This window comes from Haloferax sp. Atlit-48N, from assembly GCF_003383015.2.
GTDB classification, from domain to species: domain Archaea; phylum Halobacteriota; class Halobacteria; order Halobacteriales; family Haloferacaceae; genus Haloferax; species Haloferax volcanii.
Window position 1 is genome coordinate 761,186 of record NZ_CP137689.1, and the last position, 55,180, is coordinate 816,365.

At 67.2% G+C, this 55,180-nt stretch carries 57 protein-coding genes and 1 tRNA gene (2 of these 58 cut by a window edge); 33 read left to right on the forward strand and 25 right to left on the reverse strand.

What is annotated here, in order from left to right; translation table 11 throughout:
- Positions 1-291, forward strand: the final stretch of a protein-coding gene (locus DEQ67_RS04185) for a J domain-containing protein (protein ID WP_004064334.1). 309 nt of this gene lie to the left of the window's left edge; the window shows 291 of its 600 coding nt (coding positions 310-600); its start codon lies beyond the left edge, outside the window; the stop codon is at positions 289-291.
- A gap of 37 nt (positions 292-328) precedes the next feature.
- On the opposite strand, the gene DEQ67_RS04190 is transcribed toward DEQ67_RS04185, so the two are convergent.
- Positions 329-1,108, reverse strand: a complete 780-nt coding sequence (locus DEQ67_RS04190) for a MarR family transcriptional regulator (protein ID WP_115802294.1) — start codon at positions 1,106-1,108, stop codon at positions 329-331.
- Between the two features lie 130 nt (positions 1,109-1,238).
- Here DEQ67_RS04190 and DEQ67_RS04195 point away from each other — a divergent pair, with 130 nt between their 5' ends.
- Complete coding sequence (locus tag DEQ67_RS04195) at positions 1,239-1,931, forward strand: metallophosphoesterase (RefSeq protein WP_115891336.1); 693 nt, start codon at positions 1,239-1,241, stop codon at positions 1,929-1,931.
- 45 nt (positions 1,932-1,976) lie between these two features.
- Here the strand turns inward: DEQ67_RS04195 and DEQ67_RS04200 are convergent, their stop codons facing one another.
- Complete coding sequence (locus DEQ67_RS04200; protein ID WP_115891335.1) at positions 1,977-3,254, reverse strand: NAD(P)/FAD-dependent oxidoreductase; 1,278 nt, start codon at positions 3,252-3,254, stop codon at positions 1,977-1,979.
- Positions 3,255-3,348: 94 nt separating this feature from the next.
- Between DEQ67_RS04200 and DEQ67_RS04205 the strand changes: the two genes are divergently transcribed.
- From DEQ67_RS04205 to DEQ67_RS04220, 4 genes are all read left to right on the forward strand, one after another.
- A complete protein-coding gene (locus tag DEQ67_RS04205) occupies positions 3,349-4,518 on the forward strand; it encodes a threonine synthase (protein ID WP_115802297.1) in 1,170 nt (389 codons plus the stop codon).
- 86 nt (positions 4,519-4,604) lie between these two features.
- Positions 4,605-5,300, forward strand: coding sequence for a metal-dependent transcriptional regulator (locus DEQ67_RS04210; RefSeq protein ID WP_004064329.1), 696 nt, complete (start codon positions 4,605-4,607; stop codon positions 5,298-5,300).
- The gene (locus DEQ67_RS04215; protein ID WP_004064328.1) at positions 5,297-5,998 is read left to right on the forward strand and encodes a TMEM165/GDT1 family protein; all 702 of its coding nucleotides are present in this window, start codon (positions 5,297-5,299) and stop codon (positions 5,996-5,998) included. The genes DEQ67_RS04210 and DEQ67_RS04215 overlap by 4 nt, the downstream gene beginning before the upstream one ends.
- A gap of 122 nt (positions 5,999-6,120) precedes the next feature.
- Positions 6,121-6,768, forward strand: a complete 648-nt coding sequence (locus DEQ67_RS04220) for a LysE family translocator (protein WP_115802719.1) — start codon at positions 6,121-6,123, stop codon at positions 6,766-6,768.
- Positions 6,769-6,795: 27 nt separating this feature from the next.
- Here DEQ67_RS04220 and DEQ67_RS04225 read toward each other — a convergent pair whose 3' ends face one another.
- Positions 6,796-7,668, reverse strand: a complete 873-nt coding sequence (locus DEQ67_RS04225) for an alpha/beta hydrolase (RefSeq protein ID WP_008605968.1) — start codon at positions 7,666-7,668, stop codon at positions 6,796-6,798.
- 201 nt (positions 7,669-7,869) lie between these two features.
- Between DEQ67_RS04225 and DEQ67_RS04230 the strand changes: the two genes are divergently transcribed.
- The 4 genes from DEQ67_RS04230 to DEQ67_RS04245 all read left to right on the forward strand — a co-directional run bounded on the left by DEQ67_RS04230 (position 7,870) and on the right by DEQ67_RS04245 (position 11,382).
- Positions 7,870-8,916, forward strand: a complete 1,047-nt coding sequence (locus DEQ67_RS04230; protein ID WP_004044114.1) for an NAD(P)-dependent glycerol-1-phosphate dehydrogenase — start codon at positions 7,870-7,872, stop codon at positions 8,914-8,916.
- A 117-nt stretch (positions 8,917-9,033) separates the two neighbouring features.
- Entirely contained in the window at positions 9,034-9,498 is a 465-nt protein-coding gene (locus DEQ67_RS04235; protein WP_115891334.1) for a GNAT family N-acetyltransferase, read from the forward strand.
- 78 nt (positions 9,499-9,576) lie between these two features.
- On the forward strand, positions 9,577-10,218 hold the full coding sequence (locus tag DEQ67_RS04240) for a DUF420 domain-containing protein (protein ID WP_004044113.1): 642 nt from the start codon (positions 9,577-9,579) through the stop codon (positions 10,216-10,218).
- 105 nt (positions 10,219-10,323) lie between these two features.
- On the forward strand, positions 10,324-11,382 hold the full coding sequence (locus tag DEQ67_RS04245; RefSeq protein ID WP_115891333.1) for a glycosyltransferase family 4 protein: 1,059 nt from the start codon (positions 10,324-10,326) through the stop codon (positions 11,380-11,382).
- A 108-nt stretch (positions 11,383-11,490) separates the two neighbouring features.
- Here DEQ67_RS04245 and DEQ67_RS04250 read toward each other — a convergent pair whose 3' ends face one another.
- Both DEQ67_RS04250 and DEQ67_RS04255 read right to left on the reverse strand, forming a co-directional pair.
- A complete protein-coding gene (locus tag DEQ67_RS04250; RefSeq protein ID WP_004044111.1) occupies positions 11,491-12,114 on the reverse strand; it encodes a halocyanin domain-containing protein in 624 nt (207 codons plus the stop codon).
- A 144-nt stretch (positions 12,115-12,258) separates the two neighbouring features.
- Positions 12,259-13,305: a M42 family metallopeptidase gene (locus tag DEQ67_RS04255; protein WP_004044110.1), complete on the reverse strand. Its 1,047-nt coding sequence runs from the start codon at positions 13,303-13,305 to the stop codon at positions 12,259-12,261.
- Positions 13,306-13,456: 151 nt separating this feature from the next.
- Here DEQ67_RS04255 and DEQ67_RS04260 point away from each other — a divergent pair, with 151 nt between their 5' ends.
- The 7 genes from DEQ67_RS04260 to DEQ67_RS04290 all read left to right on the forward strand — a co-directional run bounded on the left by DEQ67_RS04260 (position 13,457) and on the right by DEQ67_RS04290 (position 19,107).
- A complete protein-coding gene (locus DEQ67_RS04260) occupies positions 13,457-13,714 on the forward strand; it encodes an MTH865 family protein (protein ID WP_004044109.1) in 258 nt (85 codons plus the stop codon).
- A gap of 13 nt (positions 13,715-13,727) precedes the next feature.
- Entirely contained in the window at positions 13,728-14,450 is a 723-nt protein-coding gene (locus tag DEQ67_RS04265; protein WP_115802299.1) for a hypothetical protein, read from the forward strand.
- 39 nt (positions 14,451-14,489) lie between these two features.
- Positions 14,490-16,316: a S9 family peptidase gene (locus DEQ67_RS04270; RefSeq protein ID WP_004064322.1), complete on the forward strand. Its 1,827-nt coding sequence runs from the start codon at positions 14,490-14,492 to the stop codon at positions 16,314-16,316.
- Positions 16,317-16,373: 57 nt separating this feature from the next.
- Positions 16,374-16,793, forward strand: a complete 420-nt coding sequence (locus DEQ67_RS04275; protein WP_004044106.1) for a cobalamin B12-binding domain-containing protein — start codon at positions 16,374-16,376, stop codon at positions 16,791-16,793.
- Between the two features lie 2 nt (positions 16,794-16,795).
- Positions 16,796-17,908: a methylmalonyl Co-A mutase-associated GTPase MeaB gene (meaB, locus tag DEQ67_RS04280; protein WP_006600555.1), complete on the forward strand. Its 1,113-nt coding sequence runs from the start codon at positions 16,796-16,798 to the stop codon at positions 17,906-17,908.
- Positions 17,909-17,995: 87 nt separating this feature from the next.
- Positions 17,996-18,922, forward strand: a complete 927-nt coding sequence (locus DEQ67_RS04285; RefSeq protein WP_004044104.1) for an alpha/beta fold hydrolase — start codon at positions 17,996-17,998, stop codon at positions 18,920-18,922.
- Between the two features lie 41 nt (positions 18,923-18,963).
- Positions 18,964-19,107, forward strand: coding sequence for a hypothetical protein (locus tag DEQ67_RS04290; protein ID WP_188148174.1), 144 nt, complete (start codon positions 18,964-18,966; stop codon positions 19,105-19,107).
- A gap of 12 nt (positions 19,108-19,119) precedes the next feature.
- Here the strand turns inward: DEQ67_RS04290 and DEQ67_RS04295 are convergent, their stop codons facing one another.
- The gene (locus DEQ67_RS04295) at positions 19,120-19,500 is read right to left on the reverse strand and encodes a Zn-ribbon domain-containing OB-fold protein (protein ID WP_115802300.1); all 381 of its coding nucleotides are present in this window, start codon (positions 19,498-19,500) and stop codon (positions 19,120-19,122) included.
- Entirely contained in the window at positions 19,497-20,663 is a 1,167-nt protein-coding gene (locus tag DEQ67_RS04300) for a thiolase domain-containing protein (RefSeq protein ID WP_115860243.1), read from the reverse strand. Before DEQ67_RS04300 ends, DEQ67_RS04295 begins: the two co-directional genes overlap by 4 nt.
- A gap of 202 nt (positions 20,664-20,865) precedes the next feature.
- Between DEQ67_RS04300 and DEQ67_RS04305 the strand changes: the two genes are divergently transcribed.
- Both DEQ67_RS04305 and DEQ67_RS04310 read left to right on the forward strand, forming a co-directional pair.
- A complete protein-coding gene (locus DEQ67_RS04305) occupies positions 20,866-22,173 on the forward strand; it encodes a M28 family peptidase (protein ID WP_115891332.1) in 1,308 nt (435 codons plus the stop codon).
- 177 nt (positions 22,174-22,350) lie between these two features.
- Positions 22,351-23,082 (forward strand): NAD(+)/NADH kinase, encoded by a 732-nt coding sequence (locus DEQ67_RS04310; RefSeq protein WP_004064316.1) that lies wholly within the window; start codon positions 22,351-22,353, stop codon positions 23,080-23,082.
- Between the two features lie 111 nt (positions 23,083-23,193).
- Here the strand turns inward: DEQ67_RS04310 and DEQ67_RS04315 are convergent, their stop codons facing one another.
- The 8 genes from DEQ67_RS04315 to DEQ67_RS04350 all read right to left on the reverse strand — a co-directional run bounded on the left by DEQ67_RS04315 (position 23,194) and on the right by DEQ67_RS04350 (position 27,994).
- Positions 23,194-23,637 carry a DUF7313 family protein gene (locus DEQ67_RS04315; protein ID WP_004044098.1) on the reverse strand — a complete coding sequence of 148 codons (444 nt, stop codon included), beginning with the start codon at positions 23,635-23,637 and terminating at the stop codon, positions 23,194-23,196.
- Positions 23,638-23,774: 137 nt separating this feature from the next.
- Complete coding sequence (locus DEQ67_RS04320; RefSeq protein WP_004044097.1) at positions 23,775-24,056, reverse strand: DUF7314 family protein; 282 nt, start codon at positions 24,054-24,056, stop codon at positions 23,775-23,777.
- Positions 24,049-24,438 (reverse strand): DUF7315 family membrane protein, encoded by a 390-nt coding sequence (locus tag DEQ67_RS04325; RefSeq protein ID WP_004044096.1) that lies wholly within the window; start codon positions 24,436-24,438, stop codon positions 24,049-24,051. The genes DEQ67_RS04320 and DEQ67_RS04325 overlap by 8 nt, the downstream gene beginning before the upstream one ends.
- Before the next feature lie 39 nt (positions 24,439-24,477).
- A complete protein-coding gene (locus DEQ67_RS04330) occupies positions 24,478-25,242 on the reverse strand; it encodes a cytochrome bc complex cytochrome b subunit (RefSeq protein ID WP_004044095.1) in 765 nt (254 codons plus the stop codon).
- 10 nt (positions 25,243-25,252) lie between these two features.
- The gene (locus tag DEQ67_RS04335) at positions 25,253-26,047 is read right to left on the reverse strand and encodes a cytochrome b (RefSeq protein WP_004044094.1); all 795 of its coding nucleotides are present in this window, start codon (positions 26,045-26,047) and stop codon (positions 25,253-25,255) included.
- A 3-nt stretch (positions 26,048-26,050) separates the two neighbouring features.
- A complete protein-coding gene (locus tag DEQ67_RS04340; RefSeq protein WP_004064315.1) occupies positions 26,051-26,440 on the reverse strand; it encodes a DUF7318 family protein in 390 nt (129 codons plus the stop codon).
- Positions 26,440-27,078, reverse strand: a complete 639-nt coding sequence (locus tag DEQ67_RS04345) for a halocyanin domain-containing protein (protein WP_006600548.1) — start codon at positions 27,076-27,078, stop codon at positions 26,440-26,442. The genes DEQ67_RS04340 and DEQ67_RS04345 overlap by 1 nt, the downstream gene beginning before the upstream one ends.
- 85 nt (positions 27,079-27,163) lie before the next feature.
- Positions 27,164-27,994 (reverse strand): DUF7319 domain-containing protein, encoded by an 831-nt coding sequence (locus tag DEQ67_RS04350; protein ID WP_004064313.1) that lies wholly within the window; start codon positions 27,992-27,994, stop codon positions 27,164-27,166.
- Positions 27,995-28,235: 241 nt separating this feature from the next.
- Here DEQ67_RS04350 and DEQ67_RS04355 point away from each other — a divergent pair, with 241 nt between their 5' ends.
- Positions 28,236-28,718: a DUF7321 family protein gene (locus tag DEQ67_RS04355; protein WP_004064312.1), complete on the forward strand. Its 483-nt coding sequence runs from the start codon at positions 28,236-28,238 to the stop codon at positions 28,716-28,718.
- Here DEQ67_RS04355 and nth read toward each other — a convergent pair whose 3' ends face one another.
- Complete coding sequence (nth, locus tag DEQ67_RS04360) at positions 28,719-29,402, reverse strand: endonuclease III (RefSeq protein WP_004044089.1); 684 nt, start codon at positions 29,400-29,402, stop codon at positions 28,719-28,721.
- Between the two features lie 112 nt (positions 29,403-29,514).
- On the opposite strand from nth, the gene DEQ67_RS04365 reads away from it, so the two are divergent.
- On the forward strand, positions 29,515-29,649 hold the full coding sequence (locus DEQ67_RS04365; protein ID WP_013035235.1) for a hypothetical protein: 135 nt from the start codon (positions 29,515-29,517) through the stop codon (positions 29,647-29,649).
- A gap of 79 nt (positions 29,650-29,728) precedes the next feature.
- Here the strand turns inward: DEQ67_RS04365 and pan1 are convergent, their stop codons facing one another.
- Positions 29,729-30,946 (reverse strand): proteasome-activating nucleotidase Pan1, encoded by a 1,218-nt coding sequence (gene pan1, locus DEQ67_RS04370; RefSeq protein ID WP_004064311.1) that lies wholly within the window; start codon positions 30,944-30,946, stop codon positions 29,729-29,731.
- Positions 30,947-31,117: 171 nt separating this feature from the next.
- Here pan1 and DEQ67_RS04375 point away from each other — a divergent pair, with 171 nt between their 5' ends.
- On the forward strand, positions 31,118-31,387 hold the full coding sequence (locus DEQ67_RS04375; RefSeq protein WP_004044086.1) for a helix-turn-helix domain-containing protein: 270 nt from the start codon (positions 31,118-31,120) through the stop codon (positions 31,385-31,387).
- Here the strand turns inward: DEQ67_RS04375 and DEQ67_RS04380 are convergent.
- A complete protein-coding gene (locus DEQ67_RS04380; protein WP_233505985.1) occupies positions 31,384-31,830 on the reverse strand; it encodes a hypothetical protein in 447 nt (148 codons plus the stop codon). The genes DEQ67_RS04375 and DEQ67_RS04380 overlap by 4 nt on opposite strands.
- Between DEQ67_RS04380 and mre11 the strand changes: the two genes are divergently transcribed.
- Complete coding sequence (gene mre11, locus DEQ67_RS04385) at positions 31,824-33,149, forward strand: DNA double-strand break repair protein Mre11 (protein ID WP_115891331.1); 1,326 nt, start codon at positions 31,824-31,826, stop codon at positions 33,147-33,149. The two genes, DEQ67_RS04380 and mre11, sit on opposite strands and share 7 nt — an antisense overlap.
- Positions 33,146-35,827, forward strand: coding sequence for a DNA double-strand break repair ATPase Rad50 (gene rad50, locus DEQ67_RS04390; protein ID WP_115891330.1), 2,682 nt, complete (start codon positions 33,146-33,148; stop codon positions 35,825-35,827). Before mre11 ends, rad50 begins: the two co-directional genes overlap by 4 nt.
- 51 nt (positions 35,828-35,878) lie before the next feature.
- Here the strand turns inward: rad50 and DEQ67_RS04395 are convergent, their stop codons facing one another.
- The 3 genes from DEQ67_RS04395 to DEQ67_RS04405 are packed head-to-tail and all read right to left on the reverse strand — an operon-like array spanning position 35,879 to position 37,165.
- A complete protein-coding gene (locus DEQ67_RS04395; protein ID WP_115802308.1) occupies positions 35,879-36,316 on the reverse strand; it encodes a DUF7346 family protein in 438 nt (145 codons plus the stop codon).
- A 27-nt stretch (positions 36,317-36,343) separates the two neighbouring features.
- Positions 36,344-36,931, reverse strand: a complete 588-nt coding sequence (locus tag DEQ67_RS04400; RefSeq protein ID WP_115802309.1) for a DUF7322 domain-containing protein — start codon at positions 36,929-36,931, stop codon at positions 36,344-36,346.
- Between the two features lie 48 nt (positions 36,932-36,979).
- A complete protein-coding gene (locus tag DEQ67_RS04405; RefSeq protein ID WP_004044080.1) occupies positions 36,980-37,165 on the reverse strand; it encodes a DUF7331 family protein in 186 nt (61 codons plus the stop codon).
- Positions 37,166-37,270: 105 nt separating this feature from the next.
- Here DEQ67_RS04405 and DEQ67_RS04410 point away from each other — a divergent pair, with 105 nt between their 5' ends.
- From DEQ67_RS04410 to DEQ67_RS04445, 8 genes are all read left to right on the forward strand, one after another.
- On the forward strand, positions 37,271-41,278 hold the full coding sequence (locus tag DEQ67_RS04410; RefSeq protein WP_115860233.1) for a DNA polymerase domain-containing protein: 4,008 nt from the start codon (positions 37,271-37,273) through the stop codon (positions 41,276-41,278).
- A gap of 218 nt (positions 41,279-41,496) precedes the next feature.
- The gene (locus DEQ67_RS04415; protein ID WP_115891329.1) at positions 41,497-42,405 is read left to right on the forward strand and encodes an ABC transporter ATP-binding protein; all 909 of its coding nucleotides are present in this window, start codon (positions 41,497-41,499) and stop codon (positions 42,403-42,405) included.
- A 12-nt stretch (positions 42,406-42,417) separates the two neighbouring features.
- Positions 42,418-43,848: a Fe-S cluster assembly protein SufB gene (gene sufB, locus DEQ67_RS04420; protein WP_004064302.1), complete on the forward strand. Its 1,431-nt coding sequence runs from the start codon at positions 42,418-42,420 to the stop codon at positions 43,846-43,848.
- A 3-nt stretch (positions 43,849-43,851) separates the two neighbouring features.
- Positions 43,852-45,060, forward strand: a complete 1,209-nt coding sequence (gene sufD / locus DEQ67_RS04425) for a Fe-S cluster assembly protein SufD (protein WP_004044076.1) — start codon at positions 43,852-43,854, stop codon at positions 45,058-45,060.
- Between the two features lie 145 nt (positions 45,061-45,205).
- On the forward strand, positions 45,206-45,697 hold the full coding sequence (locus DEQ67_RS04430; protein ID WP_004064301.1) for a hypothetical protein: 492 nt from the start codon (positions 45,206-45,208) through the stop codon (positions 45,695-45,697).
- Positions 45,698-45,701: 4 nt separating this feature from the next.
- Positions 45,702-46,154 (forward strand): metal-dependent transcriptional regulator, encoded by a 453-nt coding sequence (locus DEQ67_RS04435; RefSeq protein WP_004044074.1) that lies wholly within the window; start codon positions 45,702-45,704, stop codon positions 46,152-46,154.
- A gap of 65 nt (positions 46,155-46,219) precedes the next feature.
- Positions 46,220-46,323: transfer RNA gene (locus DEQ67_RS04440), tRNA-Gln, on the forward strand.
- 104 nt (positions 46,324-46,427) lie between these two features.
- Positions 46,428-47,186, forward strand: coding sequence for an FkbM family methyltransferase (locus tag DEQ67_RS04445; protein ID WP_004044072.1), 759 nt, complete (start codon positions 46,428-46,430; stop codon positions 47,184-47,186).
- A 34-nt stretch (positions 47,187-47,220) separates the two neighbouring features.
- Here DEQ67_RS04445 and DEQ67_RS04450 read toward each other — a convergent pair whose 3' ends face one another.
- Positions 47,221-47,991 carry an alanyl-tRNA editing protein gene (locus DEQ67_RS04450; protein ID WP_199522540.1) on the reverse strand — a complete coding sequence of 257 codons (771 nt, stop codon included), beginning with the start codon at positions 47,989-47,991 and terminating at the stop codon, positions 47,221-47,223.
- A 159-nt stretch (positions 47,992-48,150) separates the two neighbouring features.
- Here DEQ67_RS04450 and DEQ67_RS04455 point away from each other — a divergent pair, with 159 nt between their 5' ends.
- Complete coding sequence (locus DEQ67_RS04455; RefSeq protein ID WP_004044070.1) at positions 48,151-48,843, forward strand: HD domain-containing protein; 693 nt, start codon at positions 48,151-48,153, stop codon at positions 48,841-48,843.
- A 54-nt stretch (positions 48,844-48,897) separates the two neighbouring features.
- Here the strand turns inward: DEQ67_RS04455 and DEQ67_RS04460 are convergent, their stop codons facing one another.
- The 3 genes from DEQ67_RS04460 to proS all read right to left on the reverse strand — a co-directional run.
- Positions 48,898-49,887, reverse strand: a complete 990-nt coding sequence (locus tag DEQ67_RS04460; protein ID WP_115802316.1) for an NAD-dependent epimerase/dehydratase family protein — start codon at positions 49,885-49,887, stop codon at positions 48,898-48,900.
- A 108-nt stretch (positions 49,888-49,995) separates the two neighbouring features.
- Complete coding sequence (gltB, locus tag DEQ67_RS04465; RefSeq protein ID WP_115860231.1) at positions 49,996-54,531, reverse strand: glutamate synthase large subunit; 4,536 nt, start codon at positions 54,529-54,531, stop codon at positions 49,996-49,998.
- 157 nt (positions 54,532-54,688) lie between these two features.
- On the reverse strand, positions 54,689-55,180 hold the final stretch of the coding sequence (gene proS, locus DEQ67_RS04470) for a proline--tRNA ligase (protein WP_115891327.1). It continues 975 nt past the right edge of the window; 492 of the gene's 1,467 nt are visible here — the last part of the coding sequence; its start codon lies beyond the right edge, outside the window; it ends in the stop codon at positions 54,689-54,691.

Below are 55,180 nucleotides of genomic sequence, written 5' to 3' on the forward strand. Positions count from 1 at the left end.
CGCGCCGGCGTCTACGCCGTCCTCTGCGAACACGAGATGCCCGGCGGTCAGCTCGGTCGCCGCCTCCCCTTCGACGTGCCGGACGTCGAGCCCGAACTGGCCGACCTCGACGACCCGGTGTCGGCCGCGTTCGACCGCCTCGACCTCCCCGCGACCGCCTCCTCCGAGGCCGTTCAGGACGCCTACCGCGCACGGGTAAAAGACGTGCATCCCGACCACGGCGGCGACCGAGAGCGGTTCCGCGAGCTACGGGAGGCGTACACGATGGCGCGAGAACACGCCGAGGGCTGAGAATTCGACTGCGAGAAAAACCGAACCCGGCGCGGAGCTACGGCTCCGTCACTTCGAACAGCACGCCCGCGTCGCGGAGCGCGTCGGTCACGCGCCCGGCGGTGTCGGTGCTGGCGACGACCGCGGCGTCGAGGCCGCGGGCCGCGGCGTCGGCGGCGACCTCGCCCGGCGCGAACCACGTCCGCACGTCGACCGACGCGTGGCGGCAGGCGACGACGGCCTCGACGCCCGCGGCGACGACGATGTCGGCGTCGTCGCACGCCGCCGCGAGCGCGTCCGAATCGACCGCGTCGGACTCGGCAAGTCGCGCCGGCGGCACTTGCAGCACGCGGACCGAACCGGGTTCCATCTCGATGACGCCCTCGAAGCCGGTGACGCTGGCCGCGCCGCCCGCCTCGGCGTCGGTGGTGGCGACCCCGATGGCCGGCCCGTCGTCGCCGGGCGTGGCGTGAAGTAGCCCCTCGCGGAGCGACAGCGTCACCGTGTCGCCGGCCGCCACGTCCTCGGTGACGATTGCGGCGTCCTCGTTGACGCTCTCCAGCACGTCGTCGGTGACGTGTTCGGCGAACCGCTGGAGGGCGCGGGCCTCCTGAAACAGCCAGTCGACCCCCTCTTTCGTCACGCGGTAGCGCGACCGGCCCTGCTTTTCGACGAGCCCGTCTTCGACGAGGTCGCGGATGTACTCGGAGACCGCCTGACTCGTCACCCCGACCGCCTCGGCGATTTCGCCTTGGCTCACCGCCGGCTGTCGGTCGGCTATCTCGGCGAGGATGCGAAACCGGGTCGCGGTGCGCTTGTCCTCCAGTGCGCCGCTCATGTGCCGAACGTGGGACGCACTGACTAAAAAGGCCCCTGCTCCACCACGCGGTTCGACCGCCCGCTCGCAGGCCCTCGGCGCGGCGCGCGCCTCCGGTGGTGATTTGTCTCCGCCGACCCTCCACTCGGCCGTGACCAGCGTCTCCGTCCGCGAGCGCGCCATCTTTCTCCCCGACGCCGACGCGCTCGTCCTCGCGGACCTCCACGTCGGCCGAGCCGACGCCTCGGCGGTCGAGTTCCCGCTCGGCGAGGGGACCGACCTCGCGGCGCGCCTGCGAGCCTACTGCGCCGAGTTCGACCCCCGCGAAGTCGTCTTCGCCGGCGACGTGCTCCACCGGTTCGACCGCGTCTCGGAGCGCCACGTCGCGGCCCTCGAAACCCTTGCTGAGACGTGCACTGACGCCGGTGCCGACCCGGTGTTCGTCGCCGGCAACCACGACACGATGCTCGCGGCGGTCCGGTCGGGCGAGGTTCACGACGAGTACCGCCTCGCTGACGGGACGCTCGTCTGCCACGGCCACCGCGACCCCGACGGCGACGCCGAGCGCTACGTCGTCGGCCACGACCACCCGACGCTCGCCGTCGAGGGCCGCCGGCGGCCCTGCGTCCTCTACGGACCCGACGCCTACCGCGGCGGCGACGTGCTGATGTTACCGGCGTTCACCCGTCTCGCCGCGGGCGTCGTAGTAAACGGGATGCGAGGGGCCGACTTCGACTCGCCGCTGGTGCGCGAGGCGGGTCGCTTCCGGCCGCTCGTCCGCGACGCGGAGGCGGGCGAGACGCTCACGTTCCCGCCGCTGGGGAAGCTTCGACGGTTGCTCTGACTGTCGAAGTAGGCGGTGAATAGAAAAACGACGTGAGGCGCGCGATTACGACAGGTCGTCGCGGACGGCGTCGGCCGCTTCCTTGCCGCTCCGCATCGCGCCCTGAATCGACGACCACGCGGTGTAGTCGCCGGCGAGGTACGCGCGACCGGGTGCGTCGCGGGCGTCGGGCAGGGACTCGTGGACACCCGGCTGCTGGGCGAACTGCGCGAAGGAGATGTAGTCGGTGTGGAGCAGTTCGAGGTCGTCGAAGTAGCGCTCGGGGTACCACGCTTCGAGCGTCCGGCGGGTCTTTTCGAACAGCGCTTCCTCGGAGTCGTCCTGCGCGGCCGCGCCGAGGAACGTCGCGTTCAGGAGTTCTCTGCCCGGCGGGGCGTACTCCGGCGCGACCGTCGACAGCGGGACGACCGTGTTGGGGTCGGGACTCGGCGCGTTGAGCATGATGCGCTTGCCCGCGTCGAGTCCGCTCCCGCTCGGGAGCGTGTAGTACTGGGTGACACAGCCGTGGGCCTCGGTCGGAATCGACCCGACGCTGGTCAGCCGGCGCGCCTCCTTGGGGTCGGTGGCGACGACGACCGCGTCGGCTTCGAGCGACTCGCGGCCCGTGGTGACGACCGCGCCGTCGCCGCGGGATTCGACCGATTCCACGCGCTCGCCGAGGCGGAACGTCGCGCCCTCGTCGCGGGCGGCGTCGGCAAGCTGTTCGGGAACCGCCCCCATCCCCGCCGCGGGGACCGCGGTGCTCCCCGTCGAGAGCATCTTGAACGTGTACTCGAACACCCGCTTCGACGACGAGAGCGAGCGGTCGAGCGTGATGCCGCCGTAGAACGGCGCGACGAAGTGCTCGATGTAGTCCTCGGAGAAGCCCCAGTCGCGGAGGTACGACCGGATGCTCCGGTCGGCGGCGGCGAAGATTTCGTCCTCGTCGCGGGTGCTCACGTCCTGTCTGAGCGCCAGCGTCCGGAGCTTGTCGCTCGTCGTCACCTCGGGGTTGCGGACGGACTCGAACAGGCTCCCGATGTCGCGAAGGGGGTCGGAGAGCACCGCGCGCCTGCTCGGTCGGCAGATGGTCGCGCCGGGCGTGAACCGCCGGAGGTCCAGCGCGTCGAGGTCGAGTTCCCGCCGGACCGCGGGGTAGTCGGTGAAGAGGACCTGAAACCCGCGGTCGAGCGTGAAGCCGTCTTTCGTCCGGGTGCGGACCCGCCCGCCGACGTCGTCGCGCCGCTCCACGACGGTCACGTCGGCCCCGTCGGCGGCGAGGTGTCGCGCGGCGACGAGGCCCGCGAGGCCCGCGCCGACGACCGCGATGTGGCTATCGTCCATACCACGTCTCTCGGACGGGCGACACAAAGCCGCTACGGGTGGCGGCCATCGACCGACGGGAAGGGCTTAGTCCCTCCCCCCGTAAGCCCCGGCCATGCAGACGTCCGACAGCTTCTCCGGGCTGGTGTGCACGGAGACCGGCGACGAGTACGACGCGGCCGCGACCGGCCCGAGCGACGCCGACGCGCCGCTCGACCCCGCCTACGACCTCGATGCGGTCGAGTGGGACGCCGAGACGCTCGCCGAGCGCCCCTTCGACACGATGTGGCGCTACCGCGAACTGCTCCCCTTCGCGGAGCCGGTGACGGCAAACGAGGGCGCGACGCCCCTCGTCGCGGCCGACGCGCTCGCCGAGGAGGCCGAGGTCGGTTCGCTCCTCATCAAGGACGAGGGCCGCAACCCGACCGGAACGTTCCTCGACCGCGGCTTCTCGCTCGCCGTCACCGCCGCGCGCGAGGCCGACGCCGAGGTCGTCGCGCACGCCTCGCCCGGCAACGGCGCGCAGTCGGCGGCCTCCTACGCGGGCCTCGTGGACGCTCGCTCCTACGGCTTCGTCCCCTCGCGGACGCCGTTCCCGAACAAGGCCATGGTGAACGTCCACGGCGGCCAGATGAAGGTCGTCGGCGGGCGCTACCCCGACGCGCTTTCGGCGCTCCACGAACAGCTCAAAAGCGACTGGTACACCCTACAGGAGTTCGACAACCCCTACCGCCACGACGGCGCGAAGACCATCGCCTACGAGGTCGCAGAGCGCCTCGACTGGTCGGTCCCCGACTGGGTCGTCGTCCCCGTCTCGACCGGCGAACTCGCCTACGGCGTCTACAAGGGCTTTTCCGACCTCGTCGAACTCGGATTGGTCGAGTCGATGCCCAAGCTCGTCGCGGCGCAGTCGGTCGGTTGCTCGCCCGTCGCCACCGCGTGGGAGGCCGACAGCGACACTCACGAGGCGTGGAACCAGCCGGACACCATCGTCGGTGAACTGGAGATTCCCGACCCCACGGGCGGGTCGCTCGCGCTCCGCGCCGTCCGCGAGTCCGGCGGCGCGGCCGTCGCCGTCAGCGACGACGACGCGCTCGAATCCGCCGTCACCGCGGCCCAGACCGCGGGCGTCGAAGTCGGTCCCGCGGGCGGCGTCGCGCTCGCCGGCGCGTGGGAACTCGCGGACGAGTTCGACGAAGACGACACGGTCGTCGTCGTCAACACCGAATCCGGGACGAAGAACGCCGACATCCTCCGCAGCCACCTGATGGGACAGGGCGTCTGAGCGCCCGATTCGGTCGACTGGTCTCCCGCTCGAACCCTCTCGTTACCTCCATCAGACTTTTACTTTAGACGCATCTAATCCGTGGTATGTTGAGCGACGTGATGGAGGACTATCTGAAGGCTATCTACACGCTCCAGATGGAGCAGGGACCGCCGGTTTCGACCTCCGACATCGCGGAGTATCTCGGGAAAACGCCGCCGACCGTGACGAGCATGGTCGGCAAGCTCGAAGAGCGCGGGCTGGTCGACCGCGAGAAGTACAAGGGCGTCGAACTGACCGCGGAGGGCGAGACGGTCGCGCTCGAAGTGCTCCGACACCACCGCCTCTTGGAGGCGTACCTCACCGAACACCTCGACTACTCGTGGAGCGAGGTCCACGACGAGGCCGACGCGCTCGAACACCACATCAGCGAGGAGTTCGAAAAGCGGGTCGCGGCCGCCCTCGGTGAACCCGAGGTCGACCCCCACGGCGACCCCATCCCGAGCGCCGACCTCACGCCCCCGGACTCCTCGGGGCTGTCGGCGCTCTCCGACTGCGAGGTGGGCGACCGCCTCGTCGTCGCCCGCGTCAGCGACCGCGACCCCGCGGAGCTGGAGTATCTCTCCGAGGCGGGCGTCACGCCCGGCACGACCATCGAAGTGACCGATATCGCCCCCTTCGGGATGGTGACGGTCCTCGTCGGCGACGGCGGCCGCGAGCAGAGCCTCCCGGAGTCGGTGGCCCGAACGATTCGCGTCCGACCGCCCGACGAGCCGAGTAACGAGGAGGTGTCGCCCGCGTGACCGGCTGGTGGGAGATTCTCGTCGTCGCGCTCGTCACCCAGCTTGCGGTGCTGCCGGGCGAGAAGGTCCAGTTCATCATCGCGGGGCTGTCGACCCGCTTCGACCCGAAGGTCGTCGTCGCGGCCGCGGGCTCGGCGTTCGCCATCTGGACGGCGCTCGAAATCCTGCTCGGACAGGCGCTCAAGAACGCGCTCCCGCCGGCCGCGCTCGACGCCATCACCGCCGTCCTGTTCGCCACGTTCGCGGTGTTGCTCTACCGCTCCGCGCCCGACGCGTCCGCGGAGAGCGAGGCCGCGACCACCGACGGCGGGGTCTCCGGCCTCGACGACGCGCCGACCGTGTTCGGCCGCGAGCTGTCGACGCAGGGATTCGGCGGTTTCCTCCCCATCTTCGCCATGATGGCCGCCGGCGAGTTCGGTGACAAGACCCAGCTCGTCACCATCGGGCTGGCCGTGCAGTACGGCGCGACCTCGGCCATCTGGGCGGGCGAGATGCTCGCTATCATCCCGGTGAGCATCGCCAACGCGTACTTCTTCCACCGGTTTTCCCACCGGTTCGACACGCGCAAGGCGTACCTCGGCGCGGCCGGCCTGTTCGCCTTCTTCGCCGCCGACACTCTCCTCTCCCTTGCCACCGGATTCTCCGTCTGGGAGACGCTCGTCGGCACCGCCAGCGACGCCGTCCTCGCGCTGTTCTGACCGGCCGCGCGCGCCCCTCGCCGGCCACGACCTCCGCACCGTCGCTTCCGCGCCATTTTTCACGGTATCGCGCCCAAAGGAGAGCCATGTCTACCCTTCTCCCGTCTCTGGGTGCCGGGCTGGTGTTCGGGCTGGCGCTCGCCGCGCCGCCCGGCCCGATGAACGCCGTCATCGCCGAGGAGAGCGTCGTCCGCGGGTGGACCGCGGGCGCTCGCGCCGGCCTCGGCGCGATGAGCGCCGACGCGCTGTTTTTCGTTCTCGCGGCGCTCGGCCTCGTCGCGTTCGTCGAGCAGTTCCCGACGGCGCAGGCCGTCATGGTCGGTGTCGGCGGCGTCCTCATGCTCTACTTCGCCTACGGCGCGGTACAGGAGATGGACACCACGTTCCGCGAGGCCGCCGACCCCGACGAGGACAGCGCGGGCTTCACGAAGGCGTTCGTGCTCGCGCTGACGAACCCCTACCAGATTCTGTTCTGGCTCACCATCGGCGTCGGTCTCTTGGAGACCGGCACCGTCGACGTGCTCGCCCACACGCCGTATCTCGGGGCGTCGCTGGCGAACCTCCTCATCGTGGAGACGGGAAGCCCGGCGCTCATCCTCGGCTTCTTCGGCGGCATCGCGGTCTGGGTGACCGGCTTCCCCGCGGCGCTCGTCGCGGCCGAACAGCGCGTCGACTCCTTCGCGCCGGCCGTCGCCGCCGTCAGCGCCGTCGTCCTCGGCGGCTTCGGCGTCGTCTTCATCTGGGACGCGGTGCGGTCGCTCGTGCTCTGACGCGCGGAAAAATGGGGCCTCGGGTCGCTACATATCGTCGACGATGTCGTCGGCAATCGTGTTCAGGTAGTTGCTGTGGTCGTCGCCGACCTGTTCCTCCACGTCGTGGTCGGTGTAGTTCGCGGGCGGCGTGTCGCCGTCTTCGAGACCCGTCTCGCCGAGGGCCTGGTCGAACTCGATGGCGTTGTACACCCACTGGAGCACGTCGTCGGCCTGGTTGTAGTAGTTGTGAACGTGACCGGTCCGGTCGCGGATGGCCTCGTAGGTAGCCCGTCCCTCTTCCTCGCCGGGGACCTCGTTGTCGGTCGCGGCCCCGAACGGGTGGACGGTCGCCACTTCGTGGCTCGGGTCGGTCCAGTCGCTTCGGCCGTCGAGGGTGCGGAGGGCGCTGAAGACCACCTGTGCGCCGAGCGAATGGCTGGCGAACCGGAGGGTCGCGTCCGGACAGGTCGTCTTGAGGTCGACGGCGAACTGTGCGAGCTTGCGGCCGTTCGCTTGGGCGATGTCCTGCGATTCGCCCCAGCCGTAATCCAGGCCACCGCCCTTGTCGTTGTCCCACGTGTAGCCGACGACCGTGCCGCCGTAGCCGGCGGCGTCGAGTTCGGCGTCGGCCGTCGCTATCTTGTCGAGGGCGGCCGCTTCGGGGTCGTCGCCGTCTTTGTCCCAGCCGTGGACGAACACGGTCAGGTCTGCGGCGCACCCGGCGTCGACGCCGGGCACGTCGCCGGAGGTGTCGTAGCCGCGGGCGGTGTGACCGGACGCGAGCGAGCCGTCGTCGTCGAAGTGGTCGCGCGTCGAGACGTAGGGGACCGACGCGGCGGCCGCGGGGCCGCTTCCGAGGGCCGTGAGTCCGGAGAGCGCTGCTGCTGTCGTCGCGAGAAACTGCCGTCTACGTGCCATGAGTTATCTACCCACTCGTCTGTGGGCACCTTTTCTGCGAGTCGAAATATATTAAATCAAACTACGGTATGCTACGTTGAGATATTGTCCCAACGGTCACCCGAAACCGGACGACTGTCCCGCGGTCGAGATGACGGAACCGACGGCGTTCCGGCCGGCGAGACGAGAAACACTATGAACCGTGGTGGTCGATTCCCGCGTATGTTCGATAAATCGACGTGGATTAAGCTGCCCCGGAACGTGCTTCAGGGCCACGGCGTGCTCGACGACCTCTCGGCCGCGGTCGACGAGCTGTACCTCTCCGGCGACCCGTTTCTCGTCACGAGCCCGTCGCCCGACCGCATCGCCGGCGACCGGGTTCGCGACCAGTTCGACGGCATCACGTCTATCTCGCTCGACCGCGCGAGCTTCGAGTCGGTCGAGCGCGTCGTCGACGCGGCCCGCGAGGCCGACGCGGGCTACCTCATCGCCCTCGGCGGCGGCAAGCCAATCGACGTGGCGAAGATGGCCTCCGACCGCCTCGACTGCGGTTTCATCTCGGTCCCGACGGCGGCGAGCCACGACGGCATCGTCTCGGGTCGGTCGTCGATTCCAGAGGGCGACACCCGCCACTCGGTCGCCGCCGACCCGCCGCTCGCGGTCGTCGCCGACACGGAACTGCTCGCGGAGGCCCCGTGGGAGCTCACGACCGCCGGCTGCGCCGACATCATCTCGAACTACACCGCGGTCAAAGACTGGGAACTCGCCCACCGCCTGAAGAACGTCGAGTACTCCGAGTACGCGGGCGCGCTCTCGCAGATGACCGCCGAGATGCTCGTCGGCAGCGCCGACTCCATCAAACCGGGGCTCGAAGAGTCCGCGTGGATCGTGACGAAGGCGCTCGTCTCCTCGGGCGTCGCCATGTCCATCGCCGGCTCCTCGCGGCCCGCGTCGGGCGCGGAACACCTCTTTTCGCACCAACTCGACCGCATCGCGCCCGGAAGCGCCCTCCACGGCCACCAGGTCGGCGTCGGCTCCATCATGACCGAGTACTTCCACAGCGGCGCGCGCGGCGAGTGGACCGACATCCGCGACGCCCTGTCGACGATGGGCGCGCCGACGACCGCGGACGAACTCGGCATCGACGACGAGACGATTATCGAGGCGCTCACGACCGCCCACGAGATTCGCGACCGCTACACGATTCTCGGCAACGGCGTCAGCGAGGAGGCGGCCATCGAGGCCGCGACCATCACGGGCGTCATCTAAGCCCACCTTTTTAGCCTCGGGTCGCGGAGCGACCGCTCGGCGCAAAAAGTTCGTGTCGCGACGTGGTGGTCTCGGGACCGGGTGAACTCTGAAGGGCGAGCGCCCCGGGCGCACAGTATGGAACTCGTCGAAGCCACCGCAGCGGACCTCGACGCGCTCGTCAAGCGTTGGTATTCACTCGCGAAAGCGATGGAAGCACACGACGAACTGAACGCTCTCGCCGCGGATGTCACCGAAACCGCCGTCGGTGGCTTCCGCGCCCATCTCGATGACGAGGCGGTCACCGACTATCTCGTCGTCCACGAGGGCGAGACAATCGGCTTCGTCACGCTCCGCGAGGACCACCACCCGTCCCGGCAGTACGCACAGTCCCTTCGAATCGTGAACCTCGCTGTCGATGACGCGTCCCGGAACCAGGGTTACGGCACGGACATCCTTGCACGAGTGAAAGACATCGCCCGCGACCGAGGGTGCGACCACCTCACGGTCTCCTGTGAATGGCAAAACGAGGATGCACGCCGATTCTACCGTGACGCGGGGTTCCGACCGAAGCAAGTCGACTTCGCACAGCCGCTGGAGTGAGTTGACTCTTGGTGGTACCGCTCTCAAACGCCGTCCGGAACCCGAAGACGGAATACGTCGTCTTCCCAATCCCCGGCCATGGCAACTGCGAGCGCAGACAACCCCCTGAAGGAACACCCCGCGGCCGCGACCGCCGTCCTCTCGGTGGTCGGGTACGCCCTCGTCATCGGGACGTTCCTCGGCGTCGTCCCCGGGAGGGTCTTTCCCGACCTGTCGCTCCCACAGGTGAATCTCCTCTCGGACGCCATCGCCGTCGTGAACACGGTGAACGTCCTCGTCATCGCGGCGGGTTGGCGCTGGATTCGTCGCGACGAGGTCCGGAAGCACGCGGCCGCGATGGTCACGTCGTTCGGCCTCATCCTCGTCTTCCTCGTGATGTATCTCGCGAAAATCGGCGGCGGCGGCACCAAGGAGTTCGTCGGCCCCGCATTCGCGTACTACCCGTATCTTGCGATGCTGGCGATTCACATCATCCTCTCTATCGTCTCGGTGCCGGTCGTCCTCTACGCGCTCATCCTCGGGATAACCCACTCCGAGCGCGAACTCCGGACCGAGACGCCCCACCGGAAGGTCGGCCGTATCGCGGCCGGCGCGTGGCTCGTCTCGCTCGCCCTCGGCGTCGTGACGTACCTGCTTCTCAACCACGTGTACAGTTGGGAGTACACGGTCACCGCCGTCGAGTCCGCGGGCGCGCTCCTCGCGCCCGTCGTCGGGGTCTGAGGCGCGTCGCCCCGGCGAACCGTTCCCCCGCGGCGCTCCGGTTCCCGGTCGCGTCGCGTCCTCGAAAACTGTGGATTTTTATTGCGCGACGTAGTGGCGGCGAATATGCGAGTCGCGCTCGTCTCGATGTACACGACGCACCACGAGGAGACGGGAGCGACCAGACGGCTCCGACGAACGGCCGAACTCCTCGCCGAGCGCGACCACGAGGTGACGGTGCTCTGTGCGAAGTGGTGGGACGGCGAGGTTGCCGAGTTCAAACAGGACGGGGTGACCTATCACCGCGTGACTGACACGCCCGCCGTCGGCGGCTTCGCCTCCCGCGTCCCCTTCGCCCTCCGCGAGGTCTCACCCGACGTGATTCAGGTCGCGAGCTACCCGCCGTCGCACGTCACGGCGGTCAGGACCGCGGCGCGGTTCCTCCGGACGCCGGTCGTCGCCGACTGGTGGACCCGCGACGACCGCGGCGGCTCGCGGGCCTACCGGCGGGCGGCGAAATCCCCGAACGCCGTCTTGGTCCCCTCGGAGATGGTCCGCACGCAGGTTCGCGAACTCGGCGCTGCGGTCGATTCGACCCACCTCGTCCCCGAGCCCATCAACATGGACCTCGTCCGGAGCGCAGAAGCCGATGAGCGCGCGGACGTGGTGTACGCCCGCGACCTCGACGAGCACGCGAACGTCGAGAGCTTCCTCCTCGCGCTCGCGGAACTCCGCGACAAGGACTGGTCCGCGGTCGTCATCGGCGACGGCCCCGAGCGCTCGACGGCCGAACAGACCGCCCGCGACCTCCGCATCGACGACCGCGTGGAGTTCCTCGGCGAACTCTCCGCGAACGAGGCGGTGCCAATCATGAAGGGCGCGCACGTCTTCGCGCAGACCGCGACGGTCGAGCCCTTCGCGACGAACCTGCTGTGGGCGCTCGCCTGCGGCTGTGTGTCCATCGTCGAGTATCAGGCGCGGTCGTCGGCCCACGAACTCGTCGAGGGGCGCGAGCGCGGGTCGCTCGTCACGAGTCCCCAAGAGCTGGCGGACGAAATCGTCGCCGCCCGCCGGTACGACCACGAGACGGTCGACGACGACTTCGCGCGCTACGACTTCCGACGGGTCATCGAGCAGTACGAATCGGTCTACGAGACCGAGCGCGACGACTACGGCTTCTTCTGAGTCGACCGCCGTGGCGGCTGTCGCGGTGGCGGCCGTCGTGACGGCGACCGAAGTCGGGCGAGCGCGGCCGCTCGCGACTGGCAAAAATCGAGAGGAGTGACGACCGCGTCAGTCCTGGACGTCGTAGTCGCCGCCGTACTTCATGAAGAAGTACGCGAGGCCGAGCGTCGCGATCATCGCGAACGTCGTCGCAACGCCGAGGGACTTCGCGCTGTCGGGGACCTGCGGGCGGCTCGGGCCGCCGCCACCGCCGGTGCTGACGGTCGGCACGTCGCCGCCGACGGCGACCGCGCCGAGCATCCCGAGCGCCTCGTGGGGCACGCAGTGGTACTTCGTGATGCCCGCGTCGCCCTCTTCGAAGGTGTACTCGTAGGTGCTTCCGGCCTCGGAGACGGCCGCGCCGGAGTCGAGCGACGCGCCCTCGCTCGCGACGACGTTGTGGCCGCCGCCCTCGCCGGTCCACTCCCACGTCACGGTCGTGCCGGTGTCTATCCAGACGCCCGCGGGGGAGAACGCGAGTGCGCCGCCGTTACCTTCTGCGCCCACTTCGATGGTGACCTCGCTTTGGCCGCGGAGGTCTTCGTACCCTCCGTCGATGCCGTCGAGGTGGCCGCCGAAGTCCGGTTCTTCCGTCTGCGCCGCGGCCGTGCCGGAAGTGGCGGCGACCGCCGCGCCGCCAGCGGCCGCCCCGAGGAACGCCCGCCGAGACATATCCACGTTGCCGTCGGTCATGTCCGCCGCTTGGTGTGGGCTTGTAGTGAATACTTTGGTTCTCGTCCGCCGGTCGGGGGTGTCGCGCCTCGATATAGGGGGGTGACCCCGCGATGTCGGCCGCGCCGACGAGGGTCGCTTCCGGGCTCGTCTTCCGAGGGTCGCTTACAGCGTGTAGTCGAACTCGCCCGTCTCGCTCTCCAGGAAGGCCGTCAGGAGGTCGATGTAGGCGACCACGTCGTCCTCGTGGACGCTCTCGGTGACGGTGTGGAGGTAGCGCGTCGGCATCGAAATCGCGCCGACGGGCTTCGCGCCGTAGCTGTTCTGGAAGCCGCCGGTGTCGGTGCCGCCCGCGGGGAGCAGTTCCATCTGGTAGGGGATGTCGTCGTCCTCGGCCACGGCGCGGAGGCGGCGGTGGACCTTCGGGTTGGCGATGGCGCTCGAATCCTTGAGCTTGATGCCCGCGCCCGCACCGAGTTTCGTGACGTGGTCGGCGGGGTCGAAGCCGGGCACGTCGTTGGCGACGGTGGTGTCGAGGCCGAGCGCGAGGTCGGGGTCGAGGTCGACGCCGAGCGCCTGCGCGCCGCGGAGGCCGACTTCCTCTTGGACCGTCGCGGCGAAGTGAATCGTCACCTCGGGGTTCTCGATGCGTTTGGCGGCCTCCAGCATGGCGAACAGGCAGACGCGGTCGTCGATGGCTTTCCCCGTCACGTGGTTCCCCATGCGGACGGTCGTCTGTTCCATCGTCACGAGGTCGCCGACGGAGACGGTCTCCTCGACGGTCTCGGCGGGCAGGCCGAGGTCGACGTACACGTCCTCGACCTTCGGCTCCTTCTGCTTCTGTTCTTCCGTCAGCGTGTGCGGGGGAACCGAGCCGATGACGCCCGTGAGGTCTTCGTCTTCCGCGTGGACGGTCACGCGCTGGGCCTTCAGGACGCGGGGGTCCCAGCCGCCGAGGGCGTCGAGTTGCAGGAAGCCCTCGTCGTTGACGTGGCGGACCATGAAGCCGATTTCGTCCATGTGGGCCGCGACGGCGACCTCGTAGTCGCTCTCGCCTTCGATGGTGCCGACGACGTTGCCCATCCCGTCGACCCGGACGGAATCGGTCGTCGCTTCGAGGTCCTCGCGGACGAGCGCGCGGATGCGGTCTTCATAGCCGGGGACGCCGCTGGTCTCGGTAAGCTGCTTCAGGCGGTCGAAGTCGAACTCCATGCGAGTGCATGAATTGCCGGTGTAGATAAGTCCATCAGTCCCGGGCGACCGTGCCGGCACTCGATGGTCCGCCGCGCCGTCTCGGAAGAACTCTAAATATAGTCATTGTTTTTCCGGAACGCTTTTCCAGTTCTCTCCGAAGGTACACCGTATGTCCGATACCGAATCTCAGCTCCGCGAGCAGTTCATGGACGCGTTCGAAAACGCGGATTTCCCCGTGGAAAATCAGATGTCGCTCGTCCCCGCGCTCCCGAACGGTCCGGGCACGAAGTTCAAGACGGACGACGTGACCGTCACGGCGATGGAGCTGGCCGCCAAGCTCGGCAAGCATCAGGATTTCCCGTACGAGGACGCCGAGAGCCTCGTCGACGACATCATCGCCGGCCTCAAGGCCGAAGGCATGATCTGAGTTCGGTCGTCGCGTGACCGAGACGAAACGCGCGCTCTGGGACCGCTTCGTCGACCGCTTCGTCGACGCCGCGGACCCGATTTCACTGTTCGAGACGACCGCCGACGGGACCGTCGACACCATCGCGTACGGTCGCTCCGGTCGGCGGACGCTCCGCCGCGGCGAACGCATGGAGCGGCGGCTCCGCGAGGCCGGCGGCCGCGTCGTCACCGACTACGACCGCCGCGAGGGCCGCTACGAGGGGCTCGTCTACATGATGTACACCCTCGCCGGCGACGAGGTCGTCCCCCGATACCTCGGTAAGTGCGGGAAGTTCGGCGCGTCCGGCACCGACCTCAACAGCAATCTGCGGAACGTCGACACCAACGACGGCAAACTCGCGCGCTGGGGCTACGGGAACTACTACCACTTCGGAGACCTCTCGTCGGCCGCCTTCCGCGACGACGGGCCGGGGAAGTACGACCGCTGGCTGGACGCGCTGTTCGCTTCGACCGACCCGCCGCGGCTCCGCGAGCCGGTGTACTTCTGGGTCGAACCGTGGGCGGTCGGCACGGAGGGGCCGTACCCCGACACGCGGCCGTACCTCGAAGAACTGGAGTACCAACTCATCGGCATCGCCTTCGAACTGTACCCCGAACGCCTGCTCAACACCGAGGGCGTGCCGACGAACCCCGAGGCGTACGCGAAGATGCGCGGCTGGACCGACCGCGAGGACGCCCGACTCTCTGACTTCTGACACCCAAACCGATTTCTCGTCGCCGGGGCAATTCGAGGTATGCGAACGTACGACATCGAGCGCTACCTGAACATCAGGAGCGCCTACGGCGCGTCCTTTTCGGCCGACGGCGAGCGCCTGTCGTTCCTCATGGACACGACGGGCGTCCCGCAGGTCTGGACGGTCGATTCGCCCGGCGCGTGGCCCGAACAGCGGACCTTCTACGAGGAGCGCGTCACCTTCGCCTCGTGGTCGCCCGAGCGACCCGAACTGGCTTTCGGCATGGACAACGGCGGCAACGAGCGCGCCCAGCTGTTCCGGCTCGAACCCGACACCGGCGTCATCGAGAACCTGACCGAACACCCGGACGCCAAGCACCGCTGGGGCGGCTGGAGCCACGACGGCGAGCGGTTCGCGTTCACCTCGAACCGCCGCGACAACGCCGTCTTCGACGTGTACGTGCAGGCCCGAGACGGGACCGGCACCGACGCCGAACTCGTCCACGAGGGCGACGGCTGGCTCACCGTCGGCGGCTTCTCGCCCGACGACTCGAAGCTCATCGTCCAAGAGGCGTACTCGAACTTCGACCAGGACGTGTCGGTGCTCGACCTCTCCACGGGCGAGTTGACCCACCTCACGCCGCATCAGGGGACGGTCCGCTTCCAGAGCCCCGAGTGGGGTCCCGACGGCGAGAACGTCTACATGGTGACCGACCGCGGGAGCGACACGCTCGAACTCGTCCGCTACGAACTCGCCTCCGGGGAGTTCACCACCGTCGAGACCGGCGGTGACCACGAACTGGACGGTCTCAGCATCGACCGCGACTCGCGCCGACTCGTCTACTCGCGGAACGTCGAGGGCTACACCGAACTCACCTTCGGTGAACTCACCGCGCCCGACCGCATCGACGCGCTCCCCCAACCCGACCTGCCGAACGGCGTCGCCGGCGGCGTCTCGTTCTCCCCGGACGGCGAGCGCGCCGCGGTCACCGTCACCGCCAGCGCCGACACCGCGAACGTCTACGTGGTCGAGTTGGCCACGGGCGACGCCGAGCGGTGGACGCTCGCGGCGACGGCGGGCATCCCGCGGGACACGTTCGTCCCGCCCGAACTCGTCCGGTATCCGACGTTCGACGGCCGCGACATCCCGGCGTTCTTCACGCTCCCCGAGGAGTCGCCGGAAGGGGAGACGCCCGTCATCGTGGACATCCACGGCGGGCCGGAGTCCCAGCGCCGGCCGTCGTTCTCGGCGGTCAAGCAGTACTTCCTCTCGCGGGGGTACGCCTACTTCGAGCCGAACGTCCGCGGGTCGGCGGGCTACGGGAAGGCCTACGGCCACCTCGACGACGTGGAAAAACGGATGGACTCCGTCGCCGACATCGAGGCCGCCGTCGAGTGGCTCCACGACCACCCGGCGGTCGACCCGGACAAAATCGTCGCCATGGGCGGCTCGTACGGCGGGTTCATGGTGCTCGCGGCGATGACCGAGTACCCCGACCTCTGGGCCGCCGGCGTCGACATCGTCGGCATCGCGAACTTCGTGACGTTCCTCGAAAACACGGGCGACTGGCGGCGCGAACTCCGCGAGGCGGAGTACGGCTCGCTCGAAGACGACCGCGAGTTCCTCGAATCCATCTCGCCCATCAACAACGTCGAGACGATTCGCGCGCCGCTTTTCGTCCTCCACGGCGAAAACGACCCGCGGGTGCCGGTCAGCGAGGCCCACCAACTCGTCGAGGAGGCGAGGGAACACGCCCACGTCCGCGAACTCATCTTCGACGACGAGGGTCACGGCTTTACCAAACTGGAGAACCGCATCGAGGCGTACTCTCAGATAGCAGACTTCCTCGACGAGTACGTCCGGAGCGCGCCCGCCGCGGACGACTGAGGCGGACCTACCTTATTTTCCGTTAGAGTCAAAGCGCGGGACATCGAATCCCCGTCTATGAGCGCGGACTCCGAACAGCGAACGATCCGGTGTCTCATCGCCAAGGTGGGACTGGACGGCCACGACCGCGGCGCACACGTCATCTCTCGCGCCTTCCGCGACGCGGGATTCGAAGTCATCTACTCGGGGTTGCATCGCGCCCCGGACGAAATCATCCAGGCGACGGTCCAAGAGGACGTTGACGTGCTGGGTATCTCCATTCTCTCCGGCGCGCACAACACGCTCGTCCCGAAGGTGATGGCCGGTCTCGAAGAGTACGGCGCGCTCGACGACACGCTCGTCATCGTCGGCGGCATCATCCCCGAAGAGGACCGACCCGGTCTCCTCGAAGAGGGCGTCGACGCCATCTTCGGCCCCGGCACGCCGATGCAGGAGACCATCGACTTCGTGAAGGAACACGCGCCCGAGCGACCGTGACGATGAGTCGGGCGGTCGAATCCGACCTCGTCGAGCGACTCCTCGACGGCGAGCACCGGGCGCTCGCGCGCGCCATCACGAAAATCGAGTCGCAGTCGCCGGGCTACCGGGACATCGTCTCGGAACTCCACGCGCACACGGGCGACGCGTCCGTCGTCGGCATCACGGGCAGTCCGGGGGCCGGCAAATCGACGCTCGTGGACAAACTGGCGAAGTACTACCGCGACCAGGGCGAGACGGTCGGCGTCATCGCCGTGGACCCCTCCTCGCCGTACACCGGCGGGGCCGTCCTCGGCGACCGCATCCGCATGGCCTCGAACGTCGGTGACATGGACGTGTTCTTCCGGTCGATGAGCGCTCGCGGCCAGCTCGGCGGCCTCTCGACCGCCACCGCGGACGCCGTGAAGGCGCTCGACGCCTTCGGGAAAGACCGTATCATCATCGAGACGGTCGGCGCGGGGCAAAACGAGGTGGACGTGGTGAAGACCGCCGACACGGTCGTCGTCCTCGTCCAACCCGGCAGCGGCGACGACGTGCAGATGCTCAAGGCGGGCATCCTCGAAATCGGCGACGTGTTCGTCGTCAACAAGGCCGACATGGAGGGCGCATCGCGTACCGTCGCAGAGTTACAGGAGATGATTCACCTCCGCGACGACCCGCGGGCGAACCTCGATACGGGCCACCACGGGGCCGCGGCGTTCGACGACGGCCACGGCGGCGGTCACGGCGGGCACGCGGACGCGAGCGACGCCGAAAGCGACGCCGAGGGTGACCCATCCAACGCCGACGAACCCCTCGTCTGGACGCCGCAAGTCCTCGAAACGGTCGCCACGACCGGCGAGGGAATCGACGAGTTGGTCGAGACGCTGGACGACCACCGCGACTACCTCGACGCCTCCGGCGAACTGGCCGAGAAGGCCCGAAAACGCGCGGGCGAGGAGATTCGACAGCTCCTCCGAAGCGACGTGAACCGGCTCCTCGAAGCCGAACTCGACCGACGCGGCGGAGTCGAGGAGTTCGCTCAGGCCGTCGTCGAAAAGGAGACCGACCCCTACGCGGTCGCTGAAGACGTGCTCGAACCGCTCCGGGAGTGTCTGGACGACCGAGCCGACTGAGCCGACCGAGGCCAAGACGACGTTTGCCCCGCCCACCATCCCGCCACGGGCGGGCGAATTAAGGCCACCGCGCGCCATCTACGTGACATGAAACTCCGACGAGCCATCGGACTGGCCGCCGCCGGCGTCGGCCTCACCGCCGCGGCCAACGCGGCCCTCTCGAAGCGCGTTGAACCCCTCGAACCGCCGCTGTCCGGGTCGCACGGGACGTATCGCTGGCGCGGCATGGACGTGTCGTACGTCGAGGCCGGGAGCGAAGACGACCCGACGCTCGTCTGCCTCCACGGTATCAACGCCGCGGGGTCGTCCGGCGAGTTCCGCGAGGTGTTTTCGACGCTCGCCGAGGACTACCACGTCGTCGCGCCCGATCTCCCCGGGTTCGGCCTGTCGGACCGCCCGGCGCTGTACTACTCGCCCGCGCTCTACGAGGACTTCGCCGGCGACTTCCTCGCGGAGTACGACGACCCCGCGGTCCTCGCCTCGTCGCTCACCGCGGCCTATGCCGTCGCCGCCGCGGAGCGGGACGACGTGTCCGTCTCGCGGTTCGTCCTCGTCTGCCCCACGTCGCGCGGCGGCCCCGACCCGAAGGAGTGGCTCCGCGAACTCGTCCGCGCGCCGGTCGTCGGCGAGGCGCTGTTCAACGTCGTCGCCTCCCGGCCGTCGATTCGCTACTTCAACGCCGACCACGGCTACTACGACCCCGAGAAGGCCGGCGAGGAGTGGCAGGAGTACGAGTGGCGCACGGCTCATCAGGAGGGCGCGCGCTTCGCGCCGGCGTCGTTCATCTCCGGCTACCTCAACACCGACATCGACCTCGGCGGGGCGCTGGCGGCGCTCGACGTGCCGACGACGCTCGTCTGGGGCCGCGAGAGCGACATCACGCCGCTGAAGCGGGGCCGCGACCTCGCGGACGCCGCGGACTGCACGCTCGTCGTCTTCGACGACGCGATGCTGCTCCCGCACGTCGAGTTCCCGAACGCCTTCGTCGACACCGTCCGCGACGCCCTCGACTGAGCGTCGCGTCCCGACCGCAACACAATCCGTGATTTGAACCGATGCTCGACTCCCTCTCGCTGTTCTCGCTGTTTCTGTACGGAGCCATCGCGCTCCTCGCGGCCGGCTTCTGGGCGTGGCTCCTCGGGTCGTACATCTTCGGCTGGCGCTCGCCGCTGGAGGCCGTGGAGGCGCGCGACGAGTAAGTGGCCGCGGCGCTACTCGCTCGCGGGCCGGAACACGACCAACCGCTCGTCGGTCGTCGCGTTCTCGCCCACGCCGACCGAGACGGTCGTGCCGAGGTCGACCTCGTCGGCGGGGAGGTCGCGGACGACGCCCGTGAGCTTGACCGGGCCGAACGACGCGACGGCCGTCACGTAGGGCGCTTCGTCTGCGAAGTTCGGCGCAGGGACGTGCACCTCGGTAAAGGTGAGAACCTCGCCCGTCGCCGGGAGCGGTTCCTCGGTCAACTCGGCCGCGCCGCAGTGCGGACAGGAGCGCCGCGGCGGCAGCGACCCGTGGCCGTCGGGACACGCGAGATAGTACCCCTCGCCGTCCGCGATTGCGGCCAGCCACTCGTCGTAGCCGGTGTCGGTCATCGGTCCACCTCCAGCACGTGGACGACCGCGCTGGCGACGGTCCCGCCCGCGTTGTGGGTGACGCCGACCCGAGCGTCGGGGACGGCGTCGCTGTTGCCGTGGTCGCCGCGGAGGAGCTTCGTCATCTCGACGACTTGGGCGGTTCCCGTCGCGCCGACGGGGTGACCCTTCGCCTTGAGGCCGCCCGAGAGATTCACCGGGAGGTCGCCGTCGCGGGTCGTCTCGCCGCGGGCGGCCGCGCCGACGCCCTCGCCGTGGTCGTAGAGGCCGAGCGATTCGAGCGCGAGCACCTCGGCGATGGTGAAGCAGTCGTGGACCTCGGCCACGTCCACGTCGTCGGGGCCGATACCGGCGTCCGCGTAGGCGGCGTCGGCGGCTTTCGTCGCGGCGGGCGTCCGCGCGAGATGGGGTCTGTCTTGGAGCGCGGCCTTGTCGCCGCCCTGTCCCGACCCGGTGACGGTGACGGGCGCGTCGAGCCCGTGTCGCTCGGCGTAGTCGTCGCTGACGAGGACGACCGCGCTCGCGCCGTCGGTGATGGGACAGGCGTCGTAGAGGGAAAGCGGGTCTGCGACGACGGGGCTTTCGAGCGCGTCGTCGACCGTGATTTCGCGGTGGAACTGCGCGTAGTCGTTCTGCATCGCGTTGGCGTGGTTCTTCACCGCGATGTGCGCGAGGTCTTCGCTGTCGCCGCCGAAGGCGTCGAAGTACGCGCGGGCCATGAGCGCGTACGCGCCGGGGAACGTGACGCCCGCGCGGACCTCGAACAGTTCGTCCGCGGCGATGGCGAGCGACTGCGTCACCTCGGCGGTCCCGAGGTTGTTCATGCGCTCCATGCCGCCGGCGAGGACCACGTCGGCCGCGCCGCTCCGAATCGTCGCGACGGCCTGCCGGAAGGCGACGCCCGCGGAGGCGCAGGCCTGTTCGTAGCGGGTCGCGGGGCAGTCGAGGCCGGCGGCCTCGGCCATGACCGGCCCCTGATGGCCCTGCTTCTCGGCGAGTTCGCCCATGAAGTTGCCGTAGAAGATTTCCTCGTAGTCGTCGCGGGAGACGCCGGCGTCCTCGCGGGCGGCGAGGGCGGCCTCCGCGAACAGGTCGCGGCCGGTTCGCTCGGGGTGACTGCCGAACTTCGTCAGTCCGACCCCGGCGATTCGCACGTCAGTCATGGATGAACGTACGTGATAGATGGTCCTTGAACCTGCCGCTCGCCCGCGGGCGGAGTCGCGGTTCGGCTCTCGCTCCCCCGCGCTCGCGGCCGCGACGCGACGAAGCGAGCGTCCCGCCGGTGTCGGCCGATTTCTCCGTCGCATCACCGCCGCGTTTTCGACCCATCGCAACCGTTACCACGGTCCCGCGAGACGGTCCACTATGAGTGACTGGATAGGCGACACGTTCACCAGCGAGGTCGGCTGGAACCACTTAGAGCGGCTCGTCGACATCGGCAACCGGATGACCGGCTCGCCCGGCGAGCGCGAGGCGATGGAGGCGACGCGAGACGCCCTCGAACGCGTCGGCGCGCGGAACGCCCGCATCGACCCCTTCGAGATTCAGGGCTGGGAGCGCGGCGACAGCGCCGTCTACGCCGCCGACACCACCCAGGACTGCATCGCGCTCCCGCGCAGTCCCGCCGGGACCGCGAGCGGCGAACTGGTCGACCTCGGTTACGGCCTGCCCGAGGACTTCGACCGCGACCTCTCGGGGAAGGTCGTCGTCGTCTCCACGACGGTGCCCGACCACTACGACCGCTTCATCCACCGCCGCGAGAAGTACTACTACGCCGTCGAGGCCGGCGCGGCCGCGTTCGTCTTCGCCAACCACGTTCCCGGTCAACTCCCGCCCACGGGGAGCGTCGGCACCGCCGACGCGCCCATCGGTGACATCCCCGCGGTCGGCGTGAGCAAAGAGGTCGGCGCGCGCCTCCGCCGTCGGTTCGACGGCGACGAAGTGACCGTCGACGTGACCTGCGAAGCACCCGCGGCCGAAAGCGGGAACGTCCACGCCGAACTCGGCCCCGACACCGACGAGGAGGTGCTCGTCACGAGCCACCTCGACGCCCACGACATCGCCGAGGGCGCGATGGACAACGGCGCGGGCACCGCGATGGTGGTCGAAGTCGCCCGCGCGCTCGCCGCCCGCGAGGACGAACTCGACACGCGCGTTCGCTTCGTCTGCTTCGGCGCGGAGGAGGTCGGCCTCGTCGGCTCCGAGTACGAGGCCGAGCGCCTCGGCGACGACCGGGCGAACGTGAAAGCCATCGTCAACAACGACGGCGTCGTCGCCGGGCGGACGCTCAAGCTCACCACCCACGGCTTCGACGAACTCGAAGCCGCCGCCGAGACCGTCGCCGAGCGGTTCGACCACGACGTTTCGACGCTACCCGAACAGCTCCCGCACAGCGACCACTGGCCGTTCGTCGCCCACGGCGTCCCGGCGTACATGGTCGGCAGCGAAAAGGAGGGCCGCGGCCGCGGCTGGGGCCACACGCACGCCGACACCATCGAGAAACTGGAGTCGCGGACGCTCCGCGAGCAGGCGATTCTCCTGACCGAACTGACCGTCGAACTCGCCGACGCCGACCGCGAGATACCCCACGCAGACCCCGCCGACATCGCGGCCGCGCTCGAAGCCGAAGACCAAGCGGAAGGCATGAAAGTCACCGGCGACTGGCCGTTCTGAGGCGCCGGCGACGCACAGCACCCGTCCGGCCCGCCCGACCGCCCGGCTCGCCCGACCGCCCGGCTCGCCCGACCGCCCGGCCCGCGCCGCCCACCACCGGACCGAACCACGAGGGCTTTTATTCGCCGCGGCGTAGCACGGGACGATGCTACGGGGGCTCGCCGCGGGTGGACGACGATGAAATTCGGTATCGTCGGTGACGACTCGGTCGCCACCGCCGTCAGAGCGGCCGGTGCGTCGGTCGAATCGGAGCCGGCCGACGCGGACGCCGTCGTCGCGGTCGGCGAGTCGGCGCTCTCGACGGTCGCGCTCGGCTCCGAGTGGGCGTGTCCGGTCGTCCCCGTCGACTGCGGTGCGCCGTGGGCCACGCCGCGGCGCGACCTCGAAGCGCGGCTGTCCGCGTTCGCCGCGGGCGACGGCCGGGTCGTCGACCATCCGACGCTCTCGCTCCGTGTCGGCGGCGACGCGGTGGGCCGCGCGCTCCTCGACGCGATGCTCGTCACGAGCGAGCCGGCGCACATCTCCGAGTACGGCGTCGCCCACGCGGAGGCGGCGGTCCCGTTTTCGTCCGACCCGCCCGACGAGTCGCGCGCGGCGGCGCGCTGGACCTCGGTCGACGAGTTCCGAGCCGACGGCGTCGTCGTCGCCACACCGCTCGGAAGCTCCGGCTACGCGCGCGCCGCTGGCGGCGCGGTTGTCGGCCCGGCCGCCGGGCTCGCGGTCGTTCCCGTCTCGCCGTACGCGACCCAGACGAACTCGTGGGTTCTCCAACCCCCGGTCAGACTGTCGGTCGAACGCGACGACGCGCCCGTCTCGCTCGTCGCCGACGACGAGGTCATCCGGGAAGTCTCTCCGTCGGAGTCTGTGGTCGTCGACCGCGACGGCAGCGTCCCGATGCTGGTCGAGTGAGCGCCGCGTTCGACGCGACTGAGCCGTCGAGCCGCGGCGCTCGACGTGACGAAAATACGTGTTCCTCGTGCGCGGTGCGAAGCGCGACGCGGAAAAGCGAGCGTCGCGGGCTTAGACGATGAGGCTCCAGTAGTCCGAGACGAGGAAGAAGAGACTCTGGAACCCGGCGTACAGGAGCACGAGCCCCGCGGCGACGAGCGAGCCGTTCGGGCGTTCGAGCGGTTTGTCGGTGCGGGCTTCGACCTTGCGCGCTTCGAACTCGAAGAAGTCGGTGACGAACATCCCGACGACCAGCACGGACAGCACCATGCCGCCGTGCGGCTCGACGACCAAGAAGAGGAACGAGGTCACCACGAGCGCGCCCGAAGTGATCGTGTGCGGGAGATACCGGGAGATGGCCTCCTCACCACCCTCCTCGGCCTGCCGGACGTGCGACCGATGGCCGAGAAAACGCGTCGCGAAGTTCGCAAGCACGAGCACGAGCGCCACGTGCGGGACGACCGGTTCGACCGCCGCCAACTGGTCGAGCGGGACGAGGAACTGTAATGGGTGCATACAGGACCGTCGGGGCGAGACTCATTAGAGTTTTTCCAATCCGACGCGGGAGACCGCGCCGAGCGCAACCGCTATTCTGAGGGACTTTTCCGCGACGCGAATCGAAATGAGAGGAGCAGAGACGGTGTCGTGTCGGCTTACTGCGCGTTGCGGCGCTCTTGGAGCGCGTCCATGATCTGGTGTCCCGCCGGGATGAGCACCCAGAAGGTGAGCGCGCCGAGGAGTGCGAACCAGAGGAACACGTCCATCAGGGTGACGCCGATGATGTTGAACAGTCCCTCGGTCGCACCGGACTCCAGCGGTGCGATGAGCTGTTGGGTGCTCTCGAAGCTGGTCGTCCGGTACCACGACGCCAGCACCAGCCACGCGAGTCCGGAGCCGGTCAGGATACCCAGACCCTTGATGAATTCGTCAGCCATTGTTCGAGTCTTCGCCGGAGTCCTCTTGAGACTTTCCCATTCCTTGGGCGCGAAAGCGAGTGCCGAGCGTGTAGACGACCGCGCCGAACGCGATGATGCTCAGCCCGACGACCGCGAGCGCCGTGCTGAGTAGCCCGTCTGCGACGCCGATGCCGAGCGCGCCGAGCGCGCCGGCGACGACCGCGCGGAGGGCGCTCACTTGTAGCGTCGCAGCGTCGAGGAAGACGAAGCCGAGAACCACGCCCACGACGGCGATGAGCGTCGAAAAGACGGTAATCGTCTTGTAGAGCCGCATGGGAACGACGATGTCGCGCCGGCCGCGGCGTCCGCGCTCCGTCCCGTCGCTGTCGCCGGTCCGACCGGTTGCGTCGCTATCTGTCATCAGTGACGCTAAGAAGGGACGGTTGGTAGTGGTTCCGCTCTATTTCGGCGGGCGAAGCCGGTAGTAGCGGCGGTTGAGGTTGTACATATACCCCTCACGCATCGTCTTCAACACCGCGTAGGTGATGGTCCCGAAGACGAACGGCAGCAGGAACGTCAGGTCGAACAGCAGGTCGACGTTCATGGGCATGAGGTTCTTGATGGCCAGCAGCGAGATGGTGAATGCGAACACCACGCCGAAGACGCCGACTGCGGACCAAAACGGCTGTTCGACGGGTCGCCGGGCCGAGCCCTTGTTGAGGAAGGGCACGATGGCGATGAAGCCGACGACGACGCCGTTGGCCAGCACGCCGTACGTGCGGTCGGCCATCAGCATCTGATCGCCCAGAATGGCGATTTCGGGGTTGAGCGGACCGAGTTTGAGCAGTCCGAACGACCAGTAGAGATACCAGTCGGGCAGGATGACCGCCGGCGTGCTCGACGGGTTCGCGGGGCCGCCGATGTGCGGCGGCATCGTCGCCGAGAGGAACAGAATCATCCCGACGAAGAACGACGCGATAGAGAGGTTGCGGACGGTCTCGTGAGGCCACGTGGGGAACGCGAGCACGTCGCGTTCGACGTAGTCGGACTCCGTGCGGAGGTCCTGGTCTTCGCGACGTGCGCGCTCGAAGTACTCGTAGGTGAGCCGAGAGAGGCCGGTCTTGCGAGCCTTGCGCTCGCTCCATGTCGGCGTCTCGTCGTCCGGGGCCACGATGCCCGCGCCGTCGGATCGAATCTCCTCGTTTTCGGGTTCGTTGTCGCTCATAGTTGTCACCTCAGTGCGGCTCCGCGATGCCCTGCACCCACACGATACCGATGTGGATCGCGATGAGCGTCGTCACGACGAACGGGAGCAGGAACACGTGAATGATGTACATACGCTGTAACGTCGACTGGCCCAGCGAGAAGCCACCGAACAGGAGCTGTGCGACCCACTCGCCGGCGAGCGGGACCGACAGCGCCATCTCGACGCCGATCTGCCCGGCCCAGAACGCGAGCTGGTCCCACGGCAGGAGGTATCCGGTGTACCCGAACACCATCGTCAGACTGATGAGGACGATGCCGAGGAGCCAGTTCAGCTCGCGGGGTTCCTTGTACGACCCCGTGAAGTAGACACGGAGCATGTGCAGGAACACGGCCGCGACCATGACCTGCGCCGCCCAGCGGTGGACGGAGCGGAGCATGAAGCCGAACTGCAAGTCGCGCATGATGAACTCGATACTGTTGTAGGCCGTGGTCGGGTCGCCGGTCGTCGCGGGGGAGTAGTAGAACCCGAGAAGGGCCCCGCTTATCGCCGCGACGACGTACGCGAGCGTCGAGAACAAGCCCAGTGTGTACAGGGGGTACCAGTACCAGAACTTGTTGTCGAGGTTGTACTGCTCGGTGTGGCTCTTCGGCATCTGGAGGTTGACTCGGTAGTAGAGTGTCTCCAGAAGCTCTAGATAATCGACGATGCGGAGTCGCTTATCCAGCCAGATAAGCGTGGTGAGGAAGGTGGCCTCGACCGGAGTGAGGTCCTTCTTTTTCATCCAGGCCTTGTGGTCGTAGTCGTCTTTGCGTTCGAGACTCATTGTTTATCGCTTGTAGTAGGGGTACACCGCGCGCTTGACCTGTTCCCACGCGTCATCGCTGCTGACGGTAACACCGTCGACGTCCTCCTCGCGGACGTAGAGGTCCTCCCACTTGCGACGCCGCTTTTTGACGATCATCACGTCGGGGAGGAACTCCTTGCGGTACAGCGCGAGGATGAACGCGAGGTCCACGAAGATGACGGCGAGGATGCCGCCGAGGAACATGTTCCCCGTGTCGGTCAGTCCCCAGCCCGAGACGAAGCCGTACGTGAAGAGGAACACGAACACGACCTCGATGACCGTCAGGAGGACGATTGCGATGGCCGCGGCGGTGCTCTCTCGCGCCGGTTCGTATCGGTGAATGTCACCGTATGTGCTGCCGGTCGAAGACATTATTCGCCACCTCCGGTGTTACCCGTATTTGGGGACTCGCCGTACTTCAAGATGAAGAACGTGTAGATGATGGTGACGAGGATGCCGAGAATCGTCGCCGACCCGACCCAGTGGGCCTGAATCGGGACGCCGAGTTCGTGCAGTTCCTTCTCGCCGCCACCGCCGGTGCTGATAGTCGCCACGTCGTCGCCGACGGCGACCGCCCCGAGCATGCCGAGCGCCTCGTGGGGCACGCAGTGGTACTTCGTGATGCCACCGTTCTCGAACGTGAACTCGTAGGTGCTTCCGGCCTCGGAGACGGACGCGCCGGAGTCGAGCGACGCACCCTCGCTCGCGACGACGTTGTGTCCGCCGCCTTCGCCGGTCCACTCCCACGTCACGGTCGTGCCGGGGTCGATCCAGATGCCAGCCGGTGCGAACGCCAGGTTCCCGCCGTTGCCGGACGCGCCGACCTCGATAGTGACCTCGCTTTGGCCGCGGAGGTCTTCGTACCCTCCGTCGATGCCGTCGAGGTAGCCACCGAAGTCGGGCTGAACCTGCGCTCCACCGCCGCCTTCCTGCGCAGCAGCGGTCCCGGCGGCAGCGGTCGCGGCGGCTGTCGCACCGCCAGCCGTTCGGAGAAACTCCCGCCTTTTCATACGGTCGTTCGTCAGGATGGGACGCGCTTAAACCCACCGACTATGCCGTCACGGAGGTGGTTTACGAGGTGGGTTCGGGCCGGGTTCAGCCCTCAGAACTGTGGGCGTCTCCCTCGGGGGCCTCGATCAACGGCGCGGCGGTTTCGTCCCCGTCGAACGCGGGCACGAACTCGGGACGCGACCCGCCTTCGAGACCCATGACGCGGAGCCTATCCCGGTACTCCTCGGCGCGGAAGCGGTCCGAGAGCCGGGCGTTGGCCACGACGACGAAGAGGAAACAGCCGATGACGAGAAAGCCCAGGCCGGCCAGGGGCGCGATAATCGACTCGAGGTCGGGGAGGACGAGCCACGCCCCGATGAGCGCGAATCCGCCGAGCAACTGGCCGAACGCGACGATTTGGAGCATCCGATTGCCGAAGTCGCCGGTCCCCTGTGCGACCTCGTCGGGCTCGGGGAGCCTGACGGTCTCGGGCGCGTCGTTCACCTCGAAGTCCTCCATCGAACAGAGCGCGACGGTCGGTTTCACGTCGCGGAGGACGGTCCCTTCGCCTTCGACGCTCCCGTCGGGGTAGACGACGGCGTAGCCCTCGTCGGAGTACGCGAGAATCCGCGGCTCGCCGTCTTCGGTCACGCGTTCGAGGACGGCGAACACCTCGCGAATCGCGACGCGGTAGCGGAGTTCCTGTTCGACCCGGTCGAGCAGCTCCTCGCCGACGATCCACGAGTCGGGGTCGAACGCGGCGTCCCACTCCTCGGGCGTCATCTTCGCCATGTCGGCCGGGCCGAAGTTCTCGAAGTCGTACTTGGCTTCGACCTCCTCGCGGAGGGCCGCGAGCTCCGCGTCGGACATCGCGGCGTCGGCGTCCGCGTCCGGTGACGAGCCGTCGTCGGCCGGGGCGGAAGACGAGTCTGACATCGGCCCGGAGTAGGGTCCACGCCGGTAAACGTGTTCCGACCCCGAGCGCGTTCGTCGCGGGCGACTCGCCGCGCGACGCTCCGAAGCACGCCGCCGGGGTTGGTCCGGCGCTCGAAAGCGTGGTTCGGGACTCGAATCTGGGGCGTCGCGGCCGACGTTCGGGGGCCGCCGCGTGGTCTAGCGCTCGAACGGGACGCCGCGCATCGGTCCCTTTAGGCCGACCGGGTCCTAACGCCGTGCGATGGCAGACGAGACGACCTTTGCCACGCTCGCCGCGATTACCGTCACGGCCAGCTTTCCGTTTTACCTCTACGGCGCGTGGATAATGATAGACGCCGAGACGGTGTCGTGGGACGTGCTCGTCTACCACCTCAAAATCATCTTCCCCGGCCTCGTGTTGAACACGGTCCCGGTCGTCACGTGGATGCTCCCGCGGCTCTTTCAGCAACTCAACGGCCTCAGCGCCCTGCACGCGATTCTCGGCCTGCAAGCGTACGCGATGCTCGTCTTCGCGCTCACGGGCATCGTCCGAATCTTCCAGGCCAAGTGGGAGGCCGACCTCTACCGCGACCCCGACCAAGACGTGTCGCTCGACGACCTCCACGAGAACATGGGCGCGTGGCGCGGCCGCCTCCGCGTCGGCGTCTTCGGCTACGTCGTCTTCTGGATTCTCGCGTGGGTGCTCGGCATCTACCGCTACCTGAGCGGCTACGTGTTCGGCTGATTACCACGCCTCGCCGCTGGCGAGGTCGACGTCGTGGTCGCGCTTCGACGAGGGACAGAGGTCTTCGAGCACGCACGCGTCGCAGTCCGGGTTGCGCGCGTCGCAGACGGCCCGCCCGTGGCTGATGAACAGGTGCGTGAACTGCTGCCAGTCTCGCTCGGGGACGACCGGCATCAGGTCCTCCTCGATTCGCTCGGGGTACTCCTCCTCTGTCAGGCCGAGGCGGCGCGAGAGCCGCTGGACGTGGGTGTCGACGACGATGCCCTCGACTATGTCGTGGCCGTGCTGGAGGACGACGTTCGCGGTCTTCCGGCCGACGCCGGCGAGGTCGGTCAGCGCGGACATGGTGTCCGGAACCTCGCCGTCGTGTTTCTCGATGATGTCCGCGCAGGCGGAGCGGATGTACTTCGCCTTGTTGTTGTAGTAGGTGATAGAGCTGATGTCGTCGGCCAGCTCCTCTTGGTCGGCGGCGGCGTAGTCCGCGGCGTCGTCGTACTTCTCGAACAGCTCCGCGGTGACCTTGTTGACGCGCTCGTCGGTACACTGCGCCGAGAGCATGACGGCGATGAGCAGTTCGAGGCGGTTCGAGTAGGAAAGCGAGATGGTGGTGTCGGGGTACTCCTCGTACAGTCGGTCGAGGACCTCCTCGGCCTGCGCCTCGCGGCTTTCGAGTGGCGTGCCCATACCTGTGGGTGCGACCCGGTCGGTTTCAGTCGTTCGGGTTCCGGTGGTCGCCGCGGCGGTCGTCGGAGCCGAACCCAGACGATTTATGATTCACGACCGCGACCGACCGAGTATGTCCGCGCTCGAACTCCCCGGCCGACGCGAATCGTGGCTGACCGCGGCCGCGACGCTCGGCGGCTACGGGCTCATCCTCACGGCGATGTTCCTCGCGCTGTTCGTCCTGCCGTACGTCGCGTTCGCGGCGTAGTCACTCGGCGGTCGGCGTCGCGCGAAAAACGAAATCGAAGGACACGGTCCGAAACGGAGCGAACCGCGGCTCGCGTCGGTTACGCGAACGCGCGGGAGACTTCGGTCTCGTCCGAGGCTTCCTGCTGAATCTTCTCCCAGGCGTCGACGAAGTCCTGCATGAATATCTCCGTGCGGTCGTCGCGGATGGCGAACATCCCGGCTTCCGTACAGACGGCCTTGATGTCGGCACCGGAGGCGTTGTCGGCCATCTCGGCGAGTTCGACGAAGTCCACGTCGTCGGAGACGTTCATCTTCCGGGTGTGAATCTGGAAGATTATCTCGCGGCCGTCCTCGTTCGGCTTGGGCACCTCGATGAGGCGGTCGAACCGACCGGGGCGGAGAATCGCGGGGTCGAGCATGTCGAAGCGGTTGGTCGCCGCGATGATGCGGATGTTGCCGCGCTCGTCGAAGCCGTCCATCTCGGCGAGTAACTGCATCATCGTGCGCTGGACCTCCGCGTCGCCGGAGGTCTTCGAGTCCGTGCGCTTCGAGGCGATGGCGTCTATCTCGTCGATGAAGATGACGGCGGGTTCGTTCTCGCGGGCGACTTCGAACAGGTCGCGGACGAGCTTCGCGCCCTCGCCGATGAACTTGTGCACCAGCTCGGAGCCGGCCATCTTGATGAACGAGGCGTTCGTCTGGTTGGCGACGGCCTTCGCGAGCATCGTCTTCCCGGTGCCCGGCGGGCCGTAGAGGAGCACGCCCGACGGCGGGTCGATGCCGACCTCAGCGAACATCTCGGGGCGGTCGAGCGGCATCTCGACCGTCTCGCGGACCTCCTGCATCTGCTCTTCGAGGCCGCCGATGTCCTCGTAGGTCACGTCGGGGCTGTGTTCGACCTGCATCACGCGCGCCCGGACGTCCGTCTCCTTGTCGAGTCGCTTGACGATGGAGAGAGAGTTGTTCACGGCGACGCGCGCGTCGGGTTCGAGCTCTTCGCGCATCTCGTCGGTCACTTCGGTGAGGGCCTCTTGGTTGTTACCGTGCTGCTTGATGATGACCCCCTCGTCGGTGATTTCCTGAACCGTCGCAACGAAGAGCGGCGACTGCTTGAGCTTCTTGTTCTCGTGGGTAAGGCGCTCGAGCTTCTGTTGATACTTGTTGTTCTCGGCGTTCGTGTCGAGGAGCTTGTCGCGCATCTCCTCGTTCTGCGTTTCGAGAACTTCGAGCCGCTCTTGAAGGGCGGTGATCTTCTCCTGCTGCGACGCCGAGTCCTTATCGTAGGGGAGATCGACGTCGTCCACAGTATCGGTCATCATCCGGCATAGGGTGCAGGTTCATAAGAGGCTTCGGGTGTGTGAGGGATTCGCCGCCTAGGGGGCGTCTGCCGCCCGGATGACGAGTCTGACGCGTGTCACACAAATTTCCATCAGTAATAAATCTGGATAGCAAATATTATCTAATAGCATTGCTTGGTGTATCGTACGATGAGCACTACGGAAGCAGTCGAACGCGAGTCCGAACCCGACGCAGACGACCGCTGGGCGTCGGTTCGGGACATGCCCCCGAGCGCCAAGTTGGTCGCGAAGATTCTCGACTACGAGGACACGCTCACCCAGAGCCAAATCGCCGAGGAGTCGCTTCTGCCCCCGCGAACCGTCCGCTACGCGCTCTCCCGGCTGGAAGACGAGGGCGCGGTCGACTCCCGGTTTTCGTTCTCCGACGCGCGCAAGCGCCTCTACACGCTCAACATTTAAATCCGAACGCGCGGCCACGTCGCCGTATGTCTTCGCCCGCTGCCGACGATGTCGGTCGCGCTCTCTCCGCGCTCGCCGACGCTGACGCCGATACCGGCGACCGACCCGAGTCGCGCCCGCCCGCCGCAGTCGTCGCCGAGGCGCGTGACGCCTTCCAATCGCTTTCCGCTGCCGCCCGCTTTCTCTCCGACGGCGGTGAACTGACGCTCCGCCGAGCGGTCGGTGAGGCCGCCCGACGCGGACACCACGACTGCGCGCGTCGCGGGCGGTCGCTCCTCGCGGACCTCGACCGACTCCACGTCGCGCTCGCGGACGCCGGCGCAGCCGAGGCTCCGAACCGGAGTTCTCGCGCCGCCGAGGGGCGACCGCGGGACGCCGACCACTTCCGCTCCGGTCGCACAACCGTTTTCAGCGGCGGTGGCGAACCGAGTGATAGATGACACGGGTGATACACACCGGCGACACCCACATCGGGTATCAGCAGTACCACTCGCCGGAGCGCCGCCAGGACTTCCTCGACGCCTTCGAACGGGTCGTCGCGGACGCGCTCGACGGGGACGTGGACGCCGTCGTCCACGCGGGCGACCTCTACCACGACCGCCGTCCCGAACTCCCGGACCTCCTCGGGACGCTCGCCGCGCTCCGCCGCCTCGACGACGCCGGGATTCCCTTCCTCGCCATCGTCGGCAACCACGAGTCGACCCGCGGCGGGCAGTGGCTCGACCTCTTCGAGCGCCTCGGACTGGCGACGAGACTGGGGCGCGACCCCCACGTCGTCGGCGACGTGGCGTTCTACGGCCTCGACCACGTGCCGCGCTCCCGACGCGACGAACTCGACTACCAGTTCGACTCCGTCGACGCCGACCGCGCGGTGCTCGTCGCCCACGGGCTGTTCACGCCCTTCGCGCACGCCGACTGGGAGACCGAAACCGTCCTCGCCGAGTCGAACGTCGACTTCGACGCGGTCCTCCTCGGCGACAACCACGTCCCCGACACCGCCGAACTCGACGGGACGTGGGTGACCTACTGCGGCTCGACCGAGCGCGCGAGCGCGAGCGAGCGCGACCCCCGAGGGTACAACCTCGTCGAGTTCACGCCCGACGCGGTCGACATCCGCCGGCGAACCCTCGAAACGCGCCCGTTCGCGTTCGTCGAGGTCGACCTCGCCGGCGACGAGGGTATCGAGCGCGTCCGCCAGCGCGTCCGCGAGTTCGACCTCGAAGACGCGGTCGTCATCGTCGAACTGCGGGGCGAGGGCGAAACCGTCACGCCCGCGGCGGTCGAGTCGTTCGCCGTCGAGGAAGGCGCGCTCGTCGCCCGCGTCAACGACAAGCGCGACATCGACGACGACGGCGACTTGGCGACCGACGTGACCTTCGCCGACCCCGACGACGCGGTGCGCGAGCGGGTCCGCGAGATGGGCCTGTCGAGCGCCGCCCTCGACGTGGACGAGACGGTCCGCGCGAGCAAGGTCGCCGACTCGAACGTCCGCGACGAGGTGCGCGAGCGCGTCGAATCGCTCCTCTCGGACGACCCGGACGCCTTCGTCGCCGCCGAGCGCGAGAGCGACGCCGAAGCCGAGGAGTCGGAGAGCGTCGAGGACGCGGCGGACGGCGAAGACGCGGCGGCCGTCGAAGACACGGCCGAGACGGCCGCTGAAGCGGCGACCGACACCGACACCGAGACGACGGCCGACACCGACTCGGAGACCGCCGCGGACCCCGCGGCGAGCCGCGACAGTTCGCTGGGTGATTTCGCGTGAGATTCACCCGAATCGCCATCCGGAACTTCAAACCCTACGAGGACGCCGAACTCGACCTTCGAGACGGCGTCACGGTCATCCACGGCGTCAACGGCAGCGGCAAGTCGTCGCTCCTCGAAGCGTGTTTCTTCGCGCTCTACGGCTCGAAGGCGCTCGCGGGGACGCTCGAAGACGTGGTGACGACGGGCGCGGACGACGCCGAAATCACGCTCGAATTCGTCCACGACGGCGGCGAGTACCGCATCGACCGCCGGGTTCGCGTCTCCGGCGACCGCGCGACCACCGCCAAGTGCGTCCTCGACGGCCCCGAGGGAACCGTCGAAGGCGCGCGCGACGTTCGCCGGCACGTCGCGTCGCTCCTGCGGATGGACGCCGAGGCGTTCGTGAACTGCGCGTACGTCCAGCAGGGCGAGGTCAACAAGCTCATCAACGCGACGCCGAGCCAGCGCCAGGACATGATTGACGACCTCCTGCAACTCGGAAAGCTCGAAACGTACCGCGAGCGCGCCGGCAACGCCCGGCTCGGGGTCGAAGACGTGCTGACGAAAAAGCGGAGCGTCCTCGAAGACGTCGAGTCCCAAATCGAGGCCAAGGAGGACGCGGACCTCCACGCGACGCTCAACGCGCTCGAATCCGAGCTCGACTCCCTCGACGAGGAGATTTCGAACTACGAGAGCCAGCGCGACAAGGCGAAGTCGGCGCTCGACGCCGCCGAGGCGACGCTCGACGAACACGCCGAAAAGCGGGAGCGACTCGACGAAATCGAGTCGGCCATCGAAGACCTGACCGCGAAAATCTCCGCCGACGAGACGAAGCGCGACGACCTCTCGGAGCGCGTCCGGGAATTCGACGCCGCCGCCGACGAACTCGAATCCGACATCGACGACGCCCTCGCCCGGGCGGACCTCGACGACGCGAGCGACGAGGCGATAGCCGACGCGCGAGAGGCGCTGTCGGCGCGCGAATCCGAACTGCGCGACGACCTCTCCGAGGCGCGGACGCGGGCGCAGGCCTTCGAGACGCAGGCCGAGCGCCTCCGCGAGCGCGCCGACGACCTCGAATCGCGCGCCGAGGAGAAACGCGAGGCCGCCGAGGCCGACGCGGAGACCGCCGCCGAGGCCGAACGAGAACTCGAATCGTTCCGCGAAACGCGCGCGGAGCTTCGGTCGGCGCTCGACGACGCCGAAGCGCGGTTCGAGGACGCCCCCGTCGAACTCGGCGAGGCCGCCGACCTGCTCGAAGAACGACGCGAGGCGCGCTCCGAGGCTCGCGAGTCGCTCGCGGAGACGGAGACCGAACTGAAGAACGCGCGCGAGCGCCTCGCCGAGGCCGAGCGCCTCCGCGACGCGGGCAAGTGCCCCGAGTGCGGACAGTCGGTCGAGGGGTCACCCCACGTCGACGCCATCAGCGAGCGCGAGGCCGCGGTCGAGTCGCTGGAGGCCGACCGCGAATCGCTCGAATCGGCAGTCGAGTCGCGCTCGGCGGCCGTCGAGGCGGCCGAGGCGCTCGTCGAGGTCGAGACCCGCGCGAGTTCCCGGCGCGACAGACTCGACCTCGTGGACGAACGCATCGCCGACCGCGAGGAGACCGTCGAGAACCGCCGCGAGGCCGCCGAAGAAAAGCGCGAGGCCGCCGCGGAACTCGACTCGGAGGCCGAGGAGAAACGCGAGGCCGCGACGACGCAGGCCGAGCGGGCCGAGGAGGTCGCGGAGACGGTCGATTCGCTCGAATCGGACCTCGACACCCTCGACGACCGGCGCGACCGGCTCGACCGCGTCGAATCGCTGGTCGATACGCGGGCCGAGAAAATCGACGCGCGGGACCGGCTCCGCGAGAAGCGCGAGACGCTCGCAGAGGTGAACCGCGAGCGTCGCGAACACCTCCGCGAGCGTCGCGAGCGCCGAGACGAACTCCGCGAGACGGTCGACGAGGAGGCGGTCGAGGGGGCGAAACAGCGCAAGAAAAACGCCGCGGCGTACCTCGAACGGGTCGAAGACGAGGTGCTTCCCGAGTTGCGTGAGAAGCGCGATGACCTCCAGAGTCGCGTCGGCGGCGTCGAGGCCGAACTCGAACAGTTGGACGACCTCCGAGAGCGCCGCGACCACCTCGCCGAGCGCGTGGACGCCCTCGAATCGGTCCACGACGAGGTCTCGACGCTCGAATCGACCTACGGCGACCTCCGGGCGGAGCTTCGACAGCGCAACGTCGAGGTGCTCGAACGGATGCTCAACGAGACGTTCGATCTCGTCTACGCCAACGACGCCTACTCGCGCATCCGACTCGACGGCGAGTACGGCTTGACGGTGTTCCAGAAGGACGGCACCGCGCTCGAACCCGAACAGCTCTCGGGCGGCGAGCGCGCCCTGTTCAACCTCAGCCTCAGGTGTGCAATCTACCGACTCCTCGCCGAGGGCATCGACGGCGCGGCCCCGCTCCCGCCGCTCATCCTCGACGAGCCGACGGTGTTCCTCGACGGCGGCCACGTCTCGCGGCTGGTCGACCTCGTCGAGGACATGCAGAGCCGCGGCGTCAAGCAGATTCTCATCGTCAGCCACGACGAAGACCTGGTCGGCGCGGCCGACGACCTCGTCCGCGTGGAGAAGAACCCGACGACGAACCGCTCGACGGTCGAGCGGACCGACGCGCCGATAGTCGAAGGCGCGCTCGCGGACGACTGAGGGCGGTCGGCTCCGCCGCGATAGGAGGGCGGTCGGCTCCGCCGCGATAGCCTACTCGCGTGCGCCGTTCGCCCGCAGTAATTCGACTCCCTCTTTCGCGGCATCGGTCGCCTCGTAGCCGCGCTCCCCGTAGACCGTGGCCTCGACGACGAGGCCGGCGGCCCGGAACTCGGTTAAGAGACCGTGGAGGTCGCTCTCGCAGAGGTCGTAGGCTCCGAGGAGGTCGACCACGGGGAGCGGCCCGCGGTCGACGAGGTCGACGAGCAGGCCCAGTCCGCGCTCGGTCGGGACCGCGACGAGGATTCGGCGGACCGGTTCGGGGACGGCGCGCGCGGCGGTTTCGAGCGGGGACTCGCCGCTCACGGCTTCGAGGTCGTCGTTCGGCAGGTGCCGCTCCTCGCCGGTCTCCGGGTCGCGGACGCGGCTGGCGTCGCTCGACTGCTTGACGAGGAGATACGTCCGGCCGTCGGGTCCGCGGACGGTTCGCATACGTCCCGGCGAAGGGCGCGGCGACTGTTAGCGGTTGCGCTCGGGGGCGTCTTCGCGTTCGTCATCAGTTCCCGACGCGTCGTCGCTCTCGGCTGAGTCGCCGTCGTCCGCGTCATCGCCGTCGCTGTCGTCGCCGTCGTCGTCCCGCCACTCCCCTCGCTTGAACTCTCGGTAGATGGAGTGGACGCGGACGAGCACGACCGCGCCGAACAGAAACAGGCCGCCGCCGAGGAGCGTATCGCCGCGGAAGTAGACGAGCATCGGCCCCACCGTGAGTCCCGCGAGGCCGACGTTCGCGAGCACGACGCTCGCCCAGAACAGCCGGGCGGCCTCGGGATTCACGTCGGGCGAGAACTCCGGCGCGTCGTCGCCGCCGTCGCCGTTGGAGTCGCCGTCGTCGCCGGCGTCCTCACCGGGGATGCCGACGCGGGGAATCGTCGGGAGGTCCTTCTCGGGGTTCCCCCAGCGGGTTTCCGGGTCCCAGCGGGCCTCGGGGTCGCCCCACCGCTTTTCGGGGTCGATCTCCGAGGCCATGTCCGCCGACGGACGCTCCGCGTCGTCGTCTTCGTCGGCCGCGTCCGTGGCTGTTCCCTCGCGTCGCTCGTCGTCCGTCACGCTCGCGTCGAGACGCCGTGCCGAGAAAAAGTGTCCGTTTCGGCCGAGTCAGGCGCAGTCGTCGAGGCGCATCGAACTCGAGGCCTCGACCCACGCGAGTGGGTTCTCCGCGTCGTAGAACACCACGCCACCGTCGATATCGTAGGATTCGACCGTCTCGGCTCCCGTCGGACCAGTCGGTCCGTCGCCGTCGATCGTGCCATCCCACCGCTCCGGAGTTGCGTGGTCGGTCATATCGTGTGACAAGGAATGTCATACATGGATAAATGTCTTTCCGTGGTTCCGGGTGCGGTTCGCGGAAACGCCGGGGTTTTTAGCCGCGCCGCCGAAGCGATTGCCATGACGCAGACGGGTCTGACCGACTTCGGGGGAAACGACGCCGACGGCGCGGGCGACGCGCGGCCTGACGAGGAGGCCGCCATCGTCGCCGGCGACGCCGGCCAGCACGTCTCCGACGTCGTCGACACGGACGAGGTGCGGTTTCCCGACCCGGACGGGACGGTCGAACTGGCCGTCACGCAGGTCGATTACACCATCGAGGGCGCGGGCCGCGACGAGTACCCGGTGATTCACATCTTCGGCCGGACGGCCGACGACGAGACCGAACACGTCCGCGTACTCGGATTTCGGCCGTACTTCTACGCCCCCACCGACAGCCTCGACGACGGCGACCTCGACAAGGACGTTATCACCGGCACCGAGGACGGCTACGAGAGCATCCGCGGCGAGGAGCTGACGAAGATTTTCGGCCGCACCCCCCGCGACGTCGGGCAGATTCGCGACGAGTTCGACCACTACGAGGCGGACATCCTCTTTCCGAACCGCCTGCTCATCGACAAGGACATCAAAGGCGGCGTCAGCGTCCCCGAGCGCCGCCTCGACGACGGGACGATTCAGATTCCTCACCAGGAAGTCGCGCCCGCGGAGGTCGACGCGAACCTCCGGGTGAACACCTTCGACATCGAGGTCAACGACCGGAACGGCTTCCCCGAGGACGGCGAAGAGCCGATTATCTGTCTGACCAGCCACGACTCCTACCGCGACGAGTACGTCGTCTGGCACGCCGTGGCCGACGAGGGACTCGGCAAGCGCCCCGACGCGTTGCCGAACTACGACTTCCTCGGGGAGGACGGAGACGTGGAGGTCAGGACGTTCGACGAGGAGGCCGAGATGCTCGACGCCTTCCTCACGTACATCGAGGAGACCGACCCCGACATCCTCACCGGGTGGAACTTCGAGGACTTCGACGCGCCGTACTTCCTCGACCGCTTGGAGGAAGTCGACAAGCGGACCGACCTGAACCTCGACTACAACCGCATCTCGCGGCTCGGCGAGGTGTGGCGCGGCGGCTGGGGCGGCCCGGACATCAAGGGTCGCGTCGTCTTCGACCTGCTGTACGCCTACAAGCGCACCCAGTTCACCGAACTCGAATCCTACCGCCTCGACGCGGTGGGCGAACTCGAACTCGACGCGGGCAAGGAGCGCTACTCGGGCGACATCGGTGACCTCTGGGAGGAAGACCCCGAACGCCTGCTCGAATACAACCTCCGCGACGTGGAGCTGTGCGTCGAAATCGACCGGAAACAGGACATCATCGCCTTCTGGGACGAGGTGCGGACGTTCGTCGGCTGTAAGCTCGAAGACGCGCCGACGCCCGGCGACACCGTCGACATCTACGTCCTCCACAAGGTCCACGGCGAGTTCGCGCTCCCCTCGAAGGGGAAACAGGAGTCGGAGGACTACGAGGGCGGGGCCGTCTTCGACCCCATCACCGGCGTCAAGGAGAACGTCACGGTGCTCGACCTGAAGTCGCTGTACCCGATGTGTATGGTGACTATCAACGCCTCGCCGGAGACGAAAGTCGACCCCGAGCGCTACGACGGCGAGGTGTTCCGCGCACCCAACGGGACGCACTTCCAGCAGGAGCCGGACGGCATGATTCGGGAGATGGTCGACGAACTCCTCACCGAGCGGGAGGAAAAGAAGTCGCTTCGGAACTCCCACGACCCCGGCTCGTCGGAGTACGAGCAGTTCGACCGCCAGCAGGCCGCGGTGAAGGTCATCATGAACTCGCTGTACGGCGTGCTGGGCTGGGACCGCTTCCGCCTCTACGACAAGGAGATGGGCGCGGCGGTGACGGCGACCGGCCGGAAGGTCATCGAGTTCACGGAGCAGGCGGCGAACCAAATCGGCTACGACGTGGCCTACGGCGACAGCGTGACGGGAGATCGCCCGGTCGTCGTCAGAGACCCCGGTGGGACTGTTCGAATCCTTCCTATCGAGGACTTGTTTGCCCGCGGAACGACTGAATCTGAGGTACTCATCGCTGCCGACGGGGACGTCGTCGCAAGTGCCACTCCCGGGAAGACTCGCCGAGCGCTCGACGGGTGGGACGCCCTCTCTGTGAACGAAGTTGGAGAGGCGGAGTGGCAACCGATTGCGCAGGCGATTCGCCATAAAACGGACAAACCGGTGGTGAACCTCCAACACAAGTTCGGTGAGTCGACGACGACGAGAGACCACTCGTACGTCGTCCCCGGTGAAGACGGCCTCACAACTGTCTCTCCGGACGACGTGGCGGAGCCGTATCGCGTCTCCGGGGTACCCGATGTCGAGCCTATCGAGCAGGTCGACGTCTACGAGGTCCTTCGCGGGTACGAACGCGAGTACGAGGACGGGCGGAGCGTCGGGAGCGATAATTCGATAACGAAGCGGAAACAAATCCACGCGGACGACGAGTATGTCTGGTTCGGCCACGAGCACCACCGAGACGTCGACTCGACCGTCAAAGTCAAACGATTCGTCGATATCGACAGCGAAGATGGTGCAGCACTCATTCGGCTCCTCGGTGCGTACGTCTCTGAAGGAAGCGCATCCACTGGCGAGACGGCGACGTCGAAATTCGGGGCAAGTATCGCTGAATCCGACCGTGAGTGGCTAGCCCAACTCCAGCGAGATTACTCTCGACTGTTCGAGAACACGACCGCCGGTATCATTACGAGCGACCGACGAGCGGAGCGAACCGTCGAGTATCAAACGGACACAGGCGGTGCGTCGGTCACGTACAATGACGAGACGCTGAAACTGCAGATGATGAACGAACTCGCTGCTGTGTTCTTCCGCGAGTTCGCAGGGCAGACGTCGCGTGGTAAACGGATCCCCTCATTCGTCTTCCACCTTCCTGAGGAGAAGCAAGACTTGTTCCTGACGTTGCTCGTCGAAGGCGATGGGTCTCGCGAATTCCCACGATACACCGAAGCGTACGCACAGCGAAACTTCGACTTCGAGACGACGAGCCGAGAACTTGCTGCCGGTCTCTCGATGTTGCTCACGCAACGGGGGCAAAAACACTCGCTCAAGTATCGGGACAGCAAAGACTCGTACACTATTCGGACGTGTAGCACCTACCGGGAAGGCCGAGACCCCGTGCTGACCGAAGTCGACCACGACGGCTACGTGTACGACTTGAGCGTCGAAGAAAACGAAAACTTCGTCGACGGTGTTGGAGGTATCGTCCTTCACAACACCGACTCCGTCATGCTCGAACTCGGCCCGGACGTGTCGAAAGAAGAAGCCATCGAGCAGTCGTTCGACATCGAGGAGCACATCAACGCCGCCTACGACGACTTCGCGCGCGACGAGTTGGGCGCGGACGAACATCGCTTCCAAATCGAGTTCGAGAAGCTCTACCGGCGGTTCTTCCAGGCGGGCAAGAAAAAGCGCTACGCGGGCCACATCGTCTGGAAGGAGGGTAAGGACGTCGACGACATCGACATCACGGGCTTCGAGTACAAACGGTCGGATATCGCACAGATAACCAAAGAGGTCCAGAAGAACGTCATCGACATGATCGTCCACGGCGAGGACACCGAGGTCATCAAAGACTACCTCCACGACATCATCACGGACTTCGAGGCGGGGAACCTCCCGCTCGAACAGGTCGGCATCCCCGGCGGCATCGGCAAACGCCTCTCGGCGTACGAGACGCCGACCGCGCACGTCCGCGGCGCGCAGTACGCCAACGCCTTCCTCGGGACGAACTTCGGCCGCGGGTCGAAGCCGAAGCGGGTCTACCTCAAGAAAGTCCACCCGTCGTGGTTCCGCGAGATGGAGTCCAGCGAGTTCGACCCGCAGGTCGACGACCGCTACCGCGAGTTCAAGCGCGACCCCGACGTCATCTGCTTCGAGTACGCGGACCAGATTCCCGAGGAATTCGAAGTCGACTGGGAGACGATGCTCACCAAGACGCTCGAAGGGCCCATCTCCCGCGTTATCGAGGCGCTCGGGATGTCGTGGGACGAGGTGAAAAGCGGACAGGAACAGACCGGCCTTGGGAGCTTCATGTGACCGCTCCCGTCACCGACTAACGAAACCATATTCGGTTACATAGTCGCCGGAACCGTAACTTCGTTCGGCTGTCCGAAACCCGGACGCGTGTCGCGAATCGGTGTGATTCTTTGCGGATTTGAAAACAAATTTTCTTTCTACAAAAGGTGGCGGGGGTGAATGCGCAAGCATTATGGGCGATACTCCCCACCTTTCGAGTACGAGGCAACGAACCAACGATGGCAACTCTCGAGATTAAGAACCTCCACGCACGAGTCGCGGAGGAAGACGGTGAGCAGATTCTGCGAGGTGTCGACCTGGAAGTCAAATCCGGCGAGATCCACGCGCTGATGGGTCCCAACGGGTCCGGCAAGTCTACGACTTCTAAAATCATCGCCGGGCACCCCGCCTACGAAGTAACCGAAGGCGAAATCCTCCTCCACCTGGAGGACGACGACTTCGGCGACCTCGAAATTCCGGACGACGCCCGCACGTGGAACCTTCTGGAACTGGAGCCGAACGAGCGCGCCGCGCTCGGCATCTTCCTCGGCTTCCAGTACCCCGCGGAAATCGAGGGCGTCACCATGACGAACTTCCTCCGCACCGCGCTCAACGCGAAGATCGACGAGCGCGAGGAGCTCCTCTTCGGCGAGGACGACGACGAGGAAGCAGAAGAGGAAGCCGGCTACGACACCTCCCCGATGGAGGGTAACGTCGACGACGACGAAGTCGGCGTCGCCGAGTTCCAGCAGCTCCTCAAAGAGAAGATGGAGCTTCTCGACATGGACGAGAAGTTCATGCAGCGCTACCTCAACGCCGGTTTCTCCGGCGGCGAGAAGAAACAAAACGAGGTCCTTCAGGCCGCGATTCTCGAACCGTCGATTGCGGTGCTCGACGAGATCGACTCCGGTCTCGACATCGACCGCCTGCAGGACGTCTCGAAGGGTATCAACGCGCTGCGCGACGAGCAGGGCACGGGTATCCTCCAGATCACTCACTACCAGCGTATCCTCGAATACGTCGAGCCGGACCACGTCCACATCATGCTGGACGGTAAGGTCGTCAAGAGCGGCGACGCGTCGCTCGCGTCCGAGCTCGAAGACAAGGGCTACGACTGGGTCCGTGAGGAAGTGTACGAAGCCGCGTAATCCCCCAACATCATGAGTTCCGACCAAGACCACCTCAAAGAGACAGACACGGAAGCTCGCTTCGAGTTCAAGAAGGAGCAGAAGGCCGCGTTCGTGGCCGAGAAGGGTCTCAACGAAGAGACCATCCGCGTCATCTCGGAGGACAAAGACGAGCCCGAATGGATGCTCGAGCGCCGCCTTCGCGCGCTCAAGCAGTACCAGAACATGCCGATGCCGACCGACTGGCCCGGCCAGCCTGACCTCTCCGAGGTCGACGTGGACGAAATCGTCCCGTACATCCGACCCGACGTGGAAGTCCGCGGCGGCGTCGACGACTGGCGCGACCTGCCGGACGACATCAAGGACACCTTCGACAAACTGGGTATCCCGGAAGCCGAGAAGAACGCCCTCTCGGGCGTCGGCGCCCAGTACGAGTCCGAGGTCGTCTACCAGAACATGCAGGAGCGCTGGGAGGAGAAAGGCGTCGTCTTCATGAACATGGACCAGGCGGTCCAGGAGCACGAAGACATCGTCAAGGAGTACTTCATGACGAAGTGCGTCCCCCCGAGCGACAACAAGTTCGCCGCGCTTCACGGCGCCATCTGGTCCGGCGGCTCGTTCGTCTACGTCCCCGAGGACGTGACGGTCGAGATGCCGGTGCAGGCGTACTTCCGCATGAACTCCGAGGGCATGGGCCAGTTCGAGCACACGCTCATCGTCGCGGAGAAGGGCTCCGAAGTCCACTACATCGAGGGCTGTTCGGCCCCGAAGTACTCCGCGTTCAACCTCCACTCCGGCGGCGTCGAAGTGTTCGTCGGCGAGGACGCCCACGTCCAGTACTCGACCGTCCAGAACTGGTCGAAGAACACCTACAACCTCAACACCAAGCGCGCCATCGTCGAGAAGGGCGGCCGCATGGAGTGGATTTCGGGCTCGATGGGCTCGAAGGCCACCATGCTCTACCCGGCGTCGATTCTGAAGGGCCGCGGCGCGTCGGACAACCACATCACCATCGCCTTCGCGGGCGAGGGCCAGAACATCGACACCGGCGCGAAGGTGTACCACAACGCCCCCGAGACGAAGTCGACCATCGAGTCGAAGTCCATCTCGAAGGACGGCGGCCGCACGAACTACCGCGGTCTCGTCCACATCGCCAACGGCGCGAAGAACTCCTCGACCGCGGTCGAGTGTGACGCGCTCATGTTCGACAACGAGTCCACCTCGGACACGATGCCGTACATGGAAATCAACGAGTCCACGGTGGACGTCGCCCACGAGGCGACCGTCGGCAAGATCGGCGACGAGGACATCTTCTACCTCCAGTCGCGCGGTCTCGACGACGACGACGCGAAGCAGATGATCGTCTCCGGGTTCATCGAACCCATCACGGAGGAACTGCCCATCGAGTACGCGGTCGAACTCAACCGACTCGTCGAACTCGAGATGGAGGGTAGCCTCGGATAACCAATGAGTGCGCAACTTCCCGCGAACCTGTCCGCAGAGACGGTACGAGAGATTTCGGACGCACGGGACGAGCCGGAGTGGCTCCTCGAGGCCCGCCTCGAAGCCCTCGAAGCACTCGACGCGCTCGAACTGCCGGACGTCATCCAGACGCCCGGTCGCCGCTGGACCAACCTCGAAGCGCTCGACTTCGAGTCGCTCGTCGACCCGCTGAACCAGGCCGACGAGACGACCCGCGAGTCGCCCGAGGGCGTCGTCGTCCTTCCGTTCACGGAGGCGCTCTCCGAGTACGGCGACCTCATCGAGGAGCGCTTCGGGTCGGTCGTCGCTCCCGACACGAACTACCTCACCGCCCTCTCGGCGGCGCTGTTCACGACGGGCACGTTCATCTACGTCCCCGAGGGCGTCGACGCCGAGGACGTGAAGATTCGCGCCGAGATGAACTCTCGGTCGCTGTTCAGCCACACGCTCGTCGTCACCGAGGAGTCCTCGTCGGTCACCATCCTCGAAGCCATCGAGTCCGGCGACAGCGTCGACGACGCGCGGTACTTCTCGAACCTCGTCGAAATCGACGCGGGCGAGAACTCGTACGTCCAGTACGGCTCCCTGCAAAACCTCGACGAGGAGACGTACACGTACTCGCTCAAGCGCGCCGACGCCGACACCTACTCCACGGTCAACTGGATCGAGGGGAACCTCGGCTCGCGGCTCACCCGCAGCGACGTCGAGACCGAACTCAACGGCGAGGCGTCGGAGACGAAAATCGTCGGCGCGTTCTTCGGTCACGACGACCAGCACCTCGACGTGAACGCCCGCGTCTGGCACAAAGCCGAGAACACGACGGCCGACCTCGTGACCCGCGGCGTCCTCGACGACGAGGCGCGCTCGGTGTACGAGGGCGTCCAGGACGTCGGCCGCGACGCGTGGAGTACGAACTCCTATCAGCGCGAGAACACGCTGATGCTCTCGGACCAGTCCGAGGCCGACGCGTCGCCGAAGCTCATCATCAACAACCACGACACCGAGGCGTCCCACGCGGCCTCCGTCGGGCAGGTCGACGCCGAGGACCTCTTCTACATGGTCTCTCGGTCCGTCCCCGAAGAACAGGCCCGTAACATGCTCGTGGAGGGCTTCTTCGTGCCCGTCCTCGAAGAGATCGAAGTCGACGAGTTCCGCGACGACCTCGAAGAGCTCATCGCGGCGCGCCTGCGGTAGTCCGGCCTCCGCGGCGCGACTTCGCCGGGCGTTTTTTTCTCCGATCCCGTCGACCCGCGAGGGAACCGCTTAAGTCGGTTACTCCCGGAGAGGTGTGTATGTACGTCGCGGGACCGTGTCTTCGAACGTTGAGGGGGACGAGTCCATGAGCGTCGGCTATCAGGTCAGCTCGGACCACCAGCTCGCCCGACTCCTCCAGATCGGTATCGTCCTCGAAGAGGTCGTGGAGGCGCGCGCCTACCACCACCACGAGGAACTCGACGAAGACGCGCTCGACGAGGAGATTCGAGCCCTGCTTTCGCACGCCGCCGAGGAGTCCGCGGACCACCGCGAGCGCCTCGAAGCCGTCATCGACCGGCTGGAAGTCGACAGCGTCCCCTTCGAGGAGATAGAGGCGCTGGTCGAGGCCCAGTACGGCCAGACGAAGCCCGAGGACTTCGACGGCGTCCTCTACGACCAACTCTGCAACGAGGAGACCGCCTACAAGTTCTACGACGACGTCATCGAGGCCATCGAGGCGAGCGAGGCACAGTTCTCTATCGACCGCGAGGAACTCGTCGCCACCCTGTCGGCGATTCGCGACGAGGAGGCCGAGGGCGTAGAAGAAGTGACGCGAATCATGGAAGACCGCGAGTGAAACGATGAACACGGCAGACCAATACGTCAAGGCGATTTACCTGCTGCAGGAGATGGAGAACGGCCCGGCGGCCACCGGCGCGCTCGCGGACATGATGGAGGTGAGCCCCGCGAGTGCGAACGAGATGATCGGCAAACTCGAATCCCGCGGCCTCGCCGAACACGAGAAGTACAAGGGCGTCACGCTCACGGACGACGGCATCGTCCGCGCCCGCGACGCGCTCCAGACCTACTGCATCATCGAGCGCTTCCTCTCGAACGTCCTCGACGTCGAGGAGTTCCGCGCGGAGGCCCGCGAACTCGAACCCGTCATCGACGGGATGATTGCGGAGCGACTCGACACCATCATCGACCGTAACTCCGAGTGTCCCGACTGTTTCGACCCCGAGACGGACGCCTGCGAGTATCTCGACGTGTGCGGCGCGGAACCCGAGACGGAGACGGAAGCCGCCGATTAATCGCCGACGCCGCCCGACCGGAACCGAAGCGTTTTCATTTACCAGCGGACAACCGACGAGTGCGCAGTCCCGTGGTGTAGTGGCCAATCATAGCGGCCTTTGGATTGGTACGGTTCATTGCGTGCCGAGAAGACAGCCGCTGACGGCGGTTCGAATCCGCCCGGGACTACTCGAACTTCTCCTGCGAATCCATATCACGCCGAGTCGCGTCGCCGCCGAGCGATTTTTATCGCCGCACAATGACAATACACTAACGTGTCTCTGCTGCATCCGGTGTCGGCCGCTCGCCACCTCGCGTACACCCTCCACTACGCGCTCGTTCGGGCGAACTACGAGCGACGGCTCGTCGCCACGAAGAAACACGTCGGGCGGACGAGCTTCCGGAGCTACGAACTGTACAACCGTCACGGTAACGACGTGCTCCTGCAAGCGCTGTTGCTCGACCTCGACGGCGGCGACGTGGTCGTCGACGTGGGCGCGAACACGGGGACCTACACGCTCGCGGTCGCGGCCAGCGAACCCTCCGCGCAGGTCGTCGCCGTCGAGCCGCATCCCGAGGTCGTCGACCAGTTGCGGGCGAACGTCGAGGTCAACGACTTCGACGACCGGGTGGACCTCCTCGACTGCGGCCTCGGCGAAACCGACGAATCCCGAGCGTTCCACCTGTCGAGCTACGACGAACTGGGGTCGTTCTCGCGAGACCACGCGAGCGCGTGGGGGGCGCGGGTCGTCGACACGGCGTCGGTATCGATGCGACGGCTGGACTCGCTCGTCGAGTCCGGGACGGTCCCGCCGCCGGACCACCTGAAGGTTGACGTCGAAGGGTTCGGCCTGAACGTGCTCCGGGGGGCGGAGGCGGTCCTTCGGGAGCACCGGCCGACGGTGTATTTCGAACTGCACGACGCCCGCGGGAGCCACGACGAAGCGGCGGCGAAGGCCCTGCTCCGGGAGTCGGGCTACGAGCTGGTTCCGGTCCGCGAGGGCTGGGTATGCGAGCCTCGGGCGCGGGCAGAAGCGTCCCGGTCCACGTAGTCGCGTCCGAGGAGTCGGTTCGACCGGCGACCGGCTATTCGAGGGCGAAGTTCACGCGCTCGTGTGCCGAGCCTTGGGTCGTCCGGCCGGCGACGGAGACCGTGCCGATGTCGCCCGTCGATTCGACGTGGGTTCCCGCGCAGGCGGTCCGGTCGAAGGGGTCGTCCGCGTCGCCGATTTCGACGATTCGGACCTCCCGAATCGACTCCGGAAGCAGGTGGAGCCTGGTGCGGTCGGGGTCGAGCGTCGCTTCGGCCTCCTCGCGGTCGAGGCTGTACCACCGGACGGGGAGGTCGGACGCGACGAGGTCGTTCAGGCGCGTCTCGATGGTCCGGAGGTCGTCGCCGTCGAAGCGGTCGTAGGCGCAGTCGAGGTGTGCGTGGTCGGCGTACAGTTGGTTACCGGTCGTCTCGGCGTCGAACTCGTCGAGGAGGACCGCAGAGAGGAGATGCTGGGCCGTGTGGTAGCGGCTGTGGGCGCGCCGCCGCGCCGCGTCGACGCGTCCGGTGACGGTCGCCCCCGGGTCGGGCGCGTCGCCCGCGACGACGTGTTCGATTCGGTCGCGTTTCTGGACGTCCGTCACGTCCCACGTCTCGCCGTCGCAATCCTCGCCGTCTACCGATAGGGTGCCCGTGTCGTGCGGTTGGCCGCCGCCGGTCGGGTAGAAGTACGTCCGGTCGAGGACGACGCGGTCGGTTCCGCGGACCGTCTCGACGGTCGCCTCGAACTCGTGTGTCGTCGCGTCGTCGAGGTATCGTGCTTCGGTCACGTCGGGGTCGACGCGGGCGGGCGAGTTAACTCTCATCGATGTGCCAGCGGTTCACATTGGCGGCCACGAGACCCGGTCTGTTCGCCCGAGAGCCCGGTTCCCGCGACTCAGGGTGGTCGTAACGCCTAAGAGTGGAACGACCCTCATTCCGTGTAATGAGAATACGCACGTGCCAACACCGACGGAGGTTCTGCCGTGGGCGTTGAAATCAAAGAGTCGGCGGTCTCCGACGCCGAGTTCGAGGATATGAAGCGTTTCGTCTCGGACTATCTCTCTGCGAGCGTCGAAAACGAAGACGACGGCGGGCGGATGCGCTGGTATCCGTGGCACTCCGCGGAGTACCGGTTCAACCACATCCTCAACGTCGTCGACCTCGCGACGCGCATCGCCGACCGCGAGGGCGCGGACGTGAACGTCGTTCGCGTCGCCGCCCTCTTTCACGACATCTCGAAGCTCGAAGCCGACCAGGAGGTCCACGCGGAGGAGGGCGCTCGCGTCGCCCGCGAGTTCCTCAGCAGCCACGGCGACTACCCCGACTCCTTCGTCGACCAGGTGTGTCAGGTCGTCTCCGACCACTCGTATCAGGGGCCGCTGACCGACGTGTCGCTTGAGACGCGCTGTCTCATCGAGGCCGACATCCTCGACAAAATCGGCGCGAACGGCACCGCGCTGATGCTCCTGCGGATGGGCTACGAGGCCCGGACCCACATGGACGCCGCCGAGATGGTCGAACGCGTCTTCGAGCGCGGCCGCGACGCCTCCGACCGGCTCGAAACCGACACCGCCCAGAGCTTCGCTCACCAGCGGCTCAAGCGCGTCAAGTGGTTCCGAGAGTGGCTCGAAGAGGAGGTCCCCGAGATGGACCACGACGGCCAGTTCAGCGGCTGAGCTCGTCGGAACCGCCGCCTCGCCGCCTCGTTTTTTCGAGCGAACGATCCCGTCTCAGAGCGTGTCGAGAATCGAGAGCACGCGTTCTTCGGCGTCGCGGCCGGGGTCGTGTTCCGCGCCGTCGCGGTCGCTGTCGCGGTGGTCGGCGACCGACCGGCGCATCGCCTCCTCGACGGGGGTGGACTCCCAGCCGAGACGGGCGAGTTTGTCCGTCGAGAGGACGTGCGGGTAGTCGCGGTAGAGGATGAAGTCGTCCATCGAGAGGCCGGCCGCGGCGAGTTCACGCTCGCCCGCGTGGACGACCTCGACGCCGGTGCCGGCGGCGTCAGCGATGACTTCGACCATCTCTTCGAGCGTCACGAGCCGTCTGTCACCGACGTTGTAGGCCTCGCCCGCCTCGCCCTCCTCGGCGACGACGCGCATCGCGCTCGCCACGTCCTCGACGTAGGCGCGGTGCCAGACGTTCGTCCCGTCGCCGGGGACGACGACGCGGTCGTAGTTCAGCACGCGGTCGATCCAGTAGTCGAGGCGCTCGGTGTAGTCGTCGGGGCCGTAGACGATGCAGGGCCGGACGGACATCGCGTTGATGCCCCGCGAGGCCGCCTCGAAGACGACGCGGTCGCCCTCGGCTTTCCGCGGGCCGTAGCTCGCACCCGAGTCGTCCGCCGCCTGCTCGTCGGTGCAGTCGCACAGCGGCGTCTCGCCCTCGCGCTTCGGGATGACCTCGCTTCCGTAGGCCGCGCCGCTGGAGATGTAGACGTAGGCGTCCACGTCAGCGAAGACGTCGACCGCAGAGGCGACCTCCGCGGGCTTGTACGCCACGCAGTCGAACACCGCGTCGGGGTCGACGGTCAGTTTCGCGGTCCGGAGCGCCTCGTCGTCGGTTCGGTCGCCCTGCACGTGTTGGACGCGCGGGTCGTCCTCGAAGGGGTTGTCGTGGTTCCCGCGGTTGAAGATGGTCACGGCGTAGCCGCTGTCGAGGAGTTCCGAGACGAGGTGGCGGCCGATGAATCGCGTGCCGCCGATGACGAGTGCGTTGTCCATGTCTCGGTCGAAGGCGCGCGCGGTGAAAAACGTGAGAGAATCGGTTGCGGGTGCCGGAACCCGCTCGCCGTTAGCGGCGGTTCGAGACGGCCGGGGTCCGTCTCCGTCTCAGTCGTCGCTCGTCGTCGCCGCGCCGACTCTGTCGGCTCCGGCGTCGACGATTGCGCCCGCCTTCGCGGGGAGTTCGTTGCGAACGTCCTCGCGGCCGTCTTCGGCGATGACCTCGGCGTACGCGTCGGGCATCACCTTCACGAAGTCACCGAGCACGGACTGCCAGTCGTCGAGCAGTTCGGCCGCGCGGTCGGAGTCGGTGTACGTGCGGTGGTTCTCGACGAGGCGGGTGAGCATCGCCTCGTCCTTGTCGTCGAGGTGGTCTTCGAGCGTCACCATCTCGGTGTTCGCCTTCGCGGCGAACTCGTCGTCGGGGTCGTAGACGTAGGCTACGCCGCCGGACATGCCCGCGGCGAAGTTGCGGCCCGTCTCCCCGAGCACGGCGACGACGCCGCCGGTCATGTACTCACAGCCGTGGTCGCCGACGCCCTCGACGACCGCCTTCACGCCGGAGTTGCGGACGCCGAAGCGCTCGCCGGCGAGGCCGTTGACGTAACATTCGCCCTGCGTCGCGCCGTAGAGGGCGACGTTGCCGATGAGGATGTTTTCGGCGGCCTCGTAGTTGGCCTCGGCGGGCGTGTCGACGATGACGCGGCCGCCGGAGAGGCCCTTGCCGACGTAGTCGTTGGCGGCCCCGGTGAGCCGCATCGTGACGCCGCGGGCGAGGAAGCCGCCGAACGTCTGGCCGGCGATGCCGTCGAACTCACAGCGGATGGTGTCGTCCGGGAGTCCCTCGCCGCCGTGGGCGTTCGAGATGCGGTTCGAGAGCATCGCGCCGACCGCGCGGTCGACGTTCGAGAGGTCGCGGCGGATGACGACCGGCTCGCGGTTCTCGATGGCGTCTGCGGCCTCGTCGATGAGTTTGTGGTCGACGTGCGTCTCGATGTCGGCGTGGACCTGGTCTTCGGTCTTGCGGCGCGCGCCCGTCTCGGGCTCGGCCAGCACCGACGAGAGGTCGAGGTGCTTCGCCTTCTCGTGGTCCGTCTCGACCTGCCGGAGCAGGGAGGGACGACCGATCATCTCGTCGAGCGAGGTGAAGCCGAGGTCGGCCATAATCTCGCGGAGTTCCTGCGCGATGAACGTCATGTAGTTGATGACGTGGTCGGGCTCGCCGGGGAAGCGGCGGCGCAGGTTCTCGTCCTGCGTGGCGACGCCGACCGGGCAGGTGTTCTCGTGGCACTGACGGGCCATCACGCAGCCCGAGGTGACGAGCGACGCGGTCCCGAAGACGTACTCCTCGCCGCCGAGGAGGGCGGCGACGGCCACGTCGCGGCCGGTCTTCATGCCGCCGTCGACGGAGACGCGGATGCGGGAGCGAAGCCCCGTCGCGCGGAGCATCTGGTTGGCCTCGGCGAGGCCGAGTTCCCACGGGAGACCGGCGTTCTTGATGGAAGTCTTGGGCGACGCGCCGGTGCCGCCGTCGTAGCCGGAGATGTGGACCACGTCGGCTTTCGCCTTCGAGACGCCGGCGGCGATGGTGCCGATGCCGGCCTCGGAGACGAGCTTGACGTTGATGTCGGCGTCGGGGTTGGCCGACTTCAGGTCGAAGATGAGCTGCTTGAGGTCCTCGATGGAGTAGATGTCGTGCAGCGGCGGCGGCGAGATGAGGCCGACGCCCGGCGTCGCATACCGGACGTGCGCAATCATCTCGTTTACTTTCTTGCCGGGGAGGTGGCCGCCCTCGCCGGGCTTCGAGCCCTGCGCCATCTTAATCTGAATCTCGTCGGCCGACGAGAGGTAATGAGAGGTGACGCCGAAGCGGCCGGAGGCGACCTGCTTGACGTTACACTCCTTTTCGGTGCCGAAGCGCTCCGGCGGCTCGCCGCCCTCGCCGGAGTTGGACTTGCCGCCGATGCGGTTCATGGCGATGGAGTTGTTCTCGTGGGCCTCCGGCGAGAGGCTGCCGAGCGACATCGCGGCCGTCGAAAAGCGCGTGACGATATCCTCGACGGGTTCGACCTCGTCGATGTCCACCGGCTCGCGGTCGGAATCGAATTCGAGGAGGCCGCGGAGCGCCTTCAGCTGCTTCGACTGGTCGTTGACCAGCTCCGCGAACTCCTTGTACTTCTCGTAGTCGCCGGCGCGGACGGACTGCTGGAGCGTGCCGACGGTCTGGGGGTTCCAGCCGTGGTGGATGCCGGCCGAGCGGTTCTCGTACTCGCCCTGTCGTTCGAGCTTCGGGTCCGCGCCGAACGCGGCGGCGTGACGGGTCAGCAGGTCTTCCTCGATGACGTCGAGGCCGATACCCTCGGTGCGGATTTCGGTGCCCTCGAAGTACTCGGCGACGAAGTCGGATTCGAGGCCGACGGCTTCGAAAATCTGCGCGCCGCGGTAGCTCTCGACCGTCGAGATGCCCATCTTGGCCATCGTCTTGAGCAGGCCGTCTTCGAGCGCGTGGACGTACGCGTCGATGGCCTCGCCCTCGTCGGCCCCGTCGGGGCCGGCGACGACGTCCTCGATGGTCTGGTAGGCGAGGTAGGGGTTCACCGCGCCCGCGCCGTAGCCGACGAGCGTGGCGAGGTGGTGGACCTCGCGTGGGTCGCCGGACTCGACGACGAGGCCGGCGTGGTTCCGGAGGCCGTTGCGGACGAGGCTGTGGTGGACCGCGCCCGTCGCGAGCAGGCTCGGGATGGCGACGCGGTCGGGGCCGACCGCGCGGTCGGAGAGGACGACGATGTCCGCGCCGTCTTCGATGACCGCCTTGGCCTCGTCGCGGACGGCCTCGATGGCCTCGCGGATGTCGCCGCCTTTCTCGTAGGTGATGTCGACGACTTCGCTCCGCATGTCGTCGTCGAGGTCCTTGATGGCCGCAGTCTCGGCGTCCGTGAGGACCGGCGAGTCGAGGACGAGCTGACGCGCGTGCTCGGGTGACTCGTCGAGGAGGTTACGCTGGCAGCCGAGCCGCGACTCCAGGCTCGTCACGAGCTTCTCGCGGATGTAGTCGATAGGCGGGTTCGACACCTGCGCGAACAGCTGCTTGAAGTAGGTAAACAGCGGGCGGTTGAGGTCCGACAGCACCGAAAGCGGCGTGTCGTCGCCCATCGAGCCGACGGGGTCCTTGCCGTCGCGGGCCATCGGCTCTATCATATGGTTGAGCTGGTCGTGCGTGTAGCCGAACGCCGCCTGCGTCGCGCGGAGCGACTCGACCTGTCCGCGCGAGGTGGAGTCGGTGTCGCCGGCGATGTCGTCGAGATGGCGCTGCTGTTGGTCGACCCACTCGCCGTACTTCTCGTCGGTGAGGGAGTCGAACACTTCGGCGTCGGGGATGACGCGGCCCTCCTCGGGGTCGGCCATGAAGATCTCGCCGGGCTGGAGGCGACCGCGGGATTCGAGTTCCGCGGGGTCGGTGTCGAGCGCGCCGACCTCGCTGGCGACGATGAGGCGGCCGTCGGTCGTCACCTCGTAGCGACACGGACGGAGGCCGTTGCGGTCGAGGACGGCGGCGATGCGGTCGCCGTCGGTCGCCGCGACGAGCGCGGGACCGTCCCACGGCTCGACGAGCGAGGCGTGGAAGTCGTACCAGTCGCGGCGCGCCTGGTCCATCGCGTCGTCGTTGCGGTACGCCTCGGGGATGAGCATCCGCAGGACGTGCGGGAGTTCGCGGCCGCTCTTGAGGAGCAGTTCGACCACGTTGTCCACGCTCGCGGTGTCGGACTGGTCGGCCTTCGTGATGGGCATGAGCGTCTCGATGTCGTCGCCGAAGGCCTCGTGCTGGAGGTCCGTCTCGCGGGCGCGCATCCAGTTGACGTTGCCGCGGATGGTGTTTATCTCGCCGTTGTGGATGACCTGGCGGTACGGGTGGGCGAGATGCCACGCGCCGAGCGTGTTGGTGGAGAATCGCGCGTGAACGAGCGCGAGTTCGGTCACCATCCGCTCGTCGCTGAGGTCGGGGTAGTAGTTCGGGAGCTGTTCGGCCGTGAGCAGTCCCTTGTAGACGATGGTCTTGCGGTCGAGCGAGCAGACGTAGAACCGTCCCGCGCCCTCGATAGCGAGGTCGTCGACCGCCTTCTCTGCGGCTCGGCGGGCGAGGTACAGCGCCCGGTCGAACTCGTCTGCGGTCATCCCGTCGGCCGGCTCGACGAACAGTTGCCAGACGTCGGGCTCCGATTCGAGCGCGGTCGCGCCGAGGTCGGCGTTGTCGGTCGGCACGTCGCGCCAGTCGAACACGGAGAGCCCGTGGTCGGCCAGCGAGTCCTCGACAACCGCCGAAACGCGCTCGCGAACCTCGTCGTCGGTCGGCATGAACACCGAACCTGCCGCGTAGAGGTCCGGAAGCTCGGATTCGAGGACGGCTTCGAAGAACTCGTCGGGTCGTTGCAGCAGGATACCCGCCCCGTCTCCGGTGTTTTCCTCAGCGCCCGTGGTGCCGCGGTGCTCGAGATTCTCCAGGAGTTCGAGGCTGTCTGCGACGACTCGGTGCGAGGCGCCGTTTTCGAGGTCTACGACGGCCCCAACGCCGCAGTTCGACCGCTCGTCGGTCGGGTCGGCTAACCCGTCCTGAGCGAAGGGTGCGTCTATGTGTGGCTTGGTCATACGCCAATAGTACGGCTACCCGCATAAGCAACTTTTCCTGAAACCATAAGGGTGTTACAATGTCATATAAGGATGTATCCATACATAGTATGGAGACTAATGATGATTCGACGGACGACGAAAAATATGAACAATCGTGTAAAACCCGGCGGCCGGTTCAGTAGGACTTCGCGAAGTACGCCGTCTCCTCGGCGTCGCCGCCGCAGACCGCGCAGTCCTCGCCGTCGTGAATCTCCGCGTCCTCGTCGTTCAGGGGCACCATGACGATTTCGGCGGCGATTTGCTCCTTAATCTCGTCCTCGCAGGCCTCGTCTCCGCACCACGGCGCTTTCACGTAGCCGCCGTGCTGGCCGATGGTGCCGAGAATCTCGTTGCGCTCGGACGCCTCGCGGACGTTTTCTTCGAGGTTCTCCTCCGCGGCGGCGTAGAGCTTCGCGTACACTTCGTCGAACTGCGCTTGGACGGCTTCGGCGATGTTCTCGCGGTCGAGTTCGACCGACTCGCCGTCGGGGCGGTGGACGGCCGTGACGACGTCGTCGTCGACCTCGTTCGGGCCGATTTCGAAGCGGACGGGGACGCCCTTGAGCTCCCACTCGTTGAACTTGAAGCCGGGGTTGCGCTCGTCGCGGGCGTCGAGTTCGACGCGGAC

Bases quoted from the DNA above. Each gene is read 5' to 3' on its own strand.
- DEQ67_RS04250 (WP_004044111.1), bottom strand. From the start codon at position 12,114: ATGACCGACGGCAACGTGGATATGTCTCGGCGGGCGTTCCTCGGGGCG.
- mre11 (WP_115891331.1), top strand. From the start codon at position 31,824: ATGACACGGGTGATACACACCGGCGACACCCACATCGGGTATCAGCAG.
- DEQ67_RS04405 (WP_004044080.1), bottom strand. From the start codon at position 37,165: ATGACCGACCACGCAACTCCGGAGCGGTGGGATGGCACGATCGACGGC.
- DEQ67_RS04200 (WP_115891335.1), bottom strand. From the start codon at position 3,254: ATGGACGATAGCCACATCGCGGTCGTCGGCGCGGGCCTCGCGGGCCTC.
- DEQ67_RS04450 (WP_199522540.1), bottom strand. From the start codon at position 47,991: ATGAGAGTTAACTCGCCCGCCCGCGTCGACCCCGACGTGACCGAAGCA.
- DEQ67_RS04310 (WP_004064316.1), top strand. From the start codon at position 22,351: ATGAAATTCGGTATCGTCGGTGACGACTCGGTCGCCACCGCCGTCAGA.
- DEQ67_RS04355 (WP_004064312.1), top strand. From the start codon at position 28,236: ATGGCAGACGAGACGACCTTTGCCACGCTCGCCGCGATTACCGTCACG.
- DEQ67_RS04255 (WP_004044110.1), bottom strand. From the start codon at position 13,305: ATGGAGTTCGACTTCGACCGCCTGAAGCAGCTTACCGAGACCAGCGGC.
- DEQ67_RS04230 (WP_004044114.1), top strand. From the start codon at position 7,870: ATGTTCGATAAATCGACGTGGATTAAGCTGCCCCGGAACGTGCTTCAG.
- gltB (WP_115860231.1), bottom strand. From the start codon at position 54,531: ATGACCAAGCCACACATAGACGCACCCTTCGCTCAGGACGGGTTAGCC.
- DEQ67_RS04320 (WP_004044097.1), bottom strand. From the start codon at position 24,056: ATGGCTGACGAATTCATCAAGGGTCTGGGTATCCTGACCGGCTCCGGA.
- pan1 (WP_004064311.1), bottom strand. From the start codon at position 30,946: ATGACCGATACTGTGGACGACGTCGATCTCCCCTACGATAAGGACTCG.
- DEQ67_RS04305 (WP_115891332.1), top strand. From the start codon at position 20,866: ATGAGTGACTGGATAGGCGACACGTTCACCAGCGAGGTCGGCTGGAAC.
- DEQ67_RS04395 (WP_115802308.1), bottom strand. From the start codon at position 36,316: ATGCGAACCGTCCGCGGACCCGACGGCCGGACGTATCTCCTCGTCAAG.
- DEQ67_RS04290 (WP_188148174.1), top strand. From the start codon at position 18,964: ATGCTCGACTCCCTCTCGCTGTTCTCGCTGTTTCTGTACGGAGCCATC.
- DEQ67_RS04350 (WP_004064313.1), bottom strand. From the start codon at position 27,994: ATGTCAGACTCGTCTTCCGCCCCGGCCGACGACGGCTCGTCACCGGAC.
- DEQ67_RS04415 (WP_115891329.1), top strand. From the start codon at position 41,497: ATGGCAACTCTCGAGATTAAGAACCTCCACGCACGAGTCGCGGAGGAA.
- DEQ67_RS04285 (WP_004044104.1), top strand. From the start codon at position 17,996: ATGAAACTCCGACGAGCCATCGGACTGGCCGCCGCCGGCGTCGGCCTC.
- DEQ67_RS04295 (WP_115802300.1), bottom strand. From the start codon at position 19,500: ATGACCGACACCGGCTACGACGAGTGGCTGGCCGCAATCGCGGACGGC.
- DEQ67_RS04225 (WP_008605968.1), bottom strand. From the start codon at position 7,668: ATGGCACGTAGACGGCAGTTTCTCGCGACGACAGCAGCAGCGCTCTCC.
- DEQ67_RS04330 (WP_004044095.1), bottom strand. From the start codon at position 25,242: ATGAGCGACAACGAACCCGAAAACGAGGAGATTCGATCCGACGGCGCG.
- DEQ67_RS04260 (WP_004044109.1), top strand. From the start codon at position 13,457: ATGTCCGATACCGAATCTCAGCTCCGCGAGCAGTTCATGGACGCGTTC.
- nth (WP_004044089.1), bottom strand. From the start codon at position 29,402: ATGGGCACGCCACTCGAAAGCCGCGAGGCGCAGGCCGAGGAGGTCCTC.
- DEQ67_RS04205 (WP_115802297.1), top strand. From the start codon at position 3,349: ATGCAGACGTCCGACAGCTTCTCCGGGCTGGTGTGCACGGAGACCGGC.
- DEQ67_RS04365 (WP_013035235.1), top strand. From the start codon at position 29,515: ATGTCCGCGCTCGAACTCCCCGGCCGACGCGAATCGTGGCTGACCGCG.
- DEQ67_RS04315 (WP_004044098.1), bottom strand. From the start codon at position 23,637: ATGCACCCATTACAGTTCCTCGTCCCGCTCGACCAGTTGGCGGCGGTC.
- DEQ67_RS04460 (WP_115802316.1), bottom strand. From the start codon at position 49,887: ATGGACAACGCACTCGTCATCGGCGGCACGCGATTCATCGGCCGCCAC.
- DEQ67_RS04340 (WP_004064315.1), bottom strand. From the start codon at position 26,440: ATGTCTTCGACCGGCAGCACATACGGTGACATTCACCGATACGAACCG.
- DEQ67_RS04435 (WP_004044074.1), top strand. From the start codon at position 45,702: ATGAACACGGCAGACCAATACGTCAAGGCGATTTACCTGCTGCAGGAG.
- DEQ67_RS04325 (WP_004044096.1), bottom strand. From the start codon at position 24,438: ATGACAGATAGCGACGCAACCGGTCGGACCGGCGACAGCGACGGGACG.
- DEQ67_RS04240 (WP_004044113.1), top strand. From the start codon at position 9,577: ATGGCAACTGCGAGCGCAGACAACCCCCTGAAGGAACACCCCGCGGCC.
- sufD (WP_004044076.1), top strand. From the start codon at position 43,852: ATGAGTGCGCAACTTCCCGCGAACCTGTCCGCAGAGACGGTACGAGAG.
- DEQ67_RS04275 (WP_004044106.1), top strand. From the start codon at position 16,374: ATGAGCGCGGACTCCGAACAGCGAACGATCCGGTGTCTCATCGCCAAG.
- DEQ67_RS04190 (WP_115802294.1), bottom strand. From the start codon at position 1,108: ATGAGCGGCGCACTGGAGGACAAGCGCACCGCGACCCGGTTTCGCATC.
- DEQ67_RS04375 (WP_004044086.1), top strand. From the start codon at position 31,118: ATGAGCACTACGGAAGCAGTCGAACGCGAGTCCGAACCCGACGCAGAC.
- DEQ67_RS04210 (WP_004064329.1), top strand. From the start codon at position 4,605: ATGTTGAGCGACGTGATGGAGGACTATCTGAAGGCTATCTACACGCTC.
- DEQ67_RS04245 (WP_115891333.1), top strand. From the start codon at position 10,324: ATGCGAGTCGCGCTCGTCTCGATGTACACGACGCACCACGAGGAGACG.
- DEQ67_RS04235 (WP_115891334.1), top strand. From the start codon at position 9,034: ATGGAACTCGTCGAAGCCACCGCAGCGGACCTCGACGCGCTCGTCAAG.
- DEQ67_RS04300 (WP_115860243.1), bottom strand. From the start codon at position 20,663: ATGACTGACGTGCGAATCGCCGGGGTCGGACTGACGAAGTTCGGCAGT.
- DEQ67_RS04345 (WP_006600548.1), bottom strand. From the start codon at position 27,078: ATGAAAAGGCGGGAGTTTCTCCGAACGGCTGGCGGTGCGACAGCCGCC.
- DEQ67_RS04430 (WP_004064301.1), top strand. From the start codon at position 45,206: ATGAGCGTCGGCTATCAGGTCAGCTCGGACCACCAGCTCGCCCGACTC.
- meaB (WP_006600555.1), top strand. From the start codon at position 16,796: ATGAGTCGGGCGGTCGAATCCGACCTCGTCGAGCGACTCCTCGACGGC.
- sufB (WP_004064302.1), top strand. From the start codon at position 42,418: ATGAGTTCCGACCAAGACCACCTCAAAGAGACAGACACGGAAGCTCGC.
- DEQ67_RS04410 (WP_115860233.1), top strand. From the start codon at position 37,271: ATGACGCAGACGGGTCTGACCGACTTCGGGGGAAACGACGCCGACGGC.
- DEQ67_RS04270 (WP_004064322.1), top strand. From the start codon at position 14,490: ATGCGAACGTACGACATCGAGCGCTACCTGAACATCAGGAGCGCCTAC.
- DEQ67_RS04335 (WP_004044094.1), bottom strand. From the start codon at position 26,047: ATGAGTCTCGAACGCAAAGACGACTACGACCACAAGGCCTGGATGAAA.